Consider the following 57671-nt stretch of genomic DNA (forward strand, 5'->3'; position numbering starts at 1 on the left):
TTGTCTGAAGTTGCTTCGTTTTCGGGTTCGACTTCAGACACGATCATGTCTTTTTTGCTTTTCCTTGTCCGATGTTGAACCGATATTTAAACTGCCTCTATTTATGGTAAGGTTCACAGCGCACCTGTTTAACCTGCAGCTTTTTGCAAAAATACAGAATATAAAGCACTTCATGTATTTCCAAATACCAAAGACTAGAATACCATAAAATCGGTATTTTTCATTAAAAAGACCTGTTGCAGTTCCCCTCATATCTCTTAAAATGGTTTGAAATTCTTCAAATGAAATTTCACCACGTTCATAGCGCAGACGTACTATTTCAGCAGCATCAATATTTGATGATTTTTCACTTATAAAAATAGGATATAACAAGACTACAATTGATGGATATAAACCTTTGATAGAACAACAAAAAAGTATGCAAAATATTCACAATCTCGCATACCTTTTCCATATACTTATTTATATTTGTACTTCAAGACTGAACTCCCTAAAATTCAGTACAGTTTTATTTCGAATACCTATTTAATTAAAATTTATTTAGGTGAAAACTGCCTCTATATTATGTAGGTTTAGCAAGCCCCTTTAGGCTTCACCTTTACCTACCCCTAGTGACATGACACCCATAATTGATTTTAAATTGACCGTCTTTTCGTTGAATTCCATTTTAATTTCTGAATCAAAATTACTTGCTGTTTTAACCATTATGGTTGCCGGCCGTGCATGAATACCTGTTTCATCTTTAACTAAAATGTCTTTTCTACCATACCCAATTCTCCCTAATCCTTTAGAGCTTTTGTCCATTAGAGTGAATAACTTCTTGATACCAATAAAAACTATCTTTTTTAATTCTTCGTAGATCCATAATGTCATCATCAGTTCTATTAACGTAGACAAATCCATATCGTTTTCTAAATCCACTGGTTGTGCTTAATAAATCCATGTACGACCATGGGCAATAACCAAATAATTGGACACCATCGCCGATGGCTAAACGGCACTGTTCAAGGTGTATTTTCAGATAATCTATTCGGTACTGATCATGTACTTTTTCATCCTCTGTTAACCTGTCAACGGCACCAATGCCATTTTCTGTAATAATAATTGGAATTTGATAACGATCATTTAATTCATTCAACAGTGTACGAAGTCCAATTGCATCGATTTCCCAATCCCAATCTGTTTTTTCTAAATATGGGTTCGAACTTCCCTGGTAAATACCCGGAACCACTTCAAACTCGGTCTCACCTTTTTTACCATTCATATTGATACTCATATCTTTATTCTCCATTGTTTCCGGAGCAAATTTTACAACCCTGCTTTGATAATAATTAATTCCTAAAAAGTCAGGCTTTGCCGATTGGAGCAGTTCCATATCTCCATCCTCGATGGTTGGCGTTACACCATTTTCCTCCATGTATCTCCAAACATTATCCCGATACTTGCCGTACATATATAAATCGGTAAACAAATAGGTTCGGAAATCATCGGCTTCATGGGCTGCTTGGACATCTTCAGGTCTGCAAGTCTCTGGATAATTTGGGGAAAGCCCAATGGCTGGTCCAATCTTCGCATTAGGGATCATTTCCCGGCACAAGTGAATGGCCTTTGCATGTGCAAGTGTCATAATATGATTCATTTCATATTTTTGCTTTTCCAAAGGCAATTCTTTATTAAATTCCATCAAATATGGCAGAAGAAACATATTGCTTTGTTCGTTAATCGTAAACCAGTATTTGACCTCTTCACCAAATTGCTCAAACAAAACCTTACAAAAGTAGGCAAAATCATCAATAATATTTCTGGAGGACCAACCTCCGTATTCTTCTTGAAGGCAAACAGGTAAATCAAAATGGTAGATGGTTACTAAAGGTTCAATCCCATTCTCCCGCAATTCATTTACAAGCCTTTTATAAAAATTAACTCCCTTTTTGTTCACCTCTCCACGGCCATTTGGCAAAATACGAGGCCATGAGATTGAAAAGCGATAGGCCTTCATTCCTAGCTCTTTCATGAGTGCTACATCCTCTTTGAACTTATGATAATGATCTGATGTAACACTTGTATCGGCATAATTAGGATTGATATTCTTATCGACAATGGATAAAGATTTGCCATCCTCTAAATGGGCACCTTCAAACTGGTAAGCTGCCGTCGCGGCTGCCCAGAAAAAATCGTCCGGAAATGCTATAGAATCTTTATATTTCATGATCCTTTCCTCCTAAAGGAAAATGCCAGACTATACCTGGCATTTTCCATAGTAATTATCTTTCTTCAAGCTTTCTCAAACGTTGATCATACACTTCAAATAAACGGACAATATGATTAGCTGTATTCCACTCACTCATTATCGTCATTAATGTGTCTTGAGCATGGGCAAACAAGAGGGAGAATACAACCTTCTCACCACGTGCTTCTCCCTGTATAGTTTGTGTCTGGGCAGAGTGAGCAGCAGTGATCTTCTTTTTTGCTTCTGCAAGCTTCTCTTTGGCCATTTCAAAATCACAAGCTGCAACATAATCTAGTGCTTCCTTTATAATCAATCTTGCATCTCCGGCATTCATGATTATTATCATAGATACTTCAGTCATATCATTGTCTCTTAAGCTGTTGTCGTTCATTATATAAACCTCCACTTTTATTTCTATTCTTCCTGTTCCTTTTTAAACAATTGTAGGTCATAAACCTTAAAGAACGGGAACCAAATCAACCATGATACTACTATTATTACAACTAATAATAGCAATCCTCTTAAGTCTGAGTTAACCAGAAATGTAGAAATCCCAACAGGCAAATACCATAGCTGTAACAGTTTTGCAGGAATTGTAACCCATCCTAAACTCAAAACAATATAAGTTATAGCCGGAATAATCAGTCCATTTAACCACATTGGAATCATCAATATTGGGTTAAATGCTACTGGAGCACCAAAAATGACAGGTTCGTTAATATTGAATATCGCCGGAGTAATCGTTACCTTACTAATTGCTTTTAATTGATTAGACTTTGCAAAAAATAACATCATTAGCACCAATGGCAGTGTCGTTCCCATACCGCCAACCCATACCCATCCCATAAGGGATTCAAATGTATGAATATTATGAGGCTGTAGCCCCTGTTCCAAAGCTTTGCTATTTGCTTGAATACCCTCTAACCAAACGGGATACATAATTGGGTACAATACCCAAGCGCTTATTCCAAATGAATAGAGGAAAATACCAATGAATGTGATTAACACAAACCCAACAAAGCTTTGGGCAATTAATGAAAGCGGTTGGAAAAGTTTTAAAATTAAATTATACAAATCGATATGCATTTGGAAAGCAAACAGCCATCCTACAAGCAATAAGAGAGTTACCGGTATAATCGTATCAAACCAAACAATGATAAAATCAGGTAAAGAACTGGAATTTTTAAAAAAGGATACCTTGGTGAATAGAAACATTACCGCACCCACGAGAAGACCTACGATAAGTGCAACAAACATGCCGTTCCCACCAAATCGCTCAAGTGTAAAAGTAATCCCGCCATCCGTTGTGAGTTTAGGCATAAGTAACATTAAAAACAAGGAAACACCTGTTAAACCCGAGATTATTTTTCTGTCATTCTTTTTCTTTTTTTCCATAATGAAATACGGGGTTAAAAGTGCAACAAAAATACTAATAAGTCCAAATGAAAAGGTCGTGATTGGTGAAAAATCAGGCATTTTTGAAAAGTAATTATTTAAGATTGAAATCAATGTAATCAGCGATCCAACCAAAATCAACGGCAAAATCGCCATGAGGGCATCCTGGATGGATGAAACCCATACATTTCTTGTTATTTTATTCATTTTTGGTGTAAAGTTTTGGTTCATCCAATTAATAAACGTATTCATGGAATAACCTCCATTCTATTTATTTTTCGTCAAGCAGTTCCAAGATAAGGTCTAGACCTTTATTTCCGTCCAAAAGGCCATAAATAGTTTGAGGGATGACCACAGCCGGAATGTTATAAGGTTTAACCTTTGCTTTTAAATCCTCTTCCATATATTGCAGATGCGGACCAATTAACAGAGCATTAATTTCATTCAAATATTCGTCCACTTCAGACTCGCTTCTTGCCATTACATTTAGTTCAACATTTCTTTTTTTTGCCGCCTTTCGGATGTTTTGAGCCATAAATCCACTTGAAGCACCGCCACCACAAATTAATAAAATATTTTTTTCAGTCATTATAAATTCCTCCTATGAAGTAAGTTTGAATTAATCTTCCTGATGTTATTGTCCTACTTTAGTATCTTTCCTCTCAAGTTGAAAAAGTTCCTAGGGATAGGAACTTTTTCAACTATAATTTTATTATCTGTTTTTTTATACTATAAAGTGGAAAACTAACGATAAATAAGCTTTGGGGGTTCTGAATCATGAAAAGGGAGAGAGAAGAAGCGGTTATTCAATTTTTATTAAATAAGAATGATTGGGTAAAGGCAGATATTTTGGCGAAGCAATTCTCTGTGTCCAGCCGAAGCATTCGTAAATATGTAAATGAAATAAATGAAACCACCTCTCCATCCGTTTTGATTATGTCCTCTAATCTTGGCTATAGATTAAATGAGAATGTTTACTATGAGATGTTACAGCAGAAGGAGCAGAAAGAAACACCTGACGGACTGAAACCGCTTGAACGGCTTTATTATCTATTAAAGCAATCAATAACCTATTCCGAGGGTATGGATATATTTGACCTGAGTGAAGATATTTATGTAAGTACCTCTACTATTGAGGGTGATTTAAAAAAGGCTAAAGGTCTATTGGCGCAATTCAACTTATCCTTCAAACGTAACGGAGATTTAATTATTTTAAATGGTTTGGAAAAAGATAAACGGAAGCTGATGAGCCATATTTTTTATGAAGAAACGAAGGATCAATTTTTGCATGTAGACAGTATTCAATCAGCTTTTGGTTATAATTTAGAAGACTTCAAAGAGGAACTTATCAAAGTACTGGCCTCCAATGACCTTTTTGTTAATGAGTACACAATCGGGAACATTTTGCTCCATATAGTGATTGCAACGAAACGTATAAGCCAGCATCGCACAATATCTGAAGAAAACATTAAGACATTGACCAAAACAAAGGAGTATAAGGCAGCATCCGATATAGCCACATTAATTAAAGCCAAATTTGGTGTAACTTTTGACGGAGCGGAGCTTTATTACTTAACGATTCTTTTGATTAGTAAAACTACGATCCTGAGTTATGACAGCCTTAATAAAGATAATCTCAATGAATATATTGAGCAACGTTATATAAATTTAGTAAATGAAATCATTCAAAAAGTAAAGGATTATTATTTGGTAGATATTTATGATGATGAATTTTTAATTAAATTCACGCTGCATATTCGAAATTTAATCAATAGAGCGAGGCATAATTATTTGTCAAAAAACCCATTAACTAAACAAATTAAATCGTCCTATCCATTGATATACGACCTGGCAGTTTTTATTTCGAATCAGATACAAAAAAAAGAAAACATCCAAATAAATGAGGACGAAATTGCTTATATTGCTTTTCATATCGGCTCCTTTCTAGAACGTCAAAAAACGCTGAAAAATAAAATTACCTGCACTGTTATTTGTCCAGAGTATTACAATATGCATATACCGCTGTTAAAAAGACTTGATCATTCTTTCGGAGACCAAATTGAAATTAGCATAGTTATTACCGATGTCGATATTGAAATGGAACAAATAAACACTGACCTAATTATAACTACCATTCAGATTCCAAAATTGATCGGCTATGAATTAGTTAGTATTAATCCATTTATTTTAGATGAGGACATTCAAAAAATACAGAACAGTATAACGAAAATTAATAAAAAACGAAGCCGTATAAAGCTGAAAAATCATTTAATCAGCCTATTTGATCCTCACCTGTTTCAACAAAATATTTACCTAAATGATGAGTTTGAGATGATAAGGTTCATTGGTGATAAGATGGTTCAATTAGGCTTTATCGAAATAGGCACTATTGACGATATAATTGAAAGGGAAACCATGTCTTCAACTTCGTTTAATAATAATGTTGCGGTGCCTCATTCGATGCATATGAACGCATTAAAGTCTGCTATTTCAATTGTACTAAATGACAAACCTGTGAATTGGGGAAACAATTCCGTCCAAATTATCGCGCTAATTGCCTTAAATAAGGGCGAACGAAGCATTTTTCGAGATATCTATGATAGTTTTATTAAAATATTATCAGAGCCGGAAAATGTTTATCTGCTATTAAAATCTAAAAATTATGATGAGTTTATTAATAGCCTTTTATCATTAATGGATGAATGAGCAGAACGCCCTTAGCCTAGGGATTTTAATAGGACATCCAAAAATAAAATGAAATAAATAAGATTTAAATTAACTGAAAAAGGAGCCTCGTTTTACTAAACAAAAACTGGCTCCTTATTTACACTTAATTCACTTTCAATCTCCAATTCCAAAAAAAGAATAAATTTCGATATTTAAATCTTTTACTATTGGTACAATTTAGAGGAATTTTTGTAAAAAAACTGCCTCTATTTATAGTAAGGTTCACCGCTTTTTATCAAAATGAGGTTTTATAATTCGGGTATTTTTATATTCAACAGAAATTGAGAACTCTCATTAAGGGCGCCTTCAAACCCTCACTTCAATTAATAAGAATGATAATCCCTATTACAACACTTAATAAAGAAAGTAAATAGGTCCAGTCTTTTGTTACTACTTTAGTGGTTTGATAGTAAGTTCTATCCCTTGCACCCGTAAATCCTCGTACTTCCATTGCAACAGCAATTCGTTCTGATTTTCGTATCCCTTGACTAAACAGGGGTAATGAGTACCTCATAAACGCCTTCCAGCTATTTTTTTGCTTGTAGCCTCTCACTTTATGAGCCATTTTCATTTGGTTGAATTCAGATTGGAATAACGGAATAAATCGAAATCCTGCGAGTAGCCCATACGCCCATTTAGGTGAAAGTTTACATTGATGTATTAAACTCATAATAAACAAAGTTAAGTCTGTGGTGGAGGTGAATAATAATCCATACGTTACAAACCCCAGCATCCTTAAAGAGATCGTTAAGCCATTATTCACACTTTCCACTGTCAGATGGAACCAAGCCCATTTCCAAATAGTGTCTTCACCTTCCCCAAATGCCGCCATCATCCAAAAGACAAGAATAAAAAATCCTAAGTATGGAAACAGTCTTTTTAAAAGGTATGTGATTTTCCATCCTCCTAAAAAAATACCAATCAAAACGGCAAGTACCCATATCTCAAACGTCACTTTTGGATGGGTTACGGTCATTAACAAGAACATAACCAAAAAATGAGAGAATAATTTTATAGAAGGATTTAGCGAAGCAAGGAAGGAATCGTTTGATTTCATACCATGACCCGCTCCCCTCTTGCATGCATCAGCTGGTAATGAAGCGGCGGAATAATCTCCGTTTCACGTAAAAGGACTTGATCAGAAAATAACCCGAATGGAGTTCCTTTGTAGGAAATGCTGCCATTATTGAAGAGAATCACTTGATGGGAGCAGGCATCTACTAAATCCATATCGTGAGTAACCATGACAATAGTGGTTCCCATCTCCTGTCTCTCTTTTAAGCGCTTAATCAATTCGCCTGCTGTTTTTTCATCTTGACCGAACGTTGGTTCATCCAGCAATAATAAAGGCTGATCAAACAATAGCATGGTTGCCACACTTAACCGCCGCTTTTGTCCTAAACTTAGTGTAAAAGGGTGAGCATTACGATGTGATTCCAATCCAAACTCCTCAAGCAGCTGATTCGTTTTGGCATGAATCTGCTCTTCCGGCCAATTTCTTTGCCGGCCGCCAAACGCAATTTCCTCAAATACAGTATCCGTTATAAATTGAAGCTCTGGATTTTGAAAAACAAAGCCTGCTTTTTCATATAATCCTCTATCATGCCATTGTTTGAGTTCCTTATTTTTAAAATGAACTTTTCCATTTTTTATTGGCTCTAAACGTATCAGACTTTTTAAGAAAGTGCTTTTTCCACTTCCATTCGCTCCAACTATAGAAACCCACTCACCTTTATGGATATCTATATTAATGTCCTCCACAATGATCTTTTTTCCATAGCCAATTTCTACGTTTTCTGTTCGGAGTAAAGAATCCTCATTCATTCTATCTTGAGGCTTAGTTTTAAGCCTTTTTGACAATTTTATTGATAGAGGATGTGAGGCATTTTCCACAACATCCATCCACTTGTACGGGAATAGTTTTGGCCGCCAAATACCTGCTTCTACCATTTCATGATGATAATTAAGCAGAATCTCTTTTGGCCTTCCATCCACTATAATACTTCCGCTCTCATTTATCATAATGACCCGATCCATCCAGTCGATACAGCCATCTAGAACGTGTTCGACAAATACCATCGTTTGATTATTCATTTGCGATATTTGTTTTAATAAATCAAATATCTCCATCCTGCCGGATGGATCTAGCTGGGCTGTTGGTTCATCAAAAAACAGTACTTCGGGTTCCAATGCTAATAAACAGGCCAATGCTAACCTTTGTTTCATACCCCCAGATAGTGTTTCAATCGGTGTTCTCCGGTCAACTTCTAATCCTACTTTTTCCATCAAATCTGAAATAATAGGATCCATTTCGCTTCGAGGAATCGCGCGATTTTCAAGGCTAAAAGCAATTTCTTCATCCACACGAAGCATACAAAACTGAGAATCAGGCTCCTGAAACATCACACCGGCATTGCTCCTGCGAAACACATCACCACTTACTTCTGCCTCCACATGCGCAGGAATGATACCTGCAAGAGTGGAAATCAAGGTCGATTTCCCGCTCCCGCTAGGTCCAAGTATTAATACTTTCTCTCCTTTATTGATGGACAGCGTCATATCACGAAGAATCTTTTCAGAACTCTGATAGAAACGGACAGAAAGATTTCTACATCCCAGAAATGTTTCCATGAATATCATCCTTATTTCGTTTTTCCTTCATCAATTCATAGGACTCTAAAACACCTGTTTTGGCTAGAGCATCCACTACCACCTTCGCTAACCAGCCTCCAAGTATGATTCCGCTGATGATATGAATTCCTAACGTCGTAAGAAATACTCCTGTCGTGTAAAATCCAAAACCATTCGCCAAAATGTTATAGACCATCCCCACAATCGCAGCCAGAGCACCAGACAGCATCAAGGTAAAAAGGTTGTAGTGCTTGTATCTAAACAGGGCGAATGCAATTTCGGATCCAATCCCTTGAAAGACTCCTACTAACAACGCCGTAAGACCAAAATGACTTCCCGTTAATAATTCCACTGCTGCTGCGGCAACCTCCGCAATAAAAGCAGCACCTGGTTTACGGATGATATATGCTACGATGGGACTGGCAATCACCCAAATCCCAAACATAAAACCGGCACCGACGGGTCCCACTAGAGCGGAAACCGGAATCCAAAGAGTTGACCATCCTAAATAAATAACACCACAAGCAACAGAAAGAATAACTGTAAGCACGATCTCCTTCATCTTCCAATTCATCTTTTTACCGCCTCCATTTGTACTGGCCATTCCTCAAGTTTATAAGCCATATCCCAAAACATATATTCAAGCTGACAGCTGATGAAGAAATGCTCCTTCATCTTTGCTTTTTCTTTCTCTGTTGCTTCCATTGCCCATTCATCTATCCGTGCACAAAATTTGGTTGCTATCGAATCGGTTCGGTCGCCATAAAAATGAATCCATTCATAAAATGGGTGGGAAGGGTCCGGAATGACCTCATCTAATAATCTCTTTCCTATTTCCCAATATGTCCATGGACATGGCAATAAGACCGCCAGAATTTCCCCTAATGTTCCCTCACGGGCAACGGTCATCATATGACGTATGTAATGATGGGCAGACGGTGATAATGGAAATCCTTGCAGTTCCCCATAGGAAATACCTGCTACCTGACAAAAGTTATGATGTGGGTGGGTTTCGCTGTGCAAGATAAAGGAGATTTGCTTATTAAATATCTCCATATCCTCACGACTCTCACATTTTGCAACGGCTATTCCATAGATTCTGATAAAGGAATTCAAATATTCATAGTCTTGTTTGACATAATGAATTAGCTGTTCCTTTCTTAAATCACCACTCGCAATTCCTCGTACAAAAGGATGTTCAAAAATTGCATCGAAAATCGGACTCGCTTCTTTCCTCAATTCTGCTGAAAAACTCATCAAAATTCCCCCTTATTGGTTTTAATGGGAAGACTTAAAATGGAGCGTTTTTCTTAAAAACGAAAAAACCGCTCCAAAAATGGAGCGGCAGAATAATTGTAAATATACCCGTGCACGGACTCCACTTTCCTACGCTAGTATGAACTAGATCAGGTTCAAAGGGTCCAGAGCAACTCTGTCTCAGCCAAAAATGGCTCCCCTAGTGGTCTTCCTATTAAAATTAATTTTTACTCTACACCCACTGTTTAATAAAGTCAATCAAATTAATATTTTATGATTCTTAAGTATTAAAAATAATCCAAACGATTTTAGGGGTAATGGCGCTGCTAATGGAAAATAAAAAAACCTCATTTACTTATGATACGGTTCACCATAACGTATATAAATGAGGTTTCCTCTAGATTAATTTCTAAAAAGGAGACATGGGCTATCAAAATGATCACAAAGTGATTTAGTACCGCCACCTTTTAAAAAGCTTTTCAATGTGTTGTGGTGTTGTTCTGCAGCATCCTCCTATCAACCTTGCCCCTGCTTGAAACCATTCTTCAGATTGCAGTTCGAAGCTGTTACATAATTCTTGACCATGCCATGTTTTTGTTTCTGGATTATAGGTTTCTCCGGAATTCGGATATACAAGAATAGCCTTTTTCGAATTCGCACTCAACTCCCTGATGGCATTAGTAACATAGGTTACTGGCGCACAATTTACACCAAATGCAACAATTTGGTTATCTTCTTCAAAAAACTGTGCACACACAGCAAGTTTTGTACCATCACTAATTTCTTTCTCATTTTTCAAAGAAAAGGATAGCCAAGCAAATGTCTCCGGAAATTCTCGCAATATGGAAGATAAAATTTTTGCTTCTTGTAAAGAAGGTATCGTTTCAAATGCTAATAAATCGGCACCCGCTTCAATCAATGCTTCAATTCTGGAACGGTGGAATTCTACTAATCTTTCATCTTTCACACCATAATTTCCAACATATTCTGAACCATCAGCTAGATAAGCCCCATATGGTCCAACAGATGCAGCCACCAATGGCTTAGGCCGATTATGTTGTGTATTTCCTTTCCAAAAATCATCTCTTGCCCTTCTTGCAAGCAGCACCGTTTGCTTAATTAATTCTAATGCTTCCATTTTATCTATTCCACGCATGGAAAAACCATCTATTGTTGCCTGATAGCTTGCTGTGATAGCACAGTCCGCTCCAGCGCGAAAATAATCAGAATGGACCCGATAAATCAATTCTGGATTTTCCAGTATAACACGTGCTGACCATAGAGGGTCATCCAAGTTACATCCATGTGATTCCAGTTCAGTAGCTAAGGCTCCATCAAGAAGCATAATGGAATGTTGGGATAAAATAGCATCAATTGGGTTGATTTTCTTGGACATAATTTGCGTCTCTTTTCTTTTGATTTTGTGTAAGATAATAGCTGCCGTAGCAGAGCAATATAAATGGAATGCCACAATATAGGGCTATTCGTTGAGTAGGATCAAATGCAATTCCAATACATGACGCAAGACATAATACAAATGATACAATTGGAACCAACGGATAAAGCGGCGTACGATAGACCAAGTTCTCTATTGAATTTCCCTCTTTTAAAAATTGCCTGCGAAATAGGAACTGTGAAGCACTGATACTCATCCAAACAACAACCACAGCCAGACCAGAAATGGATACAAGCACAATGTACACAGTATCTGGTGCCACAATGCTTGAGAACAAAGCTAAAACTCCACCTAACATACTGAAAATAACTCCATTGATTGGAACACCCTGTTTTGTCATTTTTGCAAATATCGGTGAGATGGTTTTCTTATTTGCAAGTGACCAAAGCATTCTCGATGAAGCATAAAGTCCTGAATTTGCAGCAGATAAAATAGCTGTTAGGATAACAAAGTTCATAATATCTGCAGAGTAAGGAACCCCAATTCGTTCAAGAACAGCAACAAACGGGCTTTCTAATACTCCTGCATCGTTCATTGGCAATAACGCAGATAACACTACGATTGTTCCTACAAAAAAGATAATCAATCTCCATAAAGTGGTGCTAATTGCCTTCGGGATTGTTTTTTCCGGATTTGCCGTTTCTCCAGCTGCAATACCGATTAATTCCGTTCCAGAAAAGGCAAAATTTACCGCAAGCATTGTCATGAAAATGGCGAAGGCGCCATTTGGAAACAAACCTGCCTTTACAAAATTAGAAAAATAGGGGGCTGGGTTTGAATGTGACATTGGAAGAAAGCCTACCATTGCCGCTACACCTAAAATAATAAAGATCACAATTGCAATTACCTTTATAGATGAGAACCAGAATTCGGCTTCAGCGAAGAACTTGACAGATAATACATTAAATATAAAAATCAAAATAGCAAAAAAAGCACTCCAGATCCAGACATTGATTGATGGGAACCATCTTTGCATAAGCATTCCCGCAGCTGTAAATTCAGAACCTAAGGCAACAGTCCACGTTAACCAATACAACCAGGCAACGGTATATCCTGTTCCTGGTCCGATGTATTTAGCTGCAAAGCTATGAAATGCACCGGTTTCAGGCATATGTACAGAAAGCTCACCCAAACATAGCATAACTAGGTAAACCACTAATGCACCAATCAGATAGGACAAAATCGTACCAAACGGCCCCGCTTGTTGAATCGTATAGCCCGAACTTAAAAATAATCCAGTTCCAATCACACCACCAAGTGATAGCATGACAATGTGACGCGTTTGCATTTTTCTTTGAAATTCTTTTCCATTTTTTTTCTCCATTTATACTCTCCTTTAATACTATAAAACTTTTGTTGTAATATAACTTATCCCTCTTCCTACTAATTGCCGCCCTAGCAATCTTTCAGATTTATTCAATTATAATGCCAAATCAAAAAAATACAAATATTGTTTGGAAGAAAATACTATATAACTTGCTTTACATTCCGGAGAATTATGTGATGGTATCTGAACTTCCATCAGAGTTATACGTATAAGACATCAATAAGAATTCTTTTCCTTAATTAAGTAACTAGCGAAAGTAAATAAGCGGAAATTTTTCGGTTAAATGCAAAATGGAGCTCGTTTCGGGGTAAATAAGGGGAGGGTTTCCGGTTATACAAAGCAAAATCTTCTATTTTTACATTTTTAGAGTCGATAGCCGGAATCTCTCCGACTATTTAAGCTATTTTTAATGATAATTACTAATTAAGCGGAATTTTTCCGTTTATTTAACTGATCGGGGCTTAACATGATTCCCCAATTGCTATATATTTCGTCCATACCATTCTTATCATTTCCTATTTAGGAACTTATTATGTTCTAGCCTCCCCAACTTTAAGGAGAGGCATTTGAATAAAAACCTCATTTACTTATGATACGGTTCATTCCGATTAATTCTAAACGACCGATAAATCTGTTCTACTAGAATCAGCCTCATTAATTGATGGGGGAAAGTCATCCTTGAAAAAGACAGCTGCTCATTTGACCGTTTAATCACCTCATCACTCAAACCAAGCGATCCTCCGATCACAAAAGCTATCTTACTTTTTCCATATGTAGCTAATTGATCTAAGTTTTTAGCCAGTTCCTCAGACGATTGCAATTTCCCTTGAATCGCTAATGCAATCACATATGTATCCTGGCTAATCTTAGCCAAAATCCGTTCGCCTTCTTTTTGCTTCACCTGCAGCATTTCGAGCTCACTTAATTCCTCGGGAGCCTTTTCATCGGCAACCTCCACCATTTCAACTTTTGCATAGGCAGTTAATCTTTTTAAATATTCCTCGATTCCCTGCCGTAAATATTTCTCTTTCAACTTACCAACCGTTATGATCGAGATATTCACAATCCACAACCCTTTTCAACTAAATTACAAACAGCTTACAAACAAGATATCCACAGAAGTTATCCACATATTCACATTTTTTATCCACATCTTGTATGGAATCATTTGTTCGCCACCATATATACAGCTTGTTTTTGGCAGTATTCACAACCTGCGTCTGAATTATCCACAGGTAATTGTGATAAAACTGGATATGTTTGATATTTATCCACAATATCATCTAAGGCAATGTCCACATGTTCCTCGCAGCTATAAATCATCTTTTCTCCTCGCTTTCACATATATCATTATCATTATCATTATTTTTACCCTTCTCATGGCTATCATACTTTTAACCCTATTTATCATACCATAGAAACAAAAACGGGAAAGTGAATGACTCACTTTCCCAAAATGGTGTTTACTCCAGTTTTTCGCCTGACAACGTTAAAGTAGTATTCTTTAACTTTCCTGCACGGTAAAACTTCACCTTTAACTTCTCGCCAATTTTCTTTTTCTGATATAAGTGTTTACGCAGGTCGATCACATCATTAATTTTTTCGCCATCCATTTCCACAATCACATCCAGCTCTTGTAAGCCAGCATCGGAAGCAGGTGAATTGGGCATTACCTGGCGAAGAGCGACACCGTAATTGACATCACGCGGTAATTTTAATGTTTGCTCTTGATAGTACGCAGGAATTTCACTAATGGACTTTAGGTCGACACCCATATATGGACGTTTAACAACTCCAAACTGTTCAAGGTCATCAATTATAGGTTTAGCGGAATTGATAGGAATGGAGAGACCAATTCCTTCAACAGCCTCTTGAGAAATTTTCATCGAATTAATCCCGATCACTTGACCTTCCATATTAATTAGCGCACCGCCACTGTTACCGGGGTTAATCGCAGCATCTGTTTGTAATACCTCGGACTGCCAATCGACGACACCGTCTTGGTTGATATCGACAGGAATGGTTCGTTTTAGACCAGAAATAATTCCTTGCGTTACAGAACCAGAGAATGTCGCCCCAAGTGGGTTTCCGATTGCAATGACCGGTTCTCCTAACTTCAGACTGTCAGAATTTCCGAATTCTGCTACTTTTTTAATCTTACTTGCACCAATTTCAAGCACAGCTAGATCTGTCCAAATATCACTGCCAAGCAGCTTAGCAGTAATTTTGGTTCCGTCATCCAGGCTTACTTCTAAGCTGGAAGCTCCCTCAACAACATGGTGGTTTGTGACAACATAAGCTTTACTTCCTGCTTTTTTATAGATAACTCCCGATCCCGTCCCCGCAGCCTGTTCTGATGAATCGCCGTTATCAGACCAAAAGCTAGAAGATTGGATATTATTAATACCGACGACTGCTGAACCTGTTTTTGCAACAGCCTTTGTCGTGTTGGTATTCACATCATAGGAAACCTTTTCAACTACATTCTGCTGATTATCATGATTACTCGTTTCTGCTGCCTGATTTTGGTCCGCTGTTAGTTTATAGGGCAATATTCCTTGCTTTGATAAAGTTGGGATGGCAAGAATTACTAGGATTGCCCCAATGATTGCTCCAACCAGACTTGCTAGTAATACACCGCCTCTTTTACTTCTCTGCTCCCGGTAGCGTCCTTGTGTATGATCGTCATAATAGCCCATTTACACCATTCCCTTCTTCGAAAAGTGCTAGTTATTATTTTGTATATACCACTTATAATTATAATCATTCTTCCTAAAATTACTAACCTATTTCCGCATTTGTTGTTTTTGCGAACTTTAAACTTATAAAAAAAATAGAGGCCTTTATGGCCTCCATTCAATCATTATACCGCTGTTAAAATCGTTGGGGTTTTTGGATCTGTATCATAAAGTTCAAATTGTTCACCAACCATCAGACCGCGGCTTTCTAATGTTTGTGCGACCGCCATTTTCGCCAGATCCTTCATATTATTATCAAGGCTCAAATGGGCGAGATAGACCCGTTTCGTCCGATCACCTACCACATCACTCATGGCGAGGGCCGCATCTTCATTAGAAACATGCCCCACATCACTTAAAATCCGGCGTTTAATATTCCAGGGATATCGGCCCATCCTCAGCATTTGGACATCATGATTCGATTCAAAGATGTACACATCCGCATTAGAGATTGTCCCTTTCATCCGATCACTTACATAGCCCGTATCGGTGATCAGCACTAGTTTTTTCCCTGATTGATGAAACACATAAAACATTGGCTCTGCTGCATCATGGGATACACCAAAAGACTCAATATCTGTTGAACCAAAACTTTTTACGGTTTCCATATTAAAAACAAACTTTTGCTCTGTAGGAATTACGCCAACTGAACTTTCCATGGCCCGCCATGTTTTTTCATTTGCATATACAGGCAAATGGTATTTGCGGGCGAGGACACCGATTCCTTTGATATGGTCACTATGCTCATGTGTGACAAAGATGCCGGAAAGCTTGCTGATATCACGATCAATCTGTCCAAAAAGGGACTCCATTTGTTTTCCGCTGAAGCCGGCATCAACTAAAAAGGAATGTTCATCAGACTCAACAAACAAGGCGTTTCCCGTACTGCCGCTTGCTAGGATACTATATCGTAACGACATACTTTTTCACTCCACTTTACTATTTTCCTCACTATTAAACTCAATAATTTGCCCTTCAAACGCATTGACAAACAAGCTCTCCTTATCATTGACCACAAAGTGCCATGTTGGGGCTAATACTTGCGATGCAGCCAGCTGGATGAGCGTTGAATAGCCAAGTTCAATCTTTGTTATTTTACTTTTTGGTTTTAAGGCACCCTTTTGATGCAAAGTCTCAATCGCCTTTAACGGTGGAAGAATTTCTTCTTTAGCCGTCAGCTTGTCAATTTCCTCTAAATAGGTTTGCTGATAAGAAGTAATCTGGTTTTCTTCATTTACATTAAATGTAATCATCCCATTAATATTTTCATAAAATGGGTAATTATCGTATTGTTGAAAATAGGTGATCGTATGTTTCTTATCATCCTTCTCCCAAAATTGGTAATGCTCACCGTATAGGAGTCCTGCTTTTATAAAAGAGGCAAGATCTGCGGGTTCAAATTTAGAACTTAGCTGAATTGGCTTATCAAGCATGACAGAGAGAGTAGAAGTCGGTTCCGTTGATAAGACCTTCTGTCCTTTTAATTTTTCCATATCCCCTTTTGTAAACGTCTTAGGCTTGGCACTTAGATATTGATCTTTAATCGGGGCCTTCGGAAGCTCCACATACTTAATCTCATCTGCCTTCAACTTATCTTCAAAGGAAGTTGGGGTTATCACTTCATAATTATTAGCATCACGCATTTTCATAAATTGAAATAAAAGATACACGTCTAATATTAAAAAGGTAATGATAAAAATCGTTTTAATTTTGCTCCAATCCATCTATGAACCTCCTCCCAGGCCACTCAGCGTCATTTGGCCCCAAGATTTGTTATACCGATAAAACCAAGTAGGTTCTAAGAGAATCAGTTTATTTTCATCCGAACTTCTAACCATTTGATAGCCAAGAACTAATTCTTCAAGAAGTTCCGGCTTAAAGTTCTTATTACTTTGTAAAACGGCTAAGATTTCATGTCCTGATGGAGGAGTAACAGTTTGCATTTCTGTTATTAAGGGAAGATCTAAAGTAATATTCGGGCGGACATATTTATTAATTTCGTCACGTCCCCACTCCTCGGTCATCTCGGATAATCCATTATCATTAAAGATAGGATAGCCATCCGAACTATACAAACGAAACGTAACTGAGCGTTTGGATTCACTTTTAGAAACATAACGAAACGAATCTGTCCAGCCTCCATGTTCATTGACAAAGTCAATACTTCTTTTGACCAAATCGTAGGAGCTATCTACAAAACTGTCTTCTGGTGTCGGATTAATGTATTGCAAAATGTTACTATCATAATTAACGGTCATTTTACTTGAATCATTGGTAAATTCCTCACCATGGGGAATAGAGCTTCTTTGAACGAAACTGGGATCGTCAAAAAGGGCATCTTTAAATTCATCCGAATTAAGCGTTACAGGCAAATACTTATAGGTAGTCATTTTTATTTTAGCCTCTGGCAGATAAATGCTGTGTTTATCAGTTGGCTTATAGGCAAAAAACTTTGGATAACGAGCCGCATTTTTATAGTAATCTCGATTAAACTCATTTATATTAGCAGAGGAAATATGACTTACATAAATCTGACCCGTTTCAGTAGAGGCAAAATAAACACTGCCATTCCCCTTATCCAAATCATTCACATTTATAATAATACGATTAAAATTGAAGGGAGGAATTTTCTTACCTTCAATATTTAAAACACTAAGATATAACTCAATCGGAACATCCCCAGGGAAGACGAGTTCAGCATTACCGCTGCCATGGATAAAACTGTCCATATTTCCGGCCTTTTCGGTATAGTTTTTCACGTCAGAAATGGTCCAGCTGCTTATTTCTTTCATTAACTTTTCCAATTCATCAGGATTGCTAGTTCCATAGTGCTGCCCTTTCACATGAAATAATACCTGATCGGGCCTTACTATTTTTGTCACATCTTGTTTTTTATCTACTGTTACTTCTGCCACTGTTTTACTTTTTTCCATCTTGTCATAGTTGGGCTGGTATGTCCAAAGATTCCAAGTGAGCAGCAGACTTACCAAGACTAAGACTGTTAAAATTCCTGATTTTATATTCTCATATCTCATGACCATTCATCCTCTTCAGAACGTTCATATGGCAGGGAAAAGGATATCTTTGTCCCTTTACCTTCCTCACTTGTTGCCCAAATCGATCCGCCATGAGCCTTGACCATTTCCTGAGCAATTGCCAGCCCTAAACCTGTTCCGCCCAATTTACGAGTTCTGGCTTTATCCACTCGGTAAAACTGATCAAAGATTTTTCCAATATTCTCTTTTGGAATTCCTACTCCTTGGTCCGATACGCTGACAATAATTTTATCCTCTTTTTCTTTTATCGAAAAAGTAACCTGTCCGCCTTCAGGTGAATACTTTAAGGCGTTAGAAATAATATTGTATAAGACCTGGGTCATTTTATCTTCATCTTCATCTACTTCCACAAAGATCGCCTGCTTCGGAAGCTTACGTTTAAAGGTTACATTCTGTTCCTTTGACATTTCAAACCGATCAATAATATTGTTGTAGAAGTCGACAAAGTTTACCCATTCCTTTGTTAACTTGTAATCAGTGCTATCCATTTTTGATAATTGTAGAAGGTCATTGACAAGACGGATCATTCTTTCCGTCTCAGTCCGCGTTACTTCTAAGAAATTAGGGGCAATTTCTGGATCTTGCCATGCACCATCTGCAAGCGCCTCTAAATAACTGCGCATTGTTGTGAGAGGTGTTCTTAATTCATGTGAAACATTGGCCACAAATTCTCTTCTTTCAGCGTCAATCTTTTCTTGATCCGTGATATCATGTAAAACGGCAATCAAACCATTAACAAAACCTGTCTCCTTTTGAATAATGGAGAAATTAGCTCTTAGTATATAGCGCTCTGCTTTTGTACTATAGTCTAAAATTAATGACTCATTTTCCTCTAGGAGGTCTTCAAATGTGTTCGTATCATCCAAGTCCAATAACTCTACAATCGGCTGAGATAAGACTGTTTCACGTGAAACATTCAGCATTTCTGCTGCAGGATCATTAATTAAAATGACTCGGCCTTTTCGGTCTGTCGCAATAACCCCATCTGTCATATATGATAGGACGGAGGACAGCTTTCTACGTTCCCCTTCCGTCATTGCCTGGGCTTCCTGCAATTTTTTCGTCAAGTGGTTAAAGGTAACAGCGAGCGTACCTATTTCATCTTGACCATACACCTTTACCTTCCGAGAGAAATTTCCTTTGGCCATAGCAAGCGCTTGTTTCTTCATATCAGCTATTGGCCGGGTAATCGTTTGGGCTAATAAAATTCCCAATACAGCCGTGATCGATAAGGCAATCGCTGTACCTGTAGCAAAAATATTATTAATGGTTTTCATTTGCTCAAACACATTTTCAATTTTTGCGACAAGGTAGATGGCCCCAATTACTTTTTTGCCAGATTTAATAGGCGTTGAGAGGACCCAGATTCGATGTCCGGTTTTCTGTTCAATCTTGATGGAGCTTTGATTTTCTTCCAAAACCATGGATTGTTTTACCTGAAGTACTGTGGTCCTTTGACCAACAAGTCCCTGGTTACTGGATTGGGAAGTACCAAGAATTTTTAAGGAACGATTTTCAATCACTTGGACCTCTGTAATATCACTATCCCCTTCATCAAAGTCCTTAAGAACCTTTTTCAAATCTTCCTCAAGTGTCGGATCTTCTGCCTTTCTATCCTTTTCCATTGCCTCGACCACATTATAAGCAAGTAAATCAACCCGCTGTTGAATCGAAGTTTGAAAGTTTGTCCGCAATGTTTGTTCAAGTTGTTTGACAAAGTAAACACCAATAATTTGCATCGCTACGAGGATAAGAAGGACATAGATGAGAACAAACTTTACATGTATCGAGCGAAAGAAACCAACCTTTTTCATTAATTACTCCTGTTCAGGATTGCGTAAATAGTAGCCAACCCCGCGGCGAGTCACAATCCATGTTGGATGACTTGGGCTATCCTCAATTTTTTCACGCAATCGCCGTACCGTTACATCGACAGTTCGTACGTCTCCATAATAGTCGTATCCCCATACGGTTTGCAGTAAATGTTCCCTCGTCATGACTTGGCCAATATGCTGTGCTAAGTAATAAAGCAGTTCAAATTCACGATGAGTTAGTTCAATGGTTTCGCCTCGTTTTGAAACCACATAGGCATCTGGATGAATCACGAGTGAACCAATCTCAATTTCATTCGTTTCATTTTCAGCATCCGACTGCGCAATAATTTGGTTATGACGGCGTAAGTTCGCTTTGACACGGGCAATTAATTCCCTTGTACTAAACGGCTTTGTTACATAATCATCTGCCCCTAATTCAAGTCCCAATACTTTATCAATTTCTGAGTCCTTAGCGGTCAGCATAATAATGGGCATTTCATATTTCTTACGGACCTCACGGCATACTTCCATCCCGTCACGTAGTGGAAGCATAATATCTAAGAGGATTAAATCCGGTTGAATTTCATCCACTAATTGTAATGCCTCATTGCCATCATAAGCACAATAAACGACATAACCTTCTTTTTTTAAGTTAAATTGTAAAATATCTGCAATTGGTTTTTCATCATCCACAACAAGAATCTTCTTTTCCATACCATTACTCCTTTTCGTTCAACTGATCTAATCTAATCCAATCTAATCTATTCAATTAAAAGCCTTTAGAAGTCATACCTATACTACTTTACTTTACCATTTTATAAGTAGAAATTCATCTATAATCAGCATTTGGCAGGATTGGTATAACCTTCTTTGACTCTTTTTAAAGCAAAATAGAAGAGTCTCTAGCAATGAACTAGAGACTCCTACCATTAATGTATATACGATAATGGGTTGACTAAACTGCCGTTTTTATAAACCTCAAAATGAAGATGGACTCCGGTTGCATCACCAGTTGCCCCCATAATTCCAATCGCTGTACCCTTTGACACCGTTTGCCCCGCTTTGACGCTTAGGGAAGACATGTGACCGTAAAGAGTGCGGAAGCCATTGTGGTGGTCAATAATAACTTTGTTTCCATAGCCATTGCTCCAGCCTGCAAAAACAATTACACCATTATCAGCTGCCTTAATAGTCTTATTAGTAGGTCTTGCGATATCAATTCCTTTATGCATTTTACCCCAGCGCATCCCCTGCTTACTTGAAATATAACCGCCGACAGTCGGCCAGGCAAAGCTGCCCTCTCCGCGAGAAGGGATGACTTTCGTTCCTTTTAAAACAACATGATTAACAGGCTGTACTAGAATCCGTTCATCGGACTGATTTTTTTTAACTGTTACACCATTTTGTTCTGAAATTTGATAGGTAACCAACCTTGATCCATTTTGTCCTGCTTGTTTTTCTTTTGTCTCCCCCTTTGGCATAGAGGAATCCTCAATGACTTGATTAGCAAATGGAATAGCTTCCTTTTGATTGACTTGCTTATCAACAATTACTTCAACAAACGGCTTAATCGCTGTAATATTTAGTTCCTGGCCAATCTTTAATAGACTCTCCGATGCCAAACCTGGGTTTAATGTGATTAATTCTCCCACTTTTAATCCATGGCTATGAGCAATTGTTTCAAGAACATCGCCTTCTGCTACCGTATACTTCTTTTCCTCTAAACTACCCTTTTGTAAATAAGCAACGGCATCATCAGCGCTCATCATTTTCTCTGGTGTAATATTTTTTTCCTCAATCGACACTTCTTTCGATAAGCGTACATCTAAAAGACGTGTTTCATTTTCTTGTAAAGGCGGAAGGGCTGCATCTTTTTGATTTTTTCTTGCTTCCAGTTCGGTTAACTGCGCTTCAGAAACATATGACAGTTTGAGCCTTTTGATAACTTCCTCAGCGGAGTCCTTATTTTCTAAATAAACCACTGGTGTCCCATCGATTACAATGGCGGAAGATTCCGCCTCCAATCGGAAGATATCATTAAACTTTTGGACTGTTTCCTGATTATTGGCTGTTGAATGCAAGACCTGTTCAGGTATGTATTGAACTTGCGGCTCAATCTTCAGGTTAACACTTGTAAACGATTTCTTTGCACTTTCCACTTTTTCAGCAATTAACGTGTTCACTACACTTTTATCCGTAACATTACCTACATAGGTACCATTAAGATATACATGGTAAATTTTAGTTGAATTGGCAGATAGGGCAAAAGCAATAGGTCCATTACTAAAGGCAACAACTGAAGCAGCCATGGCCGTAATGACCGTTGTTTTTAGCCATAAAAACTTATTTGTTTTAGATTCTCTATTTGAAAATAACATTTTTTCCCCCTAAACCACGGTAAAACCCTTCTCAGTCTGCTATGTATGTCTTGTAAAGAATTTTCCTTATTTTTAACCTTTATTAATTTAACATAGTTTTTTTTTGAAAGATTAATAGTCTTAATAATGTAACAAAAATGTATAATGCCTGACATTTTTCACATTTTAGCGACATATTTCAGGTCTATTATCCCAATATTATTGTGGAGTTTATTTCTAGGATTAGGAGAAATACCCTTATCATGTAAGGATTTTAGTAGGGCAAGAGTCGTAGATTTAAATTTTATAGAAAAAGGAGTGAGTTTTATTACGGAGTCTTTGCGGAAGCATAAAAAAAAGAAGCTGCATGAGCAAGCTTCTTTTTTTTTATGGCTCAGGACGGAATCGAACCGCCGACACAAGGATTTTCAGTCCTTTGCTCTACCGACTGAGCTACTGAGCCAACAATGGCGGTCTGGACGGGACTCGAACCCGCGACCTCCTGCGTGACAGGCAGGCATTCTAACCAACTGAACTACCAGACCATATTTAATTGATCATCAGCAAGGAAACCGTCCTTGCCAGTTACTCACTGACAATCAAAAGCCAATGACCCCTACGGGACTCGAACCCGTGTTACCTCCGTGAAAGGGAGGTGTCTTAACCGCTTGACCAAGGGGCCATATTTAGATTTGAATGGTGAGCCATGAAGGACTCGAACCTTCGACCCTCTGATTAAAAGTCAGATGCTCTACCAACTGAGCTAATGGCTCGTACTAACTTCTTAACTTTTTTGTCGTATCGTGACGACGCTTATTAATATATCATGGATGTAATAGTTATAGCAATACTTTTTTAAAAGTTTTTAAAAAAAGTTTGAAGCCCTCATAAAGAGGGCTTCATTGTTAAATTAAATTTGTCTCCACGGGCTGCGAACCACGTTTGTTTGCATACGATCAGGACCGACAGAGAAGGTGGTTAATGGAACTCCAGTAAGCTGTGTAACCCGCTCAACATAATGACGGGCATTAACAGGAAGTTCATCCAAAGATTTCACTCCTGTGATATCCTCAGTCCAACCAGGAAGTTCCTCATAGATTGGCTCACATTGAGATAGAATTCTTAAATTTGCAGGATATTCAGTAATAACTTCATCCTTATAGCGGTAAGCTGTACAAATTTTCAACGTTTCAATCCCTGTTAACACATCAATGGAGTTTAGGGATAAATCCGTTAAACCACTAACACGGCGAGCATGGCGCACGACGACGCTGTCAAACCAGCCAACACGACGAGGACGGCCTGTGGTTGTACCATATTCACGCCCTACTTCACGGATGGTATTTCCAATTTCATTATCTAATTCCGTTGGGAATGGACCATCACCTACACGGGAGGTATAGGCTTTACAAACACCAACTACATGTGTAATTTTAGAAGGACCAACACCTGATCCAATTGTTACTCCACCGGCTACAGGATTTGAAGAGGTAACGAATGGGTAGGTACCTTGGTCAATATCAAGCATAACCCCTTGGGCACCTTCAAATAATACACGCTTCCCATCATCGAGAGCATCATTTAATACAACAGAAGTATCACAAACATATTTCTGAATCTGTTGTCCATATTCATAATATTCGTCTAAGATATCTTCCTTCTTAAAGCCCTCGGTCTCATAAATCCGTTCAAATAAACGGTTTTTCTCTTCAAGATTTTGTTGTAACTTTTCTTCAAAAATTTCGCGATCCAGCAAATCAGCTATCCGAATACCAACACGGGCAGCTTTATCCATATAGGCTGGGCCAATTCCCTTTTTAGTTGTACCGATTTTATTTGCACCCTTACGCAATTCTTCCACTTCATCTAATTTTAAATGATAAGGGAGGATGACATGGGCACGATTACTAATCCGTAGATTATCCGTAGTCACACCCTTTTCATGTAAATAAGCAAGCTCTGCTACAAGTGCTTTCGGGTCAACAACCATTCCATTACCAATCACACTAATTTTTTCTTTATTAAATATCCCAGACGGTATTAAATGTAACTTGTAAGTTTCTCCGTTAAATTTGATCGTATGGCCAGCATTGTTGCCGCCTTGATAACGTGCGATTACTTCTGCATTTTCAGAAAGGAAATCGGTTATTTTCCCTTTTCCCTCGTCTCCCCATTGCGTTCCAACAACTACTACTGATGACATGTAAGGCACCTCCAAATTAAATGGGCTTTCCTATTTTCCATACACAAGTTTATCAATTTTTAGGGCTAAAAGCAAACAAAACACGAACATTTAAATAAAATTATAATATTATGTTCGTAAAATATTAGTATAGTAATCTAGTAATCTTTCCAAAAAAAAACCGACTAAAAAGGCTAGCCAAAATGGCTAGCCTTTAACCTACGCACCTGGAGGCTCATAACGTGTCTCAAGGTTTACGAACTTATTATATTCCTTTACAAAGGCTAACGCTACCGTTCCAGTCGGGCCGTTACGCTGTTTAGCAATAATGATCTCAATAATATTTTTATTCTCTGATTCCTTATCATAGTAGTCATCACGATAAAGAAAAGCAACAATATCAGCGTCCTGCTCAATACTACCGGATTCACGGATATCCGACATCATCGGACGCTTATCCTGACGTTGCTCAACGCCACGGGAAAGCTGGGAAAGAGCAATAACAGGGACTTTAAGTTCACGGGCTAATTGCTTAAGTGAGCGGGAAATCTCGGAAACTTCCTGCTGGCGGTTTTCACCCGATCTGCCGCTTCCTAAAATTAGCTGCAAGTAATCAATTAAAATCATGCCGAGTCCATGCTCTTGCTGGAGACGGCGGCACTTTGAACGAATATCACTAATTCTAACCCCTGGAGTATCATCGATAAATATCCCAGAGTTTGAAAGGCTGCCCATAGCCATTGTTAACTTGCCCCAGTCATCGTCTGTAAGCGAACCTGTCCGAAGTCGCTGCGCATCGATATTGCCTTCTGAACAAAGCATACGCATAACGAGCTGTTCAGCTCCCATCTCAAGACTGAAGATGGCTACATTTTCACCTGTCTTTGTTGCCACATTTGCAGCAATATTCAAGGCAAAGGCTGTTTTACCTACAGAAGGACGGGCACCTACAATGATTAAATCATTGCGCTGGAATCCTGCTGTCATTCGATCAAGTTCAGCAAATCCGGTTGAAATTCCAGTAATCTCGCCAACCCGGTTATGCATTTCTTCAATATTGTCATACGTACGAACAAGAACATCTTTGATATTATGGAAAGCTCCGGCATTCTTTCGCTGTGCCACTTCCATAATACTTTTTTCTGCTTCACTTAAAAGAGCTTCAACTTCGTCTTCACGAGAATATCCATCAGAAGCAATATTGGTTGCTGTCCGGATTAATCTCCTTAAAAGAGACTTCTCTTCTACAATTCTAGCATAATACTCTATGTTTGCTGCCGTCGGAACAGACCCGGACAATTCACTTAAGTAACTAACACCGCCAATATCTTCAATCAATTTTGCAGCAGCTAATTCCTCCGTTACGGTCACAAGGTCAACGGCTTTACCTTGATCATTTAAATCCAGCATAACATTAAAAATCTTTTGGTGAGAGGCACGATAAAAGTCCTCAGGGATTAATATTTCTGATGCAACAGTAAGTGCAGAAGGCTCTAAGAAGATAGCCCCTAAAACGGCCTGCTCCGCCTCAATATTTTGCGGCGGCATACGATCTGCTAATACATCATTCATCTATCAAAACCTCCTAGTCTAGAAGGATAATTTAAACCTATAGTAAAAATATCATATCTCGAAAAGAAAAAAGTGACCAGTTATAACCGATCACAAGAAGATTTGCTACATATTATTCTATCATGTTTATCGTTACTTTCGTACTGGCAATTTTTCACCTTATTTTACTTCTGTTACTGAAACCGTTAACGTTGCTGTTACTTCATGATGGAGCTTTACTGGTACCTTTGTATGCCCTAAGGTCCGAATCGCATCATCTAATTCCATTTTGCGTTTATCAATTTTAATGCCATGTTTCTTTTGTAATTCTTCAGCAACTTGCTTTGTCGTAATAGAACCAAAGAGTCTGCCGCCTTCACCGGCCTTGGCTTTTAGTTCAACTGTAATCTTATCTAAAACTTCCTTCAGCTTTTTAGCCTCCGCAAGCTCCTGGGCCGCAGCCTTTTCTTCTTTTTTCTTTTGAGCATCAAGCGAACTGATATTGGCATTGTTAGCCTCAATTGCTAAACCTTGCTTGATTAAAAAGTTATGGGCATAACCATCTGCCACGTTTTTAACTTCTCCCTTTTTTCCTTTTCCTTTAACATCCTTTAAAAAGATAACCTTCATTCTTTTTTCACTCCTTCAAAATATTCATCAATGGCCAGTTTTAAACGGACCTCTGTTTCATCAATCGTCAGTCCGGTCAGCTGGGTAGCTGCATTTGTTAAATGGCCGCCGCCCTTCAGGCTTTCCATAATCACCTGAACATTGATATTTCCAAGCGATCTCGCACTGATGGCGATCACGCCCTCATCCCGTTTCGCAATCACAAAGGACCCGCTTACCCCATCCATAGCTAATAAGGTGTCTGCTGCCTGGGCAATGATTACTTGGTCATACTGGTCTTGTTCTGAGCCTTTAGCAATCGCAATCCCATCATGATAGAAAGAAACTGATTCAATTAACTTAGATCTTTTTACATAGGTATCAATATCCTCTTTCAAAAACTTTTGAACTAGAATCGTATCGGCCCCATGCGCTCGAAGATAGGATGCTGCATCAAATGTCCGTGAACCGGTTCTTAATGTAAAACTTTTTGTATCGACAATGATTCCGGCTAAAAGTGCGGTTGCCTCAATCATTTCAATTTTACTCCGTTTTGGCTGATATTCCAAAAATTCTGTCACAAGTTCTGCAGTTGAAGAGGCATATGGCTCCATATAGACAAGCAAAGGATTTGCAATAAAATCTTCACCACGGCGATGATGGTCAATTACCACTACATGATCAATTTTATTTAATAACCGTTCCTCAATCACCATGGAAGGCTTATGGGTATCAACAATAACAAGCAATGTCTTTTCTGTGGCAATTTCTAATGCGAGTTCAGGTTCAATGAAATAAGAATATAATTCTTCTTGATGGCGTATCTCTTCCATTAACCGTTTTACTCCGCTGTCCATTTCCTGCTTATTAACTACAATATAGGCTTCCTTCTGATTCATCTGGGCCACCTTGTAAATCCCAATGCCCGAACCAATCGAATCCATATCCGGATTCTTATGACCCATAATAATGACTTTATCACTTGCGATAATCAAATCTCTGATGGCATGAGAGATAACTCGTGCTCGTACTCTTGTCCGTTTCTCAACAGGGTTCGTTTTGCCGCCATAAAACTTCACTTTGCCGCTTGGCAGTTTAATTGCCACCTGATCTCCGCCTCTTCCTAAAGCTAGGTCAAGACTTGATTGGGCCATAGCACCCAATTCCGGAAGGGAGGATACGCCTGTTCCCACACCGATACTTAAGGTAAAGCTGACATTTTGTTTAGAGGTCATTTCTCTCACTTCATCGAGAATCGTGAATTTACCTTTTTCAAGAATACGTAGTATTCTTTCGCTAAATACGGCAATAAAACGCTCAGATGAAACTCTTTTTAAATAAATACCATTATCCTGGGCCCACTTATTTAAAATCGAAGTAACTAAATTATTAATGCTGCCGCGCATTTGATCATCCATACCTTGGGTAAGATCATCATAATTATCAAGAAAAATGGTTGCAATAGCCGTTCGATCATCTTGATATTTTTTCTCAATTTCAGTTTGCTCGGTGACATCAAAGAAATATAACAGCCGTTCTTCACGTTTATGGACAACGCGGAATTTTCGTTCATGGAGGGTAATAACTTCTGTTTCCACCTCTTGTTTAATCAAAGGAATCAACGCATCCGCCACATCATAAAGGGATCTGCCTACCAATGTAGCTTCATCAAAACAGGAGGAAAGATATGGATTCGTCCACTCAATATAATACTCCTCGTTGATCAGCATAATCCCGATTGGCATTTCCATCAAAGCTTCTTCGCCAACCTTCTTCACTCGGTAGGAAAGGGTGGAAATGTATTCTTCCATCTCTTTTCGCTCTCTGCGGTCAATGATTAACATATAGTAGAGGGGAACTAACATTAATAAGAACCCAGCTGTGCTTAAAATCCAATTATATAACCACAGGATGATAAGCAGGATCACCGTAACGCCAATTAGCCCATAAAAAGGGTAACGAATTGACCGCTTTTCAAAAAATGCAGGCAAAGTCTTCAGCTCCTTGACGTTTTTACTCTTTTTTTACGAATCGATTTCTAAAATCAAAACCTAAATCGGTAATGCCTAATATCATTATTATATAATGAACAATCGGCAGGATGAAAGATAGAATTACAATGAACACTGCAAGTCCTTTGCCAATGGAACGCTGATGGAAAATATAAAATAAACATGCTAACCCTTGTACTAGTAAAAATAGTTCCAAAACAAATCTTGCGTTTATTAATGCTAAGTATAAATAGGTACCTTCTTGGGGGTGAAACAACAAATATCCGCCTAATGCCGCTAAATAATACCATAAAAGGCTTTTCGGCAGTCTAAGATTTCTAAATTTCCCCCAAGAAGGTACCGTAATTCCAAACCTTTTGGCAATCGGAAAACAAATCCATTGGGTAATAAAAGCATAGACGATGGATACAGTTATTAAGTAACCTGGTGCTAATTGTTGAATGTTTTTAATTAAGTTGGCATTTTGCGCCTTCATCAGCTTTATTTGCTCTTCATTCCCCAATGCTTTTAACATTGCCTCTGATTGTTTCATTGATTGGTTTAACATTGTATTCATTTCTTGGATAAAATTGATGTTCATAAAAGTAACGAGTATTACATAAAAAATGATTAAACCTACAATAAAGGTAAGTGTACTCCCAATTAAAATTGCGGAACGGCTTTTTGTTTTTTGAGTCATATAGCCCATGACCACACCAGCTGTCCCAAAAAGCGCCATCAAGCCCAGCCCTTGTAATGAACTTGAAATAAACGAAATAAGAAAAGCAGCGATAAAGAAAACAGCGATATATTTCAGATTATTTTTGGCCGAAAACATGATAAAAGGCAGCGGCAGAATAAAGACACTAATGATGCTTAATGGCGGGATATAAATGGTTATTAATAAAAAGACAGTTAAGGCAGCCAAAAGAATAGCGCCTTCCGTTAAGTTACGGACATTTTTCACTTCAACACCTCTTACAATTAAATCTATCTCTTTATTTTAGCCACTTACTTGTTTTGATACAACTATTGAGAAAAGAAAAAGACAGTAAGGGTAATCCCTACTGTCTTTTTAGACACAATTTATTATTCTCCAGCCACGAATGGTAGTAATGCCATTTGACGTGCACGTTTGATTGCAACTGTTAGTTTACGTTGATATTTAGCGCTAGTACCAGTTACACGACGTGGTAAAATTTTTCCACGCTCAGAGATGAATTTTTTTAGTAAATCTACATCTTTATAATCGATGCGAGTGATACCATTTGCTGTGAAATAGCAAACTTTACGACGCTTTGCGCGACCGCCTTTACGTCCTCCTGCCATGAAAATTCCCTCCTTTAATTTTTAATGGTAACGTTCATAAGGGTTGATTTAGAATGGCAGATCATCATCAGAGATGTCAATCTGTCCAGTTCCGGCAAATGGATCTTCATCCATACGAGTGAACCCTTTGTTTTGGTTTTGATTTGGACGTTGATTCTGATTGCCGCTGCCATATGAATTCCCTTGCGGTTCCATTGGAGGAGCACCATAATAATCGTTATTGTTGTTGCTTCTTCCGCCACCACCAGAAGAGGACTTTGGTTCTAGAAATTGAACACTTTCCGCTTGAACCTCTGTAACGTAAACACGTTTACCATCTTGTCCCTCATAGTTGCGCGTTTGAATACGGCCATCAACACCTGCAAGGCTGCCTTTTTTCAAGAAGTTCGCCACATTTTCAGCCGGTTTACGCCAAACAACACAATTAATAAAGTCTGCTTCCCGCTCACCTGATTGACTAGAAAATGGACGGTTAACTGCTAAAGTAAAAGTAGCAACAGGAACCCCATTTGGTGTATAACGCAAATCTGGATCTTTTGTTAAACGGCCTACAAGCACGACACGATTCATCATCAGAATCAACTCCTTTTCTTTTGGAAATATGTTCCACGTGGAACAACTAACCAAGAAATCTATATAATTCTTAAGCTTCTTCTTTAATTACGATATGGCGAATGATATCTTCGCTGATCTTTGCAAGACGAGAAAATTCTTGTACTGCAGCAGCAGAAGATGTAGTTTTAGCGATTTCGTAGTATCCGTCACGGAAATCGTTGATTTCGTATGCTAGACGGCGCTTACCCCAATCTTTTGTTTCAGCAGTTTCCGCACCGTTTTCAAGAAGAATTGTGTTAAAACGCTCAACAAGAGCCTTCTTTGCTTCATCTTCAATATTTGGGCGGATGATGTACATGATTTCGTACTTATTCATCACAGTCACCTCCTTTTGGTCTAAACGGCCCAGTTATGGGCAAGGAGCAATTAATTAATTACTCACAAGTTGAAATTATAGCACATTAAAAATGAAAATGCAATGACGTTCATGTTTCTGCCATTTTATTCACCGTTAGCCTTTTAAAATAATGAAAAGCTCTGTCACAAAAGACAGAGCAAGAAATAATTATACGTTAAAGCGGAAATGGATAACATCTCCGTCTTTCACTTCATAGTCCTTACCTTCTAAGCGGACCTTACCCGCTTCCTTTGCTGCATTATGGCTGCCAGCAGCTAACAGGTCATCAAAAGAAACAGTTTCCGCACGAATAAATCCACGTTCAAAATCAGAGTGAATTACGCCGGCACATTGTGGAGCTTTCATTCCTTTACGGAAAGTCCAGGCACGTACTTCCTGTACACCTGCCGTGAAGTAAGTAGCTAAACCCAGCAGGCTGTATGCAGCACGAATTAATTGATCTAAACCGGATTCTTCAATACCTAACTCGGAAAGGAACATCGCTTTCTCTTCACCTTCAAGTTCAGCGATTTCTTCTTCAATTTTGGCACAAATGACAATAACTTCCGCATTATCTTTTGCAGCAAATTCACGTACCTTTTGTACGTATTCATTATCCGTTGGGTCAGCAATGTCATCTTCGCTCACATTGGCAACATATAAAACTGGCTTAATCGTTAACAAGTGAAGACCTTTAACTAGTTTTAATTGTTCATCGGTAAAGTCAATTGTACGTGCAGGCTTCTCAGCTTCAAAGGCGTCGCGCAGCATCGCAAGGACTTCAAATTCAGCTGCAGCTTCCTTATCTTTTTGCTTAGCCAACTTTTCCACACGGCTTATTCTTTTTTCTACTGATTCCATATCGGCAAGAATTAACTCAAGGTTAATCGTTTCAATATCATCAATTGGATCTACCTTACCAGATACGTGGGTGATGTTTTCATCTGCAAAGCAGCGGACTACCTGACAAATTGCATCTACTTGGCGAATATGTGAAAGGAACTTATTTCCGAGTCCTTCACCTTTACTAGCACCTTTAACAATCCCGGCAATATCGGTAAATTCAAATGCCGTTGGAACCGTCTTTTTTGGCTGCACAAGTTCCGTTAGTTTTTGCAGACGATGGTCAGGAACTTCAACAATTCCTACGTTCGGGTCAATCGTACAGAAAGGATAATTCGCTGATTCCGCTCCTGCTTGTGTTATTGCATTAAATAATGTCGACTTACCAACGTTCGGCAAACCGACAATACCAGCTGTTAAAGCCATTCACGTTCACTCCTAATAATAAGTATCTATATAAAAATAAGTTCTATATATTAAAAAGCCTCTCACAATTATAAGGCAATAAACATAAAAAATACAACTGCCGCTTTTTTCACAGCCGTTAGTTGAATTCCCACTTTTCGAGATTTACTAGACAATCGTAAAGGGTACTGCCCATACCATTATCTGATTCCCGGCTTGAGGTCAGTTGGTTAACAGAACCGCCAAACCTCTTCCAGATGCCTTCATCAATATTAATCGTGTTAGGATGTGCCCTCACTAATACTGATATATACCCCTTCACTTCGCCGCGGTCATTCCACACTCTTACAAAATCACCATTTACTAATCCTTTGTCTTCGGCAATATTAACGGCAATCTCTACTTTAAGTTTAAGGTTGTCACCTAAAAGGTGATAATTTTGGGAATGGTTTGAACGCATGGGATGGATGGTCAGCAGCTGATAGGGAAAGTCTTTGGCACGCAAAGGATTGTTCCATTTGGACTCATCCGGGACGGCTAACGTTAACAATCCATCATTACCTTTTTGTTGACCTTTTCGAGAAGTAAATTCAAATTTCCCAGAGGGGGTCTGAAATTTACGTTTATGCCATGGCACCTTTTCAACTGGAAGTTCCATTGTGTGCTGCTCTTTTAATTTTTCAAGAGTAATACCCGAATCCTCCAGCGGCTTTAAGGTCATCCTTAACCATTCATCTCGCGTAAAGGCAAAATCCTCACCGAAGCCAAGTCTTGCTGCCAGCTGTGTCCAAATCCATAAATCGGCTTTTGCCTCACCAGGGGCCGAAACAAGTTTTGGGCCGTAATTTACATAATGATGATACATAGAAGAATAATAAAAATCTTTTTCTTCAAAAGCAGTTGTCGTTGGCAAAATATAATCCGCTACTAATGCGGTATCCGTCATAAATTGCTCCAGCACCACAACGGTTGGTACAGAAGAGAAGGCCTGTTCAACTATTCTACTATCCGGAACCTGTGTAAGTGGGTTACCGCATGTCACCACAATCATTTCTATTGCTGGATCGGCAGCTTTTAAAATCTCCTCCGCCTGTTTCATTATTGAAAATTGGCGACTCTCTTGTTTACGATAAGGAAGGGTTAGTTCATCAAAAGCAAAACTTTGACCGACCTGGAGATTAGCATAGTTGGCCCCTCCTCCAGGTATGCCAATATTTCCACTGATGGCTGCAAGCGCATCAATCAAACGAATGGTATTTCCACCGTTCTCATACCGCTGCATTCCTAACCCCATAAAAGTGGCAGTTGGTCTGTCACTATATACATGAGCTAATTGCGTGATAACCTCCGTTGCCACTTCCGTCATTTCACTGATCTTTTCTAGAGTAATACTACCGAGAAGCACTAGTAAATCTTCGAACCCGTGTGTGGCCTGATCAATAAAATCCCGATCCTCTAGTCCCAGCCGGAGTATTTCTTTCATAATACCGGCAGCCAATATTCCGTCCATTCCCGGTTTTACCGTAATAAATTCATCTGCTTGTTTGGCCGTCGCATTAAAAAGCGGATCAATCACATATAACTTAGCACCTTGCTTTTTTGCTTCTAGCAATCTTTCATATAAATGCATATTGGTTCTGGCAATATTTCGGCCCCAAATAATAATGTTTTTGCTGTTTACAATATCATCGGGTCCATGGCTGTAGGCATTGCCGAAATCCCACTTTTGGGCCTCAATCCCTGCTCCCCAGCAGAGAGAGCCATAAACTTGCGTTACCCCGCCATAACAATTAAAAAAGCGCTGGTCTAAGTTTTTTAAAATCCCATTATTGGCATAGTCATGGCTGTGCAGTACAGCAGTGGTCCCAACTGTTTGTTTTATTTCTAGAAACTTCGCTGCAATTTCATCAAGGGCCTGCTCCCATGAAATTTCTACAAATTCGCCATTTATCTTTTTTAATGGGGATAGCAACCGCTGTGAATCGTTAGTCCTTTTCTCCAGCATCCGCCCGCGCCCGCATATTTTCCCTCTAGTGATAGGATGTGCCGGGTCACCCTCCACTTTGACAACCTTGCCATCGTCAATCGTTACCTGAAAACCACAGCTATCCCAGCAGTTTAACGGACATGCCGCCTTTCGTATTTCCACCATCATCGCCACCCCCGTCATACTGTTTCTATTTATTCATCAGCATAATAGAGCTGAATAAAAAAAGAAGCATGAAAAATTATCCTTCATGCTTTACTAAAATTTTTTTCATTTTCCTGGAAAACTCTCTTCTTGGGATCAAAACACTATGACCGCAGCCTTCACATTTTATCCGGACATCCATTCCCATCCGAATAATTTTCCAGCGGTTGGTGCCACATGGATGTTGTTTCTTCATCTCTACAACGTCATTTAGGGCAAATTCTTTTTCTTCCATCTGTTTGTCCCCCTTAAACACTTGGTTCTTTCATATTACCATTATCTTTCGCATACATGACCATCCGTGGATACGGAATTTCAATTCCATGCTCATCTAAAGAAAGTTTAATATCTTTGCGAATTTTTCTTGAGACTGCGGCATGCTGCATTGGCAGTGTTTCAGCGACAATTCTTAATGTCACCTCTGATGGCCCAAAATTTTGAATTCCAAGATAATCAGGTTCTTTAACCAGTTCTTCATATCTTTCCGGCAGCTTATCAAGTAATTCCCTAATAACCCTTTCAGCTTTATCAAGGTCTTCTTCATACGCGATGCCAACATCAATGATCGCTAAGCTGTTATTAAGTGAAAAGTTTGTTACCTCTGCAATACCTCCATTAGGGAGAATATGAACTTCTCCAGTCCAGCTCTTTAATTTGGTCGTTCTTAATCCAATTGCCTGAACGTTTCCTTCAAATTGTCCAATCCGGACATGGTCACCCACAGAAAACTGATCCTCAAAAATAATAAAGAATCCAGAAATAACATCCTTCACCAAGCTCTGAGCGCCAAAACCGACTGCTAAACCAACGACTCCAGCTCCTGCAATCAGTGCTTTCACATCAATTCCCAGTACGGATAGGACCATCATAAAGGCAATAAAGTAAACGACGTAGGTAAGCATATTGTCAAGCAGCTTAGAAAGTGTAGCTTCCCTTCGTTCAGATGTGTTCAATGGAGAAAGGTTTCTAATTTTAAAAATGTTATGAATGGCCAATTTGCCGAGTCGAATTAAAATATTGGCAATAACCATGATGACAATTATTTTAAGCAAGCCTTCTCCGATATTCAACCAGGTGTCTTCATTTTGATATTTATCGATAAGCTTTTGTATTCCTCTTTGTGTAATACTCATATAACACCTTCCTCTAACCCTCTGTACCCATTCTATTTTAACAAGTTTTCTTTTTAGATAATAGCATTATGAATTTGCATTTTTTCCCTTTCCAATGTATAGATTTTCAAAATTTTCCGTATACTGATTAAAAACACGGATAACAGCCCCATAACGAGCTGACTTTTTCAATGAATGATTATGTGTTAGGGAGTGGACGGAATGAATTTGAAGACTAGCCTTTTTGATAGAAGGGGCAAGGCAAGCATCGTACATGATGAGTCTGATGCTGCTGAACAGCTTGCCCGCGAATTACTCCTAAATATCCCTAGTATCACTAGACGTCCCATTGTATTTGTTTGTATTGGAACTGACCGCTCCACAGGGGATTCATTAGGACCGCTAGTCGGGAGCCTTCTGGAGGAAAAAGAACTCCAATCATTTTACGTTTACGGAACTTTAGATGAGCCTATCCATGCCGTTAATCTGGCAGACAAACTGCGTGAAATTACAGCCATTCACGCCAATCCATACATAATTGGGATTGATGCCTGCTTAGGGCGGATTAAAAATGTCGGTGTCATCCAAATAGGGAATGGACCAGTCAAACCAGGAGCAGGGGTTAACAAGGAACTACCCGCAGTCGGTGACATTCATATTACTGGCATTGTCAATGTCAGCGGGTTTATGGAATTCTTTGTATTACAAAATACAAGGTTGAATCTTGTAATGAAAATGGCTAAGACGATTGCATCGGGAATTGTTCAAGCCAGCCTGCTTTACCCAAATCAAAATTGGACCGAATTAGACTGGGTAGAGGAAGAAAAGACAAATTAAAAGAGCAATCGATTAGGTGTCGATTGCTCTTTTGCCTTATTAAAAAAAATGATGATAGCTATAGAGAATGGTTACGATGATCCCTGTGACTACAATTCCCGGCAGTAGATTTGCTACTTTAATTTTTACTATACCGGTAAGGTTCAGACCGATGGCAAAAATCATCACACCGCCCGTTGCTGTCATTTCAACAATAAATTGATCCATTAATTCTTTTGGAACAAAGCGATCAATTTGTGTAGCGAATAAAGCAATCAATCCTTCATAGAGGACAACAGGGATGGCTGAGAAAATCACACCAATTCCAAGTGTTGTTGTTAATATTAACGCCGTAAAACCATCAATTAATGATTTAGTATATAATACATCATGATCGCCGCGAATACCGCTATCAAGAGCACCAATAATGGCCATTGCCCCAATGACAAAGATTAAGGTTGCCGTCACAAACCCTTCAGAAATACTTCCTTTTCCATTCGAACCTACCCTGCGTTCAAGCCAGCCGCCTAAATCATTTAATTTATCCTCTAACCTTAATAGCTCACCGGCAACAGCGCCTACAACTAAGCTAATAATCACGATTAGAAAGTTTTCACTTTTCAAGCCCATTTGTAAGCCTAAAACCATAACGGACAGTCCGATTGCGTACATGACGGTCATTTTCATTCCATCTGGTATCCGGTTTAACCATTTACCAAGAAGAGTACCAATAACGATTAACAGACCATTAACAAGTGTTCCTAATAAAAACATACTTTTTCTCCTTCTTCGCCTCTCGAAATAATAGTTATAACCTATCATGTCCACGAATGAATTGGAAGATTTTTTAACAAAGAAAAACCCGCTGAGTGGCGAGTCTTTTAACAGAACTATAAAAAATTGACTTTAAGAATTGTCCAGCTACAGCGCCTAGGGGCTCGGGGTCATAAGCCAATCCGTCAAAAAGGCTCGTCTTATGCCTGTCGCCCCTGGTCAAGGCGCTTCCGCTTTTCTTATTCCTCTTGGTCAAGCATTTCTAAGATTCGCTCTAAATCCTCTTGTGAGAAAAATTCAATTTCAATTTTTCCTTTATTTTTCTTTTGAACGATATTTACCGTTGTTCCAAACCGTTCACGAAGAGAATGTTCGCGCTGCTGCACAAATACATCCTTTTTCTTTTCTGGCTTTTTTGTTTCACGTGAAACATTCTCGTTTATTTGCTGGATTAACTTTTCTAGTTGACGGACATTCAGTCCTTCCTTGATTACCTTGTCCACTAAAACAGGCAGCTTTGCTTTCTGTCGGAGTCCTAGTAATGCACGGCCATGCCCCATTGAAATACTCCCGCTTGAAATAAGTTCTTGAATTTTAGGAGGGAGGGAGAGCAGACGGATATGATTAGCTACATGCGGCCGGCTTTTTCCTAGACGCTTAGCTACCTCTTCCTGTGTAAGCTTTAACTTTTCTATTAAGGTTTGATAAGCTTGTCCCTCTTCTATCGGGTTTAAATCTTCTCTTTGCAGGTTTTCTAGGACAGCTAGTTCCATCATTTGCTGCTCGGTGAGTTCACGGACAACAGCAGGAATCGTTTCAAGCTTTGCTTCCTTGGCAGCACGAAAGCGTCGTTCGCCGACTACAATTTCATAGCCCCTAATACTTTTGCGGACCACAATCGGCTGCAGAATCCCATGTTCTATGATGGAATCTCTTAGTTCGTCAATGGTTTCTTGCTGGAAGGTTTTCCGTGGCTGATATGGGTTTGGACGAAGCTCTTTCAGTTTAATTTCTTGGACTGTTTCTTCTTTGCTTACTTCATTAAAGAAGGCATTCAATCCTTTTCCTAAACCTTTAGCCATTTGAGACCACTTCCTTCGCTAAATCTAAATAAACTTCAGCCCCCCGGGATTTAGCATCATAAGTAATGATTGGTTCCCCATGGCTGGGTGCTTCACTTAGACGTACATTTCTTGGAATAATGGTTTTATATACTTTATCTTGAAAGTATTTTTTTACTTCTTCAATTACTTGAAGCCCAAGATTGGTTCTTGCATCAAGCATCGTTAGCAGCACGCCCTCAATTTTCAAATCTTGATTTAAATGTTTTTGGACGAGTCTAACTGTATTTAATAATTGACTAAGACCTTCTAATGCATAGTACTCACATTGTACCGGGATTAATACCGCATCCGAAGCAGTTAGTGCATTTAATGTTAATAGTCCTAATGATGGCGGGCAATCGATGATAATGTAATCAAACTGATCTTTCACTTCCCCAAGAGCACGTTTTAAACGAACTTCTCTTGAAATAGTTGGAACCAACTCAATTTCAGCTCCTGCCAGTTGAATAGTAGCCGGAATAGCATACAAATTTTCAACAGAGGTTGCTTTAATGACATCCTTTGCTTCTACATCATCTACTAAAACATCATATATACACTGTTCAACTTCAGCCTTTTCAATACCAACTCCGCTAGTTGCATTTCCCTGCGGATCAATATCTACTAGTAAGACCCGTTTCCCTATGTATGCTAAGCAGGCACCTAGGTTGACAGAGGTTGTCGTTTTTCCGACTCCACCTTTTTGGTTTGCGATTGAAAGGATTTTCCCCACGTTGTCACCTACCTAAAATTTATAATTAGTAAATCTAGCATTCTATCAAATATATTAATTATCTCAATAACGGAAAAGAAAGTGAAATTTCCATTCCTTTATTTTAACATGATTTCAATTGGAGTTGGTTTGTTTCCTAAAAAAATTCCACTAGTAGATTTAGCTTATTTTTTCCACTAGTGAACAAATAAGCTAAGAGGGATCTTCCAAGAAAAAAAAGCGCAAGCGCCTTGGTTAGCCCCCGATAAGCATAAGACGAGCTGCTGAAAGGTTGCTCTTTAACCTTTTGGGCGGATTGGCTGTAGAACATCGAGGGGCTAGGCGCTTGAGCTGGACGTATCTAACCCTGTAAAAAGTTATCCACAAGTAGTAAATCTATAATTTCCTAGAACACAAAAAAAGAAGAACCAAACATCGTTCTGTCTAGTTCTTCATTCTTGATTTATTTACTTTTTTTCGGAATGCGGATTGTAAACTGATAAAATTCGTCAAATTCCTCTTCCTCAGAGTCCAGGTTTATCCCGCTGTCCGATACCATGGAAAGTGATTGCCGAATGGTATTAACGGCAATTCTCATATCCTTACTAAAAGCCTTTCGCTTTGGCTTTGGCTGTTGATTTTTTTGTTCAAGCAAGCGGACAACACGTTCCTCCGTTTGCTTTACATTTAAGTTTCTCTCCATTACTTCAGCTAATAAGGTCACTTGTTTTTCCGGATCCTTAAGTGGAATTAAGGCACGGGCATGGCGCTCAGTAATGACTTTACTTAATAAGGCATCCTGAACAGGCTGTGGTAATTTAAGCAGGCGCAGCTTATTAGCGACAGTGGATTGACCTTTTCCAAGCCGCTGTGCTAATGCCTCCTGCGTTAAGTTGTGCAATTCAAGCAGTTTACCGTATGCAATAGCTTCCTCAATTGGAGATAATTCCTCACGTTGTAAATTTTCAATCAGGGCTACAGATGCCGTTTCTGTATCCGAAAGATTTTTAACAATTGCCGGTGCTTCGGTCCAGCCTAGCTTTTTCATCGCCCGCCAACGCCGCTCTCCGGCAATGATCTCATATTTATTGGCTGCAAACTCCCGGACCACTATTGGCTGAATAATACCATGTATATGAATCGTACGTGATAACTCTTCAATTTTCTCTTCATCAAATACCGTCCGTGGCTGGAATCGGTTCGGAATTATTTGGTTAATCGGTATTTTCTTGATTTCTTCGTTTCGTTCTATATGCAGCTCCTGCTCAACCTCTTGCTCTCCCTTTTCGCCGAGGCCAAAAAAGCGTGTAAATGAACTCTTCATCCCCAACACCACCTTTAAGAAACTCCCTATTACTTATTCTATATGCAAATAATTTCTTCCTGCCTGGGATCCTACTTTTATAAAATTGTAATGTACTTTTAGACGAAAACCAGCAGACGTGGTTTTAGCTTATTCAATCGGCGTCTTTCCTGGCGTACCTGGTTTGCGCGGGTACTTCTTTGGCGTCTGTTTTTCTTTTTTTATAATCAAAATGGTTCGTTCACTATCTTCCATTGGCAGTGTAAATGTATGGACCTTTTCAACCTTGCCTCCAAGCGTAGTTATCGCCTTTTGGCCAGCATCTAATTCTTCCTTAGCATGCAGGGCCTTCATTGCAAGAAAATGCCCGCCCACTTTTGCCAGCGGAATACAAAACTCGCTTAACACTGACAATCGAGCCACAGCTCGTGCTGTCACGACATCAAAACTTTCCCGATAAGCAGGATTCACCCCAAAGGTTTCGGCGCGATCATGAACAAAATGGATATTTTCCAAATGTAAAACATTTGCAAGATGGTTTAAAAAGGAAATCCGTTTGTTCAATGAATCTACAATTGTCACTTCGATATGCGGGTAAACAATTTTCAACGGAATACTTGGAAAACCAGCCCCGGCACCAACATCGCATAAATGAAAGGGTTTCGTAAAATCAAAATAGAAGGAAGCTGTGATTGAGTCATAAAAATGCTTTAAATACACATCTGTTTTTTCTGTGATGGCTGTTAGGTTCATTTTTTCATTCCACTCAACCAAGGTTGTAAAATAGGTTTCAAACTGGTCAAGCTGTTTTTCAGAAAGGGTAATCCCCTTTTCCTGGAGGTTCGCTGTAAATTGTTCGATATTCATTAACAAATCTTCCTCACTAACTATCTAGCATGCCGCGAAAGGAGCTCTATGAGCTAAGAGCTCCTTTCGCGGTTTACTTATTTTCATTCATTTGAAACTTTGGCAATTCGCCCTTGTTCAAGATAAACAAGCAGGATGGAGATATCTGCTGGATTCACTCCGGAAATACGGGATGCCTGGGCAAGGGAGACAGGTTTAATTTGTTTAAGCTTTTGTTTTGCCTCTGTTGCGAGACCATTTATAGCATCGTAATCGATATTTTCAGGAATCCGTTTGTTTTCCATTTTTTTAAGCCGTTCTACCTGCTGCAACGATTTATCAATATAACCTTCGTATTTAATTTGAATTTCTACTTGTTCTTTCATTTCATCATCCAAAGGAAGGTCGCTGCTAGTTACTTTTTCTAATAACTTATATGTCATTTCTGGCCGCTTTAATAAATCAGAAGCACGAATACCATCTTTGAGCTCACTGCCGCCGATACTGCGAATCAACTCTTGGACTTCAGCAGATGGCTTTAAAATAATCGACTGTAATCGGTCCTTCTCTGCTTCAATTGCTTCTTTCTTGACTACAAATTTCTCATAACGATCATCACGAATCAGGCCAATTTGATGGCCAATTTCTGTCAAACGCAGGTCGGCATTATCATGCCGCAGTAATAAGCGGTATTCCGCACGTGAGGTTAGCAGCCGATATGGTTCATTAGTCCCCTTTGTAATTAAATCATCAATTAATACCCCAATATAAGCATCGGAGCGGCTCAGAATTAATTGCTCTTTGCCCAAAGCATTTAGCCCTGCGTTAATCCCTGCCATGATTCCTTGACCAGCAGCCTCTTCATAACCGCTTGTGCCATTAATTTGGCCGGCGGTATATAAGTTTTTGACAACTTTAGTTTCTAATGTAGGCCATAACTGTGTTGGGACAATTGCATCATATTCAATTGCATACCCAGCCCTCATCATCTGGGCATTTTCTAATCCAGGAACCGTTTTAAGGATCTGCAGCTGTACATCTTCAGGAAGGCTTGTTGACATTCCCTGCACATAGACTTCCTGAGTATTTTTTCCTTCCGGCTCCAAAAAGATTTGATGGCGCGGCTTGTCATTAAAACGCACTACCTTATCTTCGATGGATGGACAGTACCTTGGACCCGTTCCCTTAATCATGCCGGAAAACATGGGGGAACGATGAAGATTGTTATCAATAATTTGATGTGTTTGATCATTTGTATAAGTTAACCAGCATGGCAGCTGATCGGTAATATACTTTGTTGTTTCATAGGAAAAGGCTCTTGGAACCTCATCTCCTGGTTGTATTTCCGTCTTGCTATAATCGATCGTATTACTGTTTACTCTTGGCGGTGTACCTGTCTTAAAACGGACCAATTCAAAACCAAGCTCTTCTAAATGCTCAGACAATCTAATCGATGGCTGCTGATTATTAGGCCCGCTTGAATATTTCAATTCGCCTAGGATAACCTCCCCACGCAAATAGGTGCCTGTTGTGATAACTACTGTCTTAGCACGGTAAATTGCACCTGTCTTTGAAATAACCCCATTAACTACTCCATCTTCAACCATCAATTGTTCAACCATACCTTGAAGGAGCGTTAAATTAGGCTCTTCTTCGAGTGTTTTTTTCATTTCATGCTGATAGGCAAATTTATCGGCCTGTGCCCTTAAGGCTCTTACTGCCGGTCCCTTGCCGGTGTTTAACATTCTCATCTGGATATAGGTTTTATCAATATTTTTGCCCATTTCGCCACCAAGGGCATCAATCTCACGTACGACAATTCCCTTAGCCGGCCCGCCAACAGATGGGTTACATGGCATAAATGCCACCATATCTAGGTTAATCGTAATCATTAAAGTTTTAGCACCAAGTCGTGCGGCCGCAAGTCCGGCCTCACAGCCGGCATGTCCTGCACCAACGACAATGACGTCATAATTTCCTGCTTCGTATTGCATGTGTTTCCTCCTTTTCCGTACCATTACGGAAACTTGCTTCTCCTAGCTCCCTGCGAGAGCTAATGCTTTTTTATTATCCTGTCCAGAATAGGCATTAGCAAAACGAATGCCTTTTCCAGAGCTTTATTTTCCTAAACAAAATTGTGAGAACAGTTGGTCAATCAGACTTTCATGAACACTATCACCAATGATTTCACCAAGCAGCTCCCATGTCCGAGTCATATCGATTTGGACAATATCAATGGGAACGCCCATTTCAACCCCTTCAATCGCATCTTCTATTGTTTGAAGACTCTGATTCAACACCGCAATATGACGAGTGTTTGAAACATAGGTGATATCTCCTGCTTCAATTGTCCCTGAAAAAAACAAAGAAGAAATTGCTTCTTCAAGATCATCAACGCCTCGTTCCTCCAACAATGAGGTGGTCACCAATTTATGCTCTTTAGCTAATTTCTGAACCCGCTCCAAATCAATTTTCTGTGGCAAGTCTGTTTTGTTCACTATAACAATAACATCCATTCCCTTGACCACTTCAAATAGATTTTCATCTTCTACGGTCAATTGATCAGAATAATTCAACACAAGTAAAATCAGATCCGCCTCTTTTAGAACTTGACGAGAACGTTCCACACCAATCCGCTCAACAATATCTTCTGTTTCCCTAATTCCTGCAGTATCTAATAATCGAAGTGGAACACCCCGGACATTCACATACTCCTCAATCACATCCCGGGTTGTCCCTGGGATATCCGTAACAATCGCTTTATTCTCATGAACGAGGCTATTTAATAGGGAGGATTTCCCGACATTGGGCCTGCCGACTATGACGGTTGACAAACCTTCTCGTAATATTTTTCCCTGCTCCGAAGTTTTCAGCAATTTTTGGATTTCTTCCCGTACAAAATGAGCCTTTTCTAAAAGCATTTTATGTGTCATTTCTTCGACATCATCATATTCCGGATAATCGATATTTACTTCCACATGGGCTAAAACCTCTAAAATTTCTTGCCTTAATGTTCGAATTAGTTTAGAAAGACGGCCTTCCATTTGCCCTAGAGCAACATTCATCGCCCTGTCTGTTTTTGCTCGAATTAAATCCATCACAGCCTCAGCCTGTGATAAGTCAATTCGTCCATTTAAAAAAGCCCGTTTGGTAAACTCTCCTGGTTCAGCCAATCTTGCTCCAACTTTTAATACCTGCTGCAGCACTCGATTGACAGAAACAATTCCACCATGGCAATTAATTTCAACTACATCCTCTTTAGTAAAGGTTTTTGGTCCCTTCATTACCGAAACCATGACTTCTTCAATGACATCGCCATTTTTCGGATCCAGCAAGTGCCCATAGTGAATCGTATGGCTGGAAACATCGATAAGCTTTTTTCCTCCGATTCCTTTAAACAACTTATCCGCAATCGGAATCGCCTTATCACCACTCAAGCGCACAATGGCAATAGCGCCCTCCCCCATCGGTGTTGATATTGCCGCAATTGTATCGTATTCCATTTACTTCACCTCACAAATAAAAGCTCAATCTATATATGATCGTAAATTTTATATCCAAAAAAATAGAATACCACATCATTTTCTGTTAAAAAAGTAAACCACTTTGACCTTCTTACTTATCCACAGTCTTGTGATGTCCTTATATTATTTTAACTTATCAACATGTGAATAACAATAAGCTGAAACTCGTGCCTGCATTTTGTTGTTCTACAAAAGTTATCAACAGTCTTATTTTTTAGACTTGTTAATCTTGAATGTTGATTTCTGCTCCAATCAACATGCTAAAATTCAACCATTACCATTAACACAGCCATTTTTTAAAATGAAACATAAAAAAAACACTCTACTTGGTAGAGTGTCCGATATATCAGCTGCTTTTCTGCTGCTAGTTATCTTCTTACTGGTGTGATAACGATAAATCGATGTGGTTCAGATCCGTCAGAAAATGTTTTAACACGTTTATTATCAGATAAAGCACTATGAATGACTTTACGCTCATACGAAGGCATTGGTTCTAAGGCCACATCTTTTCCTGTCTTGACAGCCTTACCGGCAAGACGATGGGCTAACTGAATGAGTGTTTCACTTCTTCGGTTCCGGTAATCTTCAGCGTCCAAAATCACATTCAAATATTGATTCGAAAAACGGTTAATGACCAACTGAGTCAAATATTGAAGTGAATTTAGGGTTTGACCTCTTTTTCCTATTAATAGAGCAATCTTTTCGCCCGTCATCACAAAGGTCACTTGCTTACCATCTCGTATAATTTCAATTTTTGCCGGTGCACCCATTTGTTCACTAACTTGTTCTAAAAACTTCTTCGCCTCTTCAATTGGATCAGGAATAACCGTTACTTTGACAACAGCAGGCCTTGATCCAAAAATTCCGAAGATCCCTTTTTTGCCTTCATCGATTATATCTACATCTGCGCGGTCTTTGGTGGTATTTAATTGAGCTAAAGCTGATTCTACTGCTTCTTCGACAGTTTGTCCTGTAGCAGTTATCTGTTTCACTTTTTTGCTCCTCCCGCATTACCGGTGGCCTGCGCCCTTAAGTCCGGTCCTTTAATAAAATAAGTTTGAACAATCATAAATATATTTCCGACAACCCAATACAATGAAAGAGCTGCAGGGAAACTAAATGCAAAGAAAATAATCATAATAGGCATCATCCAGACCATCATGGCCATTTGTGGATTTTGTTCTTGTCCTGCCATCATCATTTTTTGCTGAATAAAGGTCGTAATACCTGCTACAATCGGCAAGATATAATAAGGGTCTTTTTCTCCCAGATCAAACCATAAAAAACTATCGGAGGCAATTTCTCTTGTTCTAGAGATAGCATGATAAAAGCCGATCAGTATCGGCATTTGCACGATTAATGGAAAACATCCGGCCATTGGATTGACCCCGTGCTTTTGAAAGAGTGCCATTGTTTCCTGCTGAAGCTTTTGCTGTGTTTTTTGGTCTTTAGAGCTATATTTTTCACGAAGAGCCTTCATTTCAGGCTGCAAAGCTTGCATAGCCTTTGAGCTCCTTGTTTGTTTGACCATAAGCGGGAGAAGCACTAAACGAATGAGAATAGTTACCACGATTAGGGATAATCCATAGCTTCCCCCAAGCAGGTGCGCTCCCTCTTTTATCACCCAAGATAACGGATAAACAATATATTGATTCCAAAAACCTGTGCTTTCTGATGTAATTGGCTTTTTAATTTCACTGCAGCCAGTTAAAAATAAGAATACAGAAAGGACGCCGAACGAAAGTAATATTCGTTTTTTCAACCAAAATTTCCTCCTTACCTATATTAAGTAAAATAATTTTTGATATGTAATTGCTTTTATCCTACAGATTTAACCCGACAGTAATTCTCAACTTTTGCTTTCATTTTAGCATTTATATGGAGTGGATGTCTTTACTGTTTTTGGTTTATTAAAACTATTTTTTAGAATGGTTAGTTTTTCTTCAATACTTTTCCAACCTTTAGCACATGGGTAAGACTCTTCTTCACTTCAAAAAAGTCCATTTCAGCAACAGGTTTCCTGGCGATGATCACATAATCATTCCCTTTGGAAAGTTGATCCTGCATTTCCATGACAGATTGCCTTACATAACGTTTAATTCTGTTTCTAGTAACAGCATTTCCAAGCTTTTTACTTACAGACAATCCAATTCGAAAAAAGTCTTGTTCCTCTTTTTCTAATGAATAGACTACAAATTGCCGGTTTGCAAACGACCGGCCGTTCTTAAAGGCTGCTTGAAAATCGTTATTCTTTTTTACTCGGAATTCTTTTTTCATAAAAAAAACTCCTTTATCTAGGTTTATACTATGGGAATTGTCCAGTTGCAGCACCTTGGGGCTCGCGGCCCCTGATCAAGGCGTGCAGCTTTTTCTAATAGCGCTTCCACTACAATTGAAAAAAAGACCACTGAGACGTTTCAGTGGTCTAAGCTGATAATACTTTTCTTCCTTTTTGACGACGGCGAGCAAGAACCTTACGTCCGTTTGCTGAGCTCATGCGACTGCGGAATCCGTGAACTTTACTATGTTTACGTTTATTTGGTTGATATGTTCTTTTCATATATGACACCTCCCTGAGGAATAGCTATCAAATTTAAATCTTAATTGACAGTCCTACTTATTATAAAGACGTCTACTCGCAATTGTCAACATCTCTCTAAAGATTATTCGCTATTTCCATAATTTCTCGGTATGACTTCTTAGCTTACAAGAAATTCTATCGGTAAGATGCTGAGTGATTCAATCTCCCTAACCGTGCCTGTCGCCCCTGATCAAGGCGCCTCCACTTTTCTGTGCTGTGGATAAAATTTCGACATATTTTTTATTATCCACACATGATATTGACAGGTTTTACACAAACCATCAGCTTGTGGACAAATTTTACACACAGAATGTTACAGTTGTGGATAAACTACGAAAAAGCATTGCACCTAAGGCAATTATTTGTTATTATATTTGTGTTTTCACTCTGAATAACTTCATCAACAGAAAAGTGTTATCCACAATTTGTGGATAACATGTGGATAGTTTATCCTAGCATTCTGTAAAAACTTGTCCACAAGCGGTGGATATTGTCGAAACTCCACTTTACTTCCTTATTATAAGTTTTTCCACAATCACTGTTTTGTATATTTATAAATTAATAGGTTGTACTGCCGGTATAACCTGTTTTTTCACGGAACAATAGCCGTAAATAAATATTAGTTTGGAGTTAGACAGTAATAGAGAGAGTGTCTGTTATGATAAATAGTTTTTATAAAAGAAAAAGGAGGGATACTAGTTGGAAAATATTGCGGATCTTTGGAATGCAGCGCTGGCCAATATCGAGAAAAAGATAAGCAAGCCAAGCTTTGATACCTGGCTTAAATCTACAAAAGCCCATTCCTTACAAGGCAATCTCCTGGTGATTACCGCTCCTAATGAATTTGCAAGAGACTGGCTAGAAGAGCGTTATTCTCAGTTAATCTCGGGGATCCTTTATGAAATAACCGGTGAAGAGCTATCTGTAAAATTTATTATTCCGCAAAATCAAAATGAAGCTGAAAATGACGTCCAGCTTCCGCCTAAAAAGGTTAAAAAAGATGATGACCATGCCGAGTTTCCGCAGGGGATCTTAAATCAAAAGTATACTTTTGATACCTTTGTTATCGGTTCAGGAAATCGATTTGCCCATGCAGCGTCACTTGCAGTAGCAGAAGCACCAGCTAAAGCTTATAATCCCCTATTTATTTATGGGGGAGTGGGACTCGGAAAAACGCACTTAATGCATGCAATTGGCCATTATGTTTTAGATCATAATCCAGCTGCAAAGGTAGTTTACCTATCATCTGAAAAATTTACGAATGAATTTATTAACTCGATTCGTGACAATAAAGCAGAGAGTTTCCGCAATAAATATCGAAATGTCGATATCTTACTTATTGATGATATTCAGTTCTTGGCCGGAAAAGAATCAACCCAAGAAGAATTTTTCCATACCTTTAATGCCCTGCATGAGGAAAGCAAACAAATCATCATTTCGAGTGATCGCCCGCCAAGGGAAATTCCCACATTGGAAGACCGGCTCCGTTCGCGATTTGAGTGGGGCTTGATTACGGATATCACTCCGCCTGATTTAGAGACGAGAATAGCGATTCTCCGGAAAAAAGCAAAGGCAGAAGGATTAGATATTCCCAATGAAGTTATGCTATACATTGCTAATCAGATCGATTCGAACATCCGTGAGCTTGAGGGTGCGCTCATTCGCGTAGTGGCTTATTCGTCTTTAATCAATAAAGATATTAATGCAGATCTTGCAGCCGAGGCGTTAAAAGATATCATTCCTAGTTCAAAGCCAAAAGTGATTACCATTCATGAGATTCAAAAGGTTGTGGGGGAGCATTATAGTATTAAACTAGAGGACTTCAAAGCAAAAAAGCGTACAAAGTCTGTTGCCTTTCCACGGCAGATTGCAATGTACTTATCACGTGAATTAACCGATTATTCCTTGCCAAAAATAGGGGAAGAATTTGGCGGACGTGATCATACAACCGTCATTCATGCACATGAAAAAATCTCAAAGCTCCTTCAAACAGATTCTATGTTTCAAAAACAAATGAAGGAATTACATGAGCTTTTAAAAATATAGTTAATTTTTTTTGTTTAAACTGTGAATAACTTCTTGTTATCTATACACAGTCTGTCCACATGTGGATAGGCTGTGTTTCTATTAAAAAATAGCAGTTATCCACATACTAACAGGGCCTACTAGTACTTCTACTATTTTTTTAAAAAATAATATTATATGTAACAGCAATAAAAATATGCATAATACGGAGGATTAAAAGTGATGAAATTTATCATCCAGCGCGACCACTTAGTTCAAAGTGTTCAAGATGTAATGAAAGCTGTCACTTCTAGAACGACCATACCGATTTTAACGGGGATTAAAATAACAGCTTCAACTGAAGGAGTTACATTAACCGGCAGTGATTCAGACATATCAATTGAATCATTTATTCCTAAAGAAGATGATGGAAATGAAATTGTGGAAATTAAACAACCAGGTGCTATTGTCCTTCAAGCCAAATTTTTCAGTGAAATTGTTAAAAAACTTCCTACCGATACGGTCGAAATAGAAGTTCTAGGATCATTACAAACCGTTATTCGCTCTGGAAAGTCTGAATTTAATCTGAACGGTCTAGATGCAGAAGAATATCCACATCTTCCTCAAGTCGAGGAAAACAACAAATTTCACATTGCGACCGATCTTTTAAAAGCAATGATTCGTCAAACACACTTTGCGGTGTCCACCTCAGAAACACGCCCCATCTTGACAGGTGTAAACTGGCGGATTGAAAATGAAGAACTAACCTGTATTGCAACAGACAGCCATCGTCTTGCTTTACGAAAAGCTAAAATAGAATCAGAAAGTCACGAAAACTACAATGTGGTCATTCCTGGGAAAAGCTTAAATGAATTGAGTAAAATTATTGCTGATTCGAATGAATTAATTGACATTGTGATCACAGAAAATCAAATCTTATTTAAAGCGAAACACTTATTATTCTTCTCAAGATTATTGGAAGGGAATTATCCGGATACATCAAGATTGATTCCTGATGAAAGTAAAACAGATGTAACAGTTAATACCAAAGAGTTTCTACAAGCGATTGACCGTGCATCCCTTTTAGCTCGCGAAGGTAGAAATAATGTTGTTAAACTGTCTACCATTGAGGGTGGAACAATTGAAATATCATCGAATACCCCCGAAATTGGAAAGGTAGTTGAAGAAATCCAGAGCCAATCGATAGACGGAGAAGAGTTGAAGATCTCATTTAGTGCAAAATATATGATGGATGCACTAAAGGCATTAGAGGGAACGGAAATTAAGGTAAGCTTTACCGGTGCAATGCGTCCGTTTGTTATTCGTCCGCTTCACGACGAAACGATTTTGCAGCTTATTTTGCCAGTTAGAACCTACTAAAAAAAGCAGTCTACAACCTATAAGCCACCATATCACTGGTGGCTTCTTTATGTGCCAAGTCCAGTTTACTGCGTGACTTCACTGCAGTCTTAAACCGTTTACTTTTATTTTTTTCTAGTTTCCTTTGTGTCCGACTAATTTTTTTAGTAAAATAAAGTATTGGGACCATTTTTAGAAATGAGGATGAAAAGATGCCTGAAAAAATTAAATTGGATACCGAGTATATTACATTAGGGCAATTTTTGAAGCTGGCGGATGTAATCCAAACAGGCGGTATGGCCAAATGGTTTTTAAGCGAGCATGAAATATTTATCAATGGTGAGCAAGACCAAAGAAGAGGGAGAAAGCTTCGCGTTGGTGACAAAGTCCAGATAGCCGGCTTTGGTGATTTTGTAATTAGCGAGTAGCTAAAGGATGTTGTTGCCATGTATATAGAAAAATTAGCACTTAAAGATTATCGGAACTATGACGAGTTATTCGTCGAGTTTGAAAATAAGGTAAATGTTATTTTGGGAGAAAATGCACAAGGGAAAACCAATGTAATGGAATCCATCTATGTGTTAGCAATGGCCAAGTCGCACCGAACGTCTAATGATAAAGAACTTATTCGCTGGGACCAGGAGTATGCTAAAATAGAGGGAAGGGTTCAAAAGCAGCACAGCTCCCTGCCCTTGCAGCTGGTGATTTCAAAAAAAGGAAAAAAGGCAAAGCTGAACCATATTGAACAGCAAAAGTTAAGCCAATATGTTGGAAACTTAAATGTAGTCATGTTTGCACCCGAGGATTTGAATATTGTGAAAGGCAGCCCTCAGGTACGAAGACGATTTATTGATATGGAAATTGGTCAGGTATCACCGATTTACTTACATGATATGAGTCAATATCAAAAAATACTTCAACAACGCAACCATTATTTAAAAATGATGCAAATCAAAAAACAAAGCGATCCTACCATGCTCGAGGTCTTAACCGAACAATTTATTGACATGGCTGTAAAGGTCGTTAAAAAGAGATTTGAATTTCTGAGATTACTCGAAAATTGGGCTAAGCCAATTCATCAAGGTATTTCAAGAGGCTTGGAAACACTTGAAATTATGTATAAACCTTCTGTAGAGGTATTAGAAGAACAAGATTTGTCGAAAATGATAGAAAGCTTCCAGGAAAAATTTTCTAAAGTGAGAAGTAGGGAAATGGAACGAGGATCTACCTTGTTTGGTCCACATCGTGATGACGTTTTGTTTTTCGTTAATGGAAGGGATGTTCAAACATACGGCTCCCAAGGGCAGCAACGTACAACGGCCCTCTCTGTTAAGCTGGCTGAAATTGAATTGATTCATAATGAAATTGGTGAATATCCAATTCTTTTGCTTGATGATGTTTTATCCGAATTAGATGATTACAGGCAATCCCATTTACTCAATACCATTCAAGGGAGAGTCCAGACATTTGTCACCACGACAAGTGTGGAAGGAATTGATCATCAGACATTAAAAGATGCTTCAACCTATATCGTGCAGTCAGGCACCATAAAGAAGGTTAATTGAGGTGGGTTAATGTATATTCACATCGGGGAAGATTTAAATATTAGGGCAGAAGATATTATTTCAATATTAGATAAAGAAAGTGCCAATCAATCACCATTGGTGAATGAATTTTTGAATAAACAAAGCGAAAAAGTCATTAACTTGTCTAAAAACCCCTATAAATCAGTCATTATTACAAATGACAAGGTTTATTTATCCCCCATTGCTTCAGGAACATTAAAGAAACGTTCAAATCAAATGAGTATACATGAATTTTAATATAAATCTTTATATTTATAGTTTAATTAGAGATATTTTTGTCAGAAGGTGTAGGTGAACAAGTATGACTTTGGAACAAAAAGCAGTAGAGGGAGCATACGGCGCTGATCAAATTCAAGTTCTTGAGGGGCTTGAAGCAGTACGGAAAAGACCGGGAATGTATATTGGTTCAACAAGCGGAAAAGGTCTGCATCATCTTGTTTGGGAAATAGTTGATAATAGTATCGATGAGGCCCTGGCAGGCTACTGTGATGAAATTAATGTCATTATTGAAGAAGATAATAGTATCACGGTAAAGGACAATGGCCGTGGAATCCCAGTTGATATTCAAGAAAAAATGGGCAGGCCTGCGGTCGAAGTAATCATGACAGTACTTCACGCTGGTGGAAAGTTTGGCGGCGGAGGCTATAAGGTTTCCGGCGGTTTGCATGGTGTAGGTGCATCAGTTGTTAATGCTCTTTCTACCGAACTTGAAGTTAATGTTCATCGTGACGGTAAAATCTATCAGATTATCTTTGAACGCGGGGCCGTGGTTTCTGAACTAAAGGTAATTGGAACGACTGACAAAACCGGAACGATCACTCATTTTAAACCAGATGGTGAGATATTTACGGAAACATTAGTGTATGAATTTGATATTCTTGCTACTCGTTTACGTGAACTTGCCTTTCTTAACAGAGGAATAAAAATTACGATTGAAGATAAACGTGAAGAAAATAAACGGAATGAATATCACTATGAGGGTGGTATCAAATCGTATGTTGAACATTTAAATCGTACAAAAGAAGTAGTCCATGAAGAACCTATCTACATGGAAGGAGAAAAAGACGGCATTAGTGTTGAGGTCGCACTCCAATACAACGAGGGCTATACAGAAAATATTTACTCTTTTGCCAATAATATTCACACCTATGAAGGCGGTACACATGAATCAGGTTTTAAGACTGCTTTAACAAGAGTAATTAATGATTATGCTAGAAAAAATGGCATATTCAAGGAAAGTGATCCAAACCTTTCCGGTGAGGATGTACGTGAAGGGATTACAGCGATTGTTTCGATCAAACACCCTGATCCTCAATTTGAAGGACAGACAAAAACAAAGCTTGGGAATTCCGAAGTCAGAGCGATTACTGATACCGTTTTTGCAAGTACATTTGATAAGTTTTTATTAGAAAACCCAAATGTGGCAAGGAAAATCGTTGATAAAGGATTGATGGCATCAAGGGCAAGACTTGCTGCCAAGAAGGCTAGGGAGTTAACTCGCCGCAAAAGTGCATTAGAGGTTTCCAGTTTGCCTGGAAAATTAGCGGATTGTTCATCAAAGGATCCCTCAGAGAGTGAATTGTACATCGTAGAGGGTGACTCTGCCGGCGGATCAGCAAAACAAGGACGTGATCGTCATTTCCAAGCCATTCTGCCGCTGCGCGGAAAAATTCTTAATGTCGAAAAAGCACGTTTAGATAGAATTCTTTCTAACAATGAAGTCAGAGCAATGATTACGGCGATAGGAACAGGAATTGGAGAAGATTTTGATATTTCCAAGGCTCGTTACCATAAAGTGGTCATTATGACAGATGCCGATGTGGATGGTGCTCATATTCGTACCCTTCTTTTAACGTTCTTTTACCGCTTTATGAGAAAGATTTTAGAAGCTGGTTATGTTTATATTGCCCAGCCGCCTCTTTATAAGGTACAACAAGGCAAACGAATTGAGTATGCTTATAATGATAAAGAACTTGAGCGGATATTAGCAGAGCTGCCAGCTGCACCGAAGCCTAATATTCAACGATATAAAGGTTTAGGGGAAATGAATCCTGAACAGTTATGGGATACAACGATGGATCCTGCTAATAGAAGTATGCTCCAAGTAAGTCTTGAAGATGCAATTGAAGCTGATGAAACCTTTGATATGTTAATGGGTGAAAAGGTAGAACCACGACGTAACTTCATTGAAGAAAACGCACAATATGTAAAGAATTTAGATATATAAAAAGCGGAGGGAGGTAGGTAATATGACAGAAACGCCCAATTCAAAAGTAAGTGAAATTAATATTAGTCAGGAAATGAAATCATCCTTTCTTGACTATGCGATGAGTGTTATTGTTTCTCGTGCCCTTCCAGATGTTCGAGATGGGTTAAAACCAGTTCATCGCCGTATTTTATACGCCATGCATGACCTAGGCATTCATGCAGATAAACCATATAAAAAGTCGGCCCGTATCGTCGGGGATGTTATCGGTAAATATCACCCGCATGGTGATTCTGCAGTTTATGAAACCATGGTTCGGATGGCACAGGATTTTAACTATCGTTATATGCTTGTAGATGGACATGGGAACTTTGGGTCTGTGGACGGTGACGCAGCTGCTGCGATGCGTTATACAGAATCAAGAATGTCTAAAATCTCCATGGAACTATTAAGAGATTTAAACAAAGATACCATTGATTATCAAGACAACTATGACGGTGAGGAAAGAGAGCCAGTTGTTCTGCCGGCGCGATTCCCTAATCTTTTAGTAAACGGGACAACCGGAATTGCCGTAGGGATGGCAACCAATATCCCGCCACATCAATTAGGGGAAGTTATTGATGGTGTATTGGCAGTAAGCCGTGAACCAGAAATCACTACCCAGGAATTAATGGAAATTATTCCAGGTCCAGACTTTCCAACAGGCGGGATTATTATTGGCCGAAGTGGAATTAGGAAAGCCTATGAAACTGGCCGCGGATCGATTACCATCCGTGCTAAAGTGGAGATTGAACAGAAATCCAACGGTAAAGAAGTCATTATCGTTAATGAATTACCATACCAAGTAAATAAAGCGAGATTAATTGAAAAAATTGCCGAGTTAGCCCGGGATAAAAAGATTGAAGGAATTACTGATCTTAGAGATGAATCCGACCGTCGCGGAATGCGAATTGTCATCGAGGTCCGTAAAGATGCGAATTCAAACGTTCTTTTAAATAATTTATATAAACAAACAGCCCTGCAAACCAGTTTTGGTATAAACACATTAGCACTAGTCGATGGGCAGCCAAAGGTGTTAAGCCTAAAGCAATGTTTAGTCTATTATTTAGAACACCAAAAAGTGGTCATTCGCCGTAGAACATTGTTTGAATTAAACAAGGCAGAGGCTCGGGCACATATTTTAGATGGGTTAAGAATTGCACTAGATAATTTAGATGCTGTCATTACCCTGATCCGAAGCTCTCGTACAACGGATATTGCGCGTGAAGGCTTAATGACTCAGTTTAATCTTTCTGAAAAACAGGCTCAAGCCATTCTTGATATGCGTTTACAGCGTTTAACGGGATTAGAAAGAGAAAAAATTGAGGATGAATTCCAAAGTTTGATGAAGCTAATTGCTGAACTAAAAGCAATTTTAGCCGATGAAGAAAAGATTCTTGATATTATCCGAGAAGAATTATTAGAAATTAAAGAACGTTTTAATGATAAACGCCGGACGGAAATTGTGATGGGCGGTATTGAAAATATTGAAGATGAGGATCTAATTCCACGTGAAAATATCGTTATCTCATTAACTCACAACGGCTATATTAAACGGCTCCCAGTGTCCACCTATCGTGCGCAGAGACGAGGCGGCCGAGGTATACAAGGAATGGGAACGAATGAGGATGACTTTGTTGAACATCTAATTACTACTTCATCCCATGATACAATCTTATTCTTTACTAATAAGGGTAAGGTATATCGTTCTAAAGGTTATGAGATACCAGAATACAGCAGGACAGCTAAAGGGCTTCCGATTATAAATATGCTTGGCATCGAAAAAGGTGAATGGATCAATGCCATTATCCCTGTAGATGAATTTGTGGACGATTGGTTCTTATTCTTTACAACGAAGGAAGGGATCTCAAAGCGTTCACCACTTTCATCGTTTGCTCATATCCGCAACAATGGGTTGATCGCCTTAAGTCTGCGTGAAGGAGATGAATTAATCTCTGTTCGTCTGACTGATGGGACCAAACATATTATTATTGGTACTAAGAAAGGCATGCTAATCCACTTTCCTGAGACAGATGTACGATCAATGGGACGTACGGCAACAGGGGTTAAAGGGATTACACTTGATCCAGATGATGAAGTAGTCGGTATGGAAGTAATTGAAGAAGATAATGATGTATTAATTGTAACCAAAAATGGCTATGGAAAACGAACTCCTGCATCTGAGTATCGGATTCAAGGCCGTGGTGGTAAAGGGATAAAAACCTGCCATGTCACAGAGAAAAACGGTAACCTAGTCTCCATGAGAGCTGTAACTGGTGAAGAAGATCTTATGCTGATTACAACCGGTGGTGTGTTAATTCGGACTGACGTTGCAGGTATTTCACAGATGGGTCGGAATACACAAGGTGTTAAATTGATCAGTCTAAAAGAAAGTGAAAACGAATTTGTTGCAACCGTAGCAAAGGTTGAAAAAGAAGAGGAACTAGAGCAAACAGCTGAAGATGCTTTAGATAATAGCAATGAGGCAGTCCTCAATGAAGATCAACATGGCAGCCTTCCTGAAGGTGAAGAATAATTTTGAATAAAAAGGGCACTTTACAAGTGCCCTTTTTATTATGGCCAAAAGTGGAGTTTTATATAAAACCTAAAAATTATTTTAAAAATTATTGACTTTTCTTAATATGGGTGGTATATTTATAAAGTC

Annotated in this window: 51 protein-coding genes, 4 tRNA genes, 1 pseudogene and 1 riboswitch; of the genes and pseudogenes, 9 read left to right on the top strand and 47 right to left on the bottom strand. The window is 38.8% G+C overall.

The window, feature by feature from the left end; all coding sequences use genetic code 11:
• Positions 1-597: 597 nt before the first annotated feature.
• From V7077_RS16815 to V7077_RS16835, 5 genes and pseudogenes are all read right to left on the bottom strand, one after another.
• Positions 598-804: pseudogene (locus V7077_RS16815) on the bottom strand (HPr family phosphocarrier protein); the annotation flags it as partial.
• The gene (locus tag V7077_RS16820; RefSeq protein ID WP_335503995.1) at positions 788-2209 is read right to left on the bottom strand and encodes a glycoside hydrolase family 1 protein; all 1422 of its coding nucleotides are present in this window, start codon (positions 2207-2209) and stop codon (positions 788-790) included. The gene V7077_RS16820 and the pseudogene V7077_RS16815, both read right to left, overlap by 17 nt.
• Before the next feature lie 55 nt (positions 2210-2264).
• Positions 2265-2621 (bottom strand): PTS lactose/cellobiose transporter subunit IIA, encoded by a 357-nt coding sequence (locus tag V7077_RS16825; protein ID WP_335503998.1) that lies wholly within the window; start codon positions 2619-2621, stop codon positions 2265-2267.
• 23 nt (positions 2622-2644) lie between these two features.
• Positions 2645-3877 carry a PTS sugar transporter subunit IIC gene (locus tag V7077_RS16830; RefSeq protein ID WP_335504000.1) on the bottom strand — a complete coding sequence of 411 codons (1233 nt, stop codon included), beginning with the start codon at positions 3875-3877 and terminating at the stop codon, positions 2645-2647.
• A 19-nt stretch (positions 3878-3896) separates the two neighbouring features.
• On the bottom strand, positions 3897-4214 hold the full coding sequence (locus V7077_RS16835; protein WP_335504002.1) for a PTS sugar transporter subunit IIB: 318 nt from the start codon (positions 4212-4214) through the stop codon (positions 3897-3899).
• Positions 4215-4402: 188 nt separating this feature from the next.
• Here V7077_RS16835 and V7077_RS16840 point away from each other — a divergent pair, with 188 nt between their 5' ends.
• Positions 4403-6331 (top strand): BglG family transcription antiterminator, encoded by a 1929-nt coding sequence (locus V7077_RS16840; protein ID WP_335504004.1) that lies wholly within the window; start codon positions 4403-4405, stop codon positions 6329-6331.
• A 340-nt stretch (positions 6332-6671) separates the two neighbouring features.
• On the opposite strand, the gene V7077_RS16845 is transcribed toward V7077_RS16840, so the two are convergent.
• The 31 genes from V7077_RS16845 to V7077_RS16995 all read right to left on the bottom strand — a co-directional run bounded on the left by V7077_RS16845 (position 6672) and on the right by V7077_RS16995 (position 36174).
• Positions 6672-7409 carry an energy-coupling factor transporter transmembrane component T family protein gene (locus V7077_RS16845; protein WP_335504006.1) on the bottom strand — a complete coding sequence of 246 codons (738 nt, stop codon included), beginning with the start codon at positions 7407-7409 and terminating at the stop codon, positions 6672-6674.
• A complete protein-coding gene (locus tag V7077_RS16850) occupies positions 7406-8983 on the bottom strand; it encodes an ABC transporter ATP-binding protein (protein WP_335504009.1) in 1578 nt (525 codons plus the stop codon). Before V7077_RS16850 ends, V7077_RS16845 begins: the two co-directional genes overlap by 4 nt.
• A complete protein-coding gene (locus tag V7077_RS16855) occupies positions 8961-9557 on the bottom strand; it encodes an ECF transporter S component (RefSeq protein ID WP_335504011.1) in 597 nt (198 codons plus the stop codon). The genes V7077_RS16850 and V7077_RS16855 overlap by 23 nt, the downstream gene beginning before the upstream one ends.
• Complete coding sequence (gene tenA / locus V7077_RS16860; RefSeq protein ID WP_335504013.1) at positions 9554-10240, bottom strand: thiaminase II; 687 nt, start codon at positions 10238-10240, stop codon at positions 9554-9556. The genes V7077_RS16855 and tenA overlap by 4 nt, the downstream gene beginning before the upstream one ends.
• Before the next feature lie 109 nt (positions 10241-10349).
• Positions 10350-10451: riboswitch (TPP riboswitch) on the bottom strand.
• A 240-nt stretch (positions 10452-10691) separates the two neighbouring features.
• The gene (mmuM, locus tag V7077_RS16865) at positions 10692-11636 is read right to left on the bottom strand and encodes a homocysteine S-methyltransferase (RefSeq protein WP_335504015.1); all 945 of its coding nucleotides are present in this window, start codon (positions 11634-11636) and stop codon (positions 10692-10694) included.
• Positions 11611-13020, bottom strand: a complete 1410-nt coding sequence (gene mmuP, locus V7077_RS16870) for an S-methylmethionine permease (protein WP_335504017.1) — start codon at positions 13018-13020, stop codon at positions 11611-11613. The genes mmuM and mmuP overlap by 26 nt, the downstream gene beginning before the upstream one ends.
• 586 nt (positions 13021-13606) lie before the next feature.
• Positions 13607-14086: a 23S rRNA (pseudouridine(1915)-N(3))-methyltransferase RlmH gene (gene rlmH / locus V7077_RS16875; protein WP_335504018.1), complete on the bottom strand. Its 480-nt coding sequence runs from the start codon at positions 14084-14086 to the stop codon at positions 13607-13609.
• Positions 14087-14187: 101 nt separating this feature from the next.
• Positions 14188-14346 (bottom strand): CxxH/CxxC protein, encoded by a 159-nt coding sequence (locus V7077_RS16880; RefSeq protein ID WP_335504020.1) that lies wholly within the window; start codon positions 14344-14346, stop codon positions 14188-14190.
• Between the two features lie 140 nt (positions 14347-14486).
• On the bottom strand, positions 14487-15722 hold the full coding sequence (locus V7077_RS16885) for a S1C family serine protease (protein WP_335504022.1): 1236 nt from the start codon (positions 15720-15722) through the stop codon (positions 14487-14489).
• Between the two features lie 164 nt (positions 15723-15886).
• A complete protein-coding gene (locus tag V7077_RS16890; protein WP_215047318.1) occupies positions 15887-16681 on the bottom strand; it encodes an MBL fold metallo-hydrolase in 795 nt (264 codons plus the stop codon).
• A gap of 6 nt (positions 16682-16687) precedes the next feature.
• A complete protein-coding gene (locus V7077_RS16895; protein WP_335504025.1) occupies positions 16688-17485 on the bottom strand; it encodes a two-component system regulatory protein YycI in 798 nt (265 codons plus the stop codon).
• Positions 17486-18796: a YycH family regulatory protein gene (locus V7077_RS16900; RefSeq protein ID WP_335504027.1), complete on the bottom strand. Its 1311-nt coding sequence runs from the start codon at positions 18794-18796 to the stop codon at positions 17486-17488. It lies immediately after the preceding gene.
• A complete protein-coding gene (gene walK / locus V7077_RS16905) occupies positions 18793-20631 on the bottom strand; it encodes a cell wall metabolism sensor histidine kinase WalK (RefSeq protein WP_335504029.1) in 1839 nt (612 codons plus the stop codon). Before walK ends, V7077_RS16900 begins: the two co-directional genes overlap by 4 nt.
• 3 nt (positions 20632-20634) lie before the next feature.
• On the bottom strand, positions 20635-21345 hold the full coding sequence (gene yycF, locus V7077_RS16910) for a response regulator YycF (RefSeq protein WP_215047314.1): 711 nt from the start codon (positions 21343-21345) through the stop codon (positions 20635-20637).
• A 215-nt stretch (positions 21346-21560) separates the two neighbouring features.
• Positions 21561-23009, bottom strand: a complete 1449-nt coding sequence (locus tag V7077_RS16915; RefSeq protein WP_335504032.1) for a peptidoglycan DD-metalloendopeptidase family protein — start codon at positions 23007-23009, stop codon at positions 21561-21563.
• Positions 23010-23378: 369 nt separating this feature from the next.
• A tRNA-Phe gene (locus V7077_RS16920) sits at positions 23379-23451 on the bottom strand.
• A 5-nt stretch (positions 23452-23456) separates the two neighbouring features.
• Positions 23457-23533: transfer RNA gene (locus V7077_RS16925), tRNA-Asp, on the bottom strand.
• A 65-nt stretch (positions 23534-23598) separates the two neighbouring features.
• Positions 23599-23670: transfer RNA gene (locus V7077_RS16930), tRNA-Glu, on the bottom strand.
• A gap of 15 nt (positions 23671-23685) precedes the next feature.
• A tRNA-Lys gene (locus tag V7077_RS16935) sits at positions 23686-23761 on the bottom strand.
• A 137-nt stretch (positions 23762-23898) separates the two neighbouring features.
• Positions 23899-25191, bottom strand: a complete 1293-nt coding sequence (locus V7077_RS16940) for an adenylosuccinate synthase (RefSeq protein WP_335504034.1) — start codon at positions 25189-25191, stop codon at positions 23899-23901.
• A gap of 198 nt (positions 25192-25389) precedes the next feature.
• Positions 25390-26742, bottom strand: a complete 1353-nt coding sequence (dnaB, locus tag V7077_RS16945) for a replicative DNA helicase (protein WP_335504036.1) — start codon at positions 26740-26742, stop codon at positions 25390-25392.
• 159 nt (positions 26743-26901) lie between these two features.
• Positions 26902-27351: a 50S ribosomal protein L9 gene (gene rplI / locus V7077_RS16950; RefSeq protein ID WP_335504038.1), complete on the bottom strand. Its 450-nt coding sequence runs from the start codon at positions 27349-27351 to the stop codon at positions 26902-26904.
• Positions 27348-29321: a DHH family phosphoesterase gene (locus V7077_RS16955; protein ID WP_335504040.1), complete on the bottom strand. Its 1974-nt coding sequence runs from the start codon at positions 29319-29321 to the stop codon at positions 27348-27350. The genes rplI and V7077_RS16955 overlap by 4 nt, the downstream gene beginning before the upstream one ends.
• A 22-nt stretch (positions 29322-29343) precedes the next feature.
• Positions 29344-30288, bottom strand: coding sequence for a YybS family protein (locus V7077_RS16960; RefSeq protein WP_335504042.1), 945 nt, complete (start codon positions 30286-30288; stop codon positions 29344-29346).
• A gap of 122 nt (positions 30289-30410) precedes the next feature.
• The gene (gene rpsR, locus V7077_RS16965; RefSeq protein WP_007088219.1) at positions 30411-30650 is read right to left on the bottom strand and encodes a 30S ribosomal protein S18; all 240 of its coding nucleotides are present in this window, start codon (positions 30648-30650) and stop codon (positions 30411-30413) included.
• Positions 30651-30698: 48 nt separating this feature from the next.
• A complete protein-coding gene (gene ssb, locus V7077_RS16970) occupies positions 30699-31223 on the bottom strand; it encodes a single-stranded DNA-binding protein (RefSeq protein ID WP_335504044.1) in 525 nt (174 codons plus the stop codon).
• 70 nt (positions 31224-31293) lie between these two features.
• A complete protein-coding gene (gene rpsF / locus V7077_RS16975) occupies positions 31294-31581 on the bottom strand; it encodes a 30S ribosomal protein S6 (protein ID WP_098530221.1) in 288 nt (95 codons plus the stop codon).
• Between the two features lie 189 nt (positions 31582-31770).
• A complete protein-coding gene (gene ychF, locus V7077_RS16980; RefSeq protein WP_335504046.1) occupies positions 31771-32871 on the bottom strand; it encodes a redox-regulated ATPase YchF in 1101 nt (366 codons plus the stop codon).
• 118 nt (positions 32872-32989) lie between these two features.
• Entirely contained in the window at positions 32990-35002 is a 2013-nt protein-coding gene (locus V7077_RS16985) for a molybdopterin-dependent oxidoreductase (RefSeq protein ID WP_335504078.1), read from the bottom strand.
• Between the two features lie 76 nt (positions 35003-35078).
• Positions 35079-35276, bottom strand: coding sequence for a DUF951 domain-containing protein (locus V7077_RS16990; protein ID WP_098530218.1), 198 nt, complete (start codon positions 35274-35276; stop codon positions 35079-35081).
• A 13-nt stretch (positions 35277-35289) separates the two neighbouring features.
• Positions 35290-36174 carry a mechanosensitive ion channel family protein gene (locus V7077_RS16995; RefSeq protein WP_335504048.1) on the bottom strand — a complete coding sequence of 295 codons (885 nt, stop codon included), beginning with the start codon at positions 36172-36174 and terminating at the stop codon, positions 35290-35292.
• A 201-nt stretch (positions 36175-36375) separates the two neighbouring features.
• Between V7077_RS16995 and yyaC the strand changes: the two genes are divergently transcribed.
• Positions 36376-36990, top strand: a complete 615-nt coding sequence (gene yyaC, locus V7077_RS17000; RefSeq protein WP_335504050.1) for a spore protease YyaC — start codon at positions 36376-36378, stop codon at positions 36988-36990.
• Positions 36991-37029: 39 nt separating this feature from the next.
• On the opposite strand, the gene V7077_RS17005 is transcribed toward yyaC, so the two are convergent.
• From V7077_RS17005 to rpmH, 11 genes are all read right to left on the bottom strand, one after another.
• Entirely contained in the window at positions 37030-37743 is a 714-nt protein-coding gene (locus tag V7077_RS17005) for a DUF554 domain-containing protein (protein WP_335504052.1), read from the bottom strand.
• A gap of 239 nt (positions 37744-37982) precedes the next feature.
• Positions 37983-38825 (bottom strand): ParB/RepB/Spo0J family partition protein, encoded by an 843-nt coding sequence (locus V7077_RS17010; protein WP_335504054.1) that lies wholly within the window; start codon positions 38823-38825, stop codon positions 37983-37985.
• Entirely contained in the window at positions 38818-39579 is a 762-nt protein-coding gene (locus tag V7077_RS17015) for a ParA family protein (RefSeq protein ID WP_101650089.1), read from the bottom strand. Before V7077_RS17015 ends, V7077_RS17010 begins: the two co-directional genes overlap by 8 nt.
• A 442-nt stretch (positions 39580-40021) precedes the next feature.
• Positions 40022-40882 carry a nucleoid occlusion protein gene (noc, locus tag V7077_RS17020; RefSeq protein ID WP_335504056.1) on the bottom strand — a complete coding sequence of 287 codons (861 nt, stop codon included), beginning with the start codon at positions 40880-40882 and terminating at the stop codon, positions 40022-40024.
• A gap of 129 nt (positions 40883-41011) precedes the next feature.
• A complete protein-coding gene (rsmG, locus tag V7077_RS17025) occupies positions 41012-41728 on the bottom strand; it encodes a 16S rRNA (guanine(527)-N(7))-methyltransferase RsmG (RefSeq protein WP_335504058.1) in 717 nt (238 codons plus the stop codon).
• Positions 41729-41811: 83 nt separating this feature from the next.
• Entirely contained in the window at positions 41812-43701 is a 1890-nt protein-coding gene (gene mnmG, locus V7077_RS17030; protein WP_335504060.1) for a tRNA uridine-5-carboxymethylaminomethyl(34) synthesis enzyme MnmG, read from the bottom strand.
• Between the two features lie 123 nt (positions 43702-43824).
• Positions 43825-45210, bottom strand: a complete 1386-nt coding sequence (gene mnmE, locus V7077_RS17035; protein ID WP_335504062.1) for a tRNA uridine-5-carboxymethylaminomethyl(34) synthesis GTPase MnmE — start codon at positions 45208-45210, stop codon at positions 43825-43827.
• A 389-nt stretch (positions 45211-45599) separates the two neighbouring features.
• Positions 45600-46223 (bottom strand): RNA-binding cell elongation regulator Jag/EloR, encoded by a 624-nt coding sequence (gene jag, locus V7077_RS17040; RefSeq protein ID WP_335504064.1) that lies wholly within the window; start codon positions 46221-46223, stop codon positions 45600-45602.
• On the bottom strand, positions 46220-46993 hold the full coding sequence (gene spoIIIJ / locus V7077_RS17045) for a YidC family membrane integrase SpoIIIJ (protein ID WP_335504066.1): 774 nt from the start codon (positions 46991-46993) through the stop codon (positions 46220-46222). The genes jag and spoIIIJ overlap by 4 nt, the downstream gene beginning before the upstream one ends.
• 170 nt (positions 46994-47163) lie before the next feature.
• Positions 47164-47508: a ribonuclease P protein component gene (gene rnpA / locus V7077_RS17050; protein ID WP_335504068.1), complete on the bottom strand. Its 345-nt coding sequence runs from the start codon at positions 47506-47508 to the stop codon at positions 47164-47166.
• A 148-nt stretch (positions 47509-47656) separates the two neighbouring features.
• Entirely contained in the window at positions 47657-47791 is a 135-nt protein-coding gene (rpmH, locus tag V7077_RS17055) for a 50S ribosomal protein L34 (RefSeq protein ID WP_063255153.1), read from the bottom strand.
• A 720-nt stretch (positions 47792-48511) separates the two neighbouring features.
• Here rpmH and dnaA point away from each other — a divergent pair.
• From dnaA to gyrA, 7 genes are all read left to right on the top strand, one after another.
• The gene (gene dnaA / locus V7077_RS17060; protein WP_335504069.1) at positions 48512-49858 is read left to right on the top strand and encodes a chromosomal replication initiator protein DnaA; all 1347 of its coding nucleotides are present in this window, start codon (positions 48512-48514) and stop codon (positions 49856-49858) included.
• 201 nt (positions 49859-50059) lie between these two features.
• Positions 50060-51196 carry a DNA polymerase III subunit beta gene (gene dnaN / locus V7077_RS17065; RefSeq protein ID WP_335504080.1) on the top strand — a complete coding sequence of 379 codons (1137 nt, stop codon included), beginning with the start codon at positions 50060-50062 and terminating at the stop codon, positions 51194-51196.
• 191 nt (positions 51197-51387) lie between these two features.
• Positions 51388-51603: a S4 domain-containing protein YaaA gene (gene yaaA / locus V7077_RS17070; protein WP_335504070.1), complete on the top strand. Its 216-nt coding sequence runs from the start codon at positions 51388-51390 to the stop codon at positions 51601-51603.
• Between the two features lie 18 nt (positions 51604-51621).
• On the top strand, positions 51622-52740 hold the full coding sequence (gene recF, locus V7077_RS17075) for a DNA replication/repair protein RecF (protein ID WP_335504072.1): 1119 nt from the start codon (positions 51622-51624) through the stop codon (positions 52738-52740).
• Between the two features lie 9 nt (positions 52741-52749).
• Entirely contained in the window at positions 52750-52998 is a 249-nt protein-coding gene (gene remB, locus V7077_RS17080; protein ID WP_335504074.1) for an extracellular matrix regulator RemB, read from the top strand.
• A 64-nt stretch (positions 52999-53062) separates the two neighbouring features.
• Entirely contained in the window at positions 53063-54988 is a 1926-nt protein-coding gene (gene gyrB / locus V7077_RS17085; RefSeq protein WP_420489665.1) for a DNA topoisomerase (ATP-hydrolyzing) subunit B, read from the top strand.
• Positions 54989-55010: 22 nt separating this feature from the next.
• Positions 55011-57542, top strand: coding sequence for a DNA gyrase subunit A (gyrA, locus tag V7077_RS17090; RefSeq protein ID WP_335504076.1), 2532 nt, complete (start codon positions 55011-55013; stop codon positions 57540-57542).
• Positions 57543-57671: the final 129 nt, after the last annotated feature.

The organism is Neobacillus vireti (assembly GCF_036962465.1).
GTDB classification, from domain to species: domain Bacteria; phylum Bacillota; class Bacilli; order Bacillales; family Cytobacillaceae; genus Neobacillus; species Neobacillus vireti_B.

What these genes read in the sequence shown, in the direction of transcription:
- ssb (WP_335504044.1), bottom strand. Translation starts at nt 31,223, where the DNA reads ATGATGAATCGTGTCGTGCTTGTAGGCCGTTTAACAAAAGATCCAGAT.
- V7077_RS16900 (WP_335504027.1), bottom strand. Translation starts at nt 18,796, where the DNA reads ATGAGATATGAGAATATAAAATCAGGAATTTTAACAGTCTTAGTCTTG.
- recF (WP_335504072.1), top strand. Translation starts at nt 51,622, where the DNA reads ATGTATATAGAAAAATTAGCACTTAAAGATTATCGGAACTATGACGAG.
- V7077_RS16995 (WP_335504048.1), bottom strand. Translation starts at nt 36,174, where the DNA reads ATGAGTATTACACAAAGAGGAATACAAAAGCTTATCGATAAATATCAA.
- V7077_RS16940 (WP_335504034.1), bottom strand. Translation starts at nt 25,191, where the DNA reads ATGTCATCAGTAGTAGTTGTTGGAACGCAATGGGGAGACGAGGGAAAA.
- yycF (WP_215047314.1), bottom strand. Translation starts at nt 21,345, where the DNA reads ATGGAAAAGAAGATTCTTGTTGTGGATGATGAAAAACCAATTGCAGAT.
- V7077_RS16895 (WP_335504025.1), bottom strand. Translation starts at nt 17,485, where the DNA reads ATGGATTGGAGCAAAATTAAAACGATTTTTATCATTACCTTTTTAATA.
- V7077_RS16820 (WP_335503995.1), bottom strand. Translation starts at nt 2,209, where the DNA reads ATGAAATATAAAGATTCTATAGCATTTCCGGACGATTTTTTCTGGGCA.
- V7077_RS16840 (WP_335504004.1), top strand. Translation starts at nt 4,403, where the DNA reads ATGAAAAGGGAGAGAGAAGAAGCGGTTATTCAATTTTTATTAAATAAG.
- V7077_RS16985 (WP_335504078.1), bottom strand. Translation starts at nt 35,002, where the DNA reads ATGGTGGAAATACGAAAGGCGGCATGTCCGTTAAACTGCTGGGATAGC.
- V7077_RS16890 (WP_215047318.1), bottom strand. Translation starts at nt 16,681, where the DNA reads ATGTCGTTACGATATAGTATCCTAGCAAGCGGCAGTACGGGAAACGCC.
- gyrB (WP_420489665.1), top strand. Translation starts at nt 53,063, where the DNA reads ATGACTTTGGAACAAAAAGCAGTAGAGGGAGCATACGGCGCTGATCAA.
- V7077_RS16825 (WP_335503998.1), bottom strand. Translation starts at nt 2,621, where the DNA reads ATGAACGACAACAGCTTAAGAGACAATGATATGACTGAAGTATCTATG.
- rpsR (WP_007088219.1), bottom strand. Translation starts at nt 30,650, where the DNA reads ATGGCAGGAGGACGTAAAGGCGGTCGCGCAAAGCGTCGTAAAGTTTGC.
- yyaC (WP_335504050.1), top strand. Translation starts at nt 36,376, where the DNA reads ATGAATTTGAAGACTAGCCTTTTTGATAGAAGGGGCAAGGCAAGCATC.
- V7077_RS16880 (WP_335504020.1), bottom strand. Translation starts at nt 14,346, where the DNA reads ATGATTTATAGCTGCGAGGAACATGTGGACATTGCCTTAGATGATATT.
- mnmG (WP_335504060.1), bottom strand. Translation starts at nt 43,701, where the DNA reads ATGCAATACGAAGCAGGAAATTATGACGTCATTGTCGTTGGTGCAGGA.
- rnpA (WP_335504068.1), bottom strand. Translation starts at nt 47,508, where the DNA reads ATGAAAAAAGAATTCCGAGTAAAAAAGAATAACGATTTTCAAGCAGCC.
- ychF (WP_335504046.1), bottom strand. Translation starts at nt 32,871, where the DNA reads ATGGCTTTAACAGCTGGTATTGTCGGTTTGCCGAACGTTGGTAAGTCG.
- dnaB (WP_335504036.1), bottom strand. Translation starts at nt 26,742, where the DNA reads ATGAATGATGTATTAGCAGATCGTATGCCGCCGCAAAATATTGAGGCG.
- V7077_RS16850 (WP_335504009.1), bottom strand. Translation starts at nt 8,983, where the DNA reads ATGGAAACATTTCTGGGATGTAGAAATCTTTCTGTCCGTTTCTATCAG.
- tenA (WP_335504013.1), bottom strand. Translation starts at nt 10,240, where the DNA reads ATGAGTTTTTCAGCAGAATTGAGGAAAGAAGCGAGTCCGATTTTCGAT.
- walK (WP_335504029.1), bottom strand. Translation starts at nt 20,631, where the DNA reads ATGAAAAAGGTTGGTTTCTTTCGCTCGATACATGTAAAGTTTGTTCTC.
- V7077_RS16830 (WP_335504000.1), bottom strand. Translation starts at nt 3,877, where the DNA reads ATGAATACGTTTATTAATTGGATGAACCAAAACTTTACACCAAAAATG.
- mmuP (WP_335504017.1), bottom strand. Translation starts at nt 13,020, where the DNA reads ATGGAGAAAAAAAATGGAAAAGAATTTCAAAGAAAAATGCAAACGCGT.
- rpsF (WP_098530221.1), bottom strand. Translation starts at nt 31,581, where the DNA reads ATGAATAAGTACGAAATCATGTACATCATCCGCCCAAATATTGAAGAT.
- gyrA (WP_335504076.1), top strand. Translation starts at nt 55,011, where the DNA reads ATGACAGAAACGCCCAATTCAAAAGTAAGTGAAATTAATATTAGTCAG.
- V7077_RS16990 (WP_098530218.1), bottom strand. Translation starts at nt 35,276, where the DNA reads ATGGAAGAAAAAGAATTTGCCCTAAATGACGTTGTAGAGATGAAGAAA.
- V7077_RS16855 (WP_335504011.1), bottom strand. Translation starts at nt 9,557, where the DNA reads ATGAATTGGAAGATGAAGGAGATCGTGCTTACAGTTATTCTTTCTGTT.
- V7077_RS17010 (WP_335504054.1), bottom strand. Translation starts at nt 38,825, where the DNA reads ATGGCTAAAGGTTTAGGAAAAGGATTGAATGCCTTCTTTAATGAAGTA.
- mmuM (WP_335504015.1), bottom strand. Translation starts at nt 11,636, where the DNA reads ATGTCCAAGAAAATCAACCCAATTGATGCTATTTTATCCCAACATTCC.
- V7077_RS16885 (WP_335504022.1), bottom strand. Translation starts at nt 15,722, where the DNA reads ATGGGCTATTATGACGATCATACACAAGGACGCTACCGGGAGCAGAGA.
- mnmE (WP_335504062.1), bottom strand. Translation starts at nt 45,210, where the DNA reads ATGGAATACGATACAATTGCGGCAATATCAACACCGATGGGGGAGGGC.
- noc (WP_335504056.1), bottom strand. Translation starts at nt 40,882, where the DNA reads ATGAAGAGTTCATTTACACGCTTTTTTGGCCTCGGCGAAAAGGGAGAG.
- V7077_RS17005 (WP_335504052.1), bottom strand. Translation starts at nt 37,743, where the DNA reads ATGTTTTTATTAGGAACACTTGTTAATGGTCTGTTAATCGTTATTGGT.
- rplI (WP_335504038.1), bottom strand. Translation starts at nt 27,351, where the DNA reads ATGAAGGTTATCTTTTTAAAGGATGTTAAAGGAAAAGGAAAAAAGGGA.
- V7077_RS16835 (WP_335504002.1), bottom strand. Translation starts at nt 4,214, where the DNA reads ATGACTGAAAAAAATATTTTATTAATTTGTGGTGGCGGTGCTTCAAGT.
- V7077_RS16915 (WP_335504032.1), bottom strand. Translation starts at nt 23,009, where the DNA reads ATGTTATTTTCAAATAGAGAATCTAAAACAAATAAGTTTTTATGGCTA.
- remB (WP_335504074.1), top strand. Translation starts at nt 52,750, where the DNA reads ATGTATATTCACATCGGGGAAGATTTAAATATTAGGGCAGAAGATATT.
- yaaA (WP_335504070.1), top strand. Translation starts at nt 51,388, where the DNA reads ATGCCTGAAAAAATTAAATTGGATACCGAGTATATTACATTAGGGCAA.
- rpmH (WP_063255153.1), bottom strand. Translation starts at nt 47,791, where the DNA reads ATGAAAAGAACATATCAACCAAATAAACGTAAACATAGTAAAGTTCAC.
- dnaN (WP_335504080.1), top strand. Translation starts at nt 50,060, where the DNA reads ATGAAATTTATCATCCAGCGCGACCACTTAGTTCAAAGTGTTCAAGAT.
- rsmG (WP_335504058.1), bottom strand. Translation starts at nt 41,728, where the DNA reads ATGAATATCGAACAATTTACAGCGAACCTCCAGGAAAAGGGGATTACC.
- V7077_RS16845 (WP_335504006.1), bottom strand. Translation starts at nt 7,409, where the DNA reads ATGAAATCAAACGATTCCTTCCTTGCTTCGCTAAATCCTTCTATAAAA.